The organism is Kitasatospora sp. NPDC096077 (assembly GCF_040303245.1).
GTDB lineage: Bacteria > Actinomycetota > Actinomycetes > Streptomycetales > Streptomycetaceae > Kitasatospora.
Genome location: NZ_JBEOSV010000027.1, coordinates 1 through 48,307 on the forward strand (window position 1 = coordinate 1; position 48,307 = coordinate 48,307).

47 protein-coding genes and 1 pseudogene are annotated in these 48,307 nt (G+C 72.8%); 22 read left to right on the forward strand and 26 right to left on the reverse strand.

Features of this window, described 5'->3' with window-relative positions; translation table 11 throughout:
* Positions 1–106: 106 nt before the first annotated feature.
* The 3 genes from ABTZ03_RS23080 to ABTZ03_RS23090 are packed head-to-tail and all read right to left on the reverse strand — an operon-like array spanning position 107 to position 3,017.
* Positions 107–925: a heme ABC transporter ATP-binding protein gene (locus tag ABTZ03_RS23080; protein WP_350514935.1), complete on the reverse strand. Its 819-nt coding sequence runs from the start codon at positions 923–925 to the stop codon at positions 107–109.
* Positions 922–1,995 (reverse strand): FecCD family ABC transporter permease, encoded by a 1,074-nt coding sequence (locus ABTZ03_RS23085; protein WP_350514936.1) that lies wholly within the window; start codon positions 1,993–1,995, stop codon positions 922–924. The genes ABTZ03_RS23080 and ABTZ03_RS23085 overlap by 4 nt, the downstream gene beginning before the upstream one ends.
* A complete protein-coding gene (locus tag ABTZ03_RS23090) occupies positions 1,992–3,017 on the reverse strand; it encodes a heme/hemin ABC transporter substrate-binding protein (RefSeq protein ID WP_502894558.1) in 1,026 nt (341 codons plus the stop codon). Before ABTZ03_RS23090 ends, ABTZ03_RS23085 begins: the two co-directional genes overlap by 4 nt.
* A gap of 171 nt (positions 3,018–3,188) precedes the next feature.
* Between ABTZ03_RS23090 and ABTZ03_RS23095 the strand changes: the two genes are divergently transcribed.
* Together ABTZ03_RS23095 and ABTZ03_RS23100 are read left to right on the forward strand one after the other, a co-directional pair.
* Entirely contained in the window at positions 3,189–4,718 is a 1,530-nt protein-coding gene (locus tag ABTZ03_RS23095) for an HtaA domain-containing protein (RefSeq protein ID WP_350514937.1), read from the forward strand.
* Positions 4,719–4,793: 75 nt separating this feature from the next.
* Positions 4,794–6,392: an HtaA domain-containing protein gene (locus ABTZ03_RS23100; protein WP_350514938.1), complete on the forward strand. Its 1,599-nt coding sequence runs from the start codon at positions 4,794–4,796 to the stop codon at positions 6,390–6,392.
* Between the two features lie 93 nt (positions 6,393–6,485).
* On the opposite strand, the gene ABTZ03_RS23105 is transcribed toward ABTZ03_RS23100, so the two are convergent.
* Complete coding sequence (locus ABTZ03_RS23105; RefSeq protein ID WP_350514939.1) at positions 6,486–7,448, reverse strand: phosphatidylinositol-specific phospholipase C; 963 nt, start codon at positions 7,446–7,448, stop codon at positions 6,486–6,488.
* Between the two features lie 251 nt (positions 7,449–7,699).
* On the opposite strand from ABTZ03_RS23105, the gene ABTZ03_RS23110 reads away from it, so the two are divergent.
* Positions 7,700–8,752 carry a hypothetical protein gene (locus ABTZ03_RS23110; protein WP_350514940.1) on the forward strand — a complete coding sequence of 351 codons (1,053 nt, stop codon included), beginning with the start codon at positions 7,700–7,702 and terminating at the stop codon, positions 8,750–8,752.
* A 196-nt stretch (positions 8,753–8,948) separates the two neighbouring features.
* A complete protein-coding gene (locus tag ABTZ03_RS23115; protein ID WP_350514941.1) occupies positions 8,949–9,356 on the forward strand; it encodes a hypothetical protein in 408 nt (135 codons plus the stop codon).
* 53 nt (positions 9,357–9,409) lie between these two features.
* Here the strand turns inward: ABTZ03_RS23115 and ABTZ03_RS23120 are convergent, their stop codons facing one another.
* The 3 genes from ABTZ03_RS23120 to ABTZ03_RS23130 form a co-directional block, all read right to left on the reverse strand.
* Positions 9,410–9,859, reverse strand: coding sequence for an SRPBCC family protein (locus tag ABTZ03_RS23120; RefSeq protein ID WP_350514942.1), 450 nt, complete (start codon positions 9,857–9,859; stop codon positions 9,410–9,412).
* 151 nt (positions 9,860–10,010) lie between these two features.
* Positions 10,011–10,679 carry a biliverdin-producing heme oxygenase gene (locus tag ABTZ03_RS23125; RefSeq protein ID WP_350514943.1) on the reverse strand — a complete coding sequence of 223 codons (669 nt, stop codon included), beginning with the start codon at positions 10,677–10,679 and terminating at the stop codon, positions 10,011–10,013.
* Between the two features lie 201 nt (positions 10,680–10,880).
* Complete coding sequence (locus ABTZ03_RS23130; protein ID WP_350514944.1) at positions 10,881–11,732, reverse strand: alpha/beta fold hydrolase; 852 nt, start codon at positions 11,730–11,732, stop codon at positions 10,881–10,883.
* A gap of 136 nt (positions 11,733–11,868) precedes the next feature.
* Here ABTZ03_RS23130 and ABTZ03_RS23135 point away from each other — a divergent pair, with 136 nt between their 5' ends.
* Complete coding sequence (locus tag ABTZ03_RS23135; RefSeq protein WP_350514945.1) at positions 11,869–12,495, forward strand: CGNR zinc finger domain-containing protein; 627 nt, start codon at positions 11,869–11,871, stop codon at positions 12,493–12,495.
* A gap of 107 nt (positions 12,496–12,602) precedes the next feature.
* Here the strand turns inward: ABTZ03_RS23135 and ABTZ03_RS23140 are convergent, their stop codons facing one another.
* On the reverse strand, positions 12,603–13,616 hold the full coding sequence (locus ABTZ03_RS23140; RefSeq protein ID WP_350514946.1) for an Lrp/AsnC family transcriptional regulator: 1,014 nt from the start codon (positions 13,614–13,616) through the stop codon (positions 12,603–12,605).
* A 184-nt stretch (positions 13,617–13,800) separates the two neighbouring features.
* On the opposite strand from ABTZ03_RS23140, the gene ABTZ03_RS23145 reads away from it, so the two are divergent.
* From ABTZ03_RS23145 to ABTZ03_RS23155, 3 genes are all read left to right on the forward strand, one after another.
* The gene (locus ABTZ03_RS23145) at positions 13,801–15,291 is read left to right on the forward strand and encodes an FAD-dependent monooxygenase (RefSeq protein WP_350514947.1); all 1,491 of its coding nucleotides are present in this window, start codon (positions 13,801–13,803) and stop codon (positions 15,289–15,291) included.
* 162 nt (positions 15,292–15,453) lie between these two features.
* Positions 15,454–16,098: a DedA family protein gene (locus tag ABTZ03_RS23150; RefSeq protein ID WP_350514948.1), complete on the forward strand. Its 645-nt coding sequence runs from the start codon at positions 15,454–15,456 to the stop codon at positions 16,096–16,098.
* A 76-nt stretch (positions 16,099–16,174) separates the two neighbouring features.
* Positions 16,175–17,068, forward strand: a complete 894-nt coding sequence (locus ABTZ03_RS23155; RefSeq protein ID WP_350514949.1) for a LysR substrate-binding domain-containing protein — start codon at positions 16,175–16,177, stop codon at positions 17,066–17,068.
* 7 nt (positions 17,069–17,075) lie between these two features.
* Here the strand turns inward: ABTZ03_RS23155 and ABTZ03_RS23160 are convergent, their stop codons facing one another.
* Positions 17,076–17,912, reverse strand: a complete 837-nt coding sequence (locus ABTZ03_RS23160) for a M24 family metallopeptidase (protein ID WP_350514950.1) — start codon at positions 17,910–17,912, stop codon at positions 17,076–17,078.
* Positions 17,913–18,170: 258 nt separating this feature from the next.
* Here ABTZ03_RS23160 and ABTZ03_RS23165 point away from each other — a divergent pair, with 258 nt between their 5' ends.
* The 3 genes from ABTZ03_RS23165 (at position 18,171) to ABTZ03_RS23175 (ending at position 21,238) form a co-directional block, all read left to right on the forward strand.
* Positions 18,171–19,400, forward strand: a complete 1,230-nt coding sequence (locus ABTZ03_RS23165) for a 2OG-Fe(II) oxygenase family protein (RefSeq protein WP_350514951.1) — start codon at positions 18,171–18,173, stop codon at positions 19,398–19,400.
* Positions 19,384–20,154 carry a hypothetical protein gene (locus tag ABTZ03_RS23170; protein WP_350514952.1) on the forward strand — a complete coding sequence of 257 codons (771 nt, stop codon included), beginning with the start codon at positions 19,384–19,386 and terminating at the stop codon, positions 20,152–20,154. The genes ABTZ03_RS23165 and ABTZ03_RS23170 overlap by 17 nt, the downstream gene beginning before the upstream one ends.
* 97 nt (positions 20,155–20,251) lie before the next feature.
* Positions 20,252–21,238, forward strand: coding sequence for an alpha/beta hydrolase (locus ABTZ03_RS23175; RefSeq protein ID WP_350515019.1), 987 nt, complete (start codon positions 20,252–20,254; stop codon positions 21,236–21,238).
* Positions 21,239–21,278: 40 nt separating this feature from the next.
* On the opposite strand, the gene gnd is transcribed toward ABTZ03_RS23175, so the two are convergent.
* The 6 genes from gnd to ABTZ03_RS23205 all read right to left on the reverse strand — a co-directional run bounded on the left by gnd (position 21,279) and on the right by ABTZ03_RS23205 (position 26,022).
* A complete protein-coding gene (gnd, locus tag ABTZ03_RS23180) occupies positions 21,279–22,730 on the reverse strand; it encodes an NADP-dependent phosphogluconate dehydrogenase (RefSeq protein ID WP_350514953.1) in 1,452 nt (483 codons plus the stop codon).
* A 225-nt stretch (positions 22,731–22,955) separates the two neighbouring features.
* Positions 22,956–23,729, reverse strand: a complete 774-nt coding sequence (locus tag ABTZ03_RS23185; protein WP_350514954.1) for a maleylpyruvate isomerase N-terminal domain-containing protein — start codon at positions 23,727–23,729, stop codon at positions 22,956–22,958.
* A 57-nt stretch (positions 23,730–23,786) separates the two neighbouring features.
* Positions 23,787–24,464, reverse strand: coding sequence for an alpha-ketoglutarate-dependent dioxygenase AlkB family protein (locus ABTZ03_RS23190; RefSeq protein ID WP_350514955.1), 678 nt, complete (start codon positions 24,462–24,464; stop codon positions 23,787–23,789).
* Positions 24,461–25,006, reverse strand: coding sequence for a hypothetical protein (locus ABTZ03_RS23195; protein ID WP_350514956.1), 546 nt, complete (start codon positions 25,004–25,006; stop codon positions 24,461–24,463). Before ABTZ03_RS23195 ends, ABTZ03_RS23190 begins: the two co-directional genes overlap by 4 nt.
* Positions 25,003–25,287, reverse strand: a complete 285-nt coding sequence (locus ABTZ03_RS23200; RefSeq protein ID WP_350514957.1) for an Ada metal-binding domain-containing protein — start codon at positions 25,285–25,287, stop codon at positions 25,003–25,005. Before ABTZ03_RS23200 ends, ABTZ03_RS23195 begins: the two co-directional genes overlap by 4 nt.
* A gap of 9 nt (positions 25,288–25,296) precedes the next feature.
* Positions 25,297–26,022 (reverse strand): 2OG-Fe(II) oxygenase, encoded by a 726-nt coding sequence (locus ABTZ03_RS23205; protein ID WP_502894560.1) that lies wholly within the window; start codon positions 26,020–26,022, stop codon positions 25,297–25,299.
* 199 nt (positions 26,023–26,221) lie between these two features.
* Between ABTZ03_RS23205 and ABTZ03_RS23210 the strand changes: the two genes are divergently transcribed.
* A complete protein-coding gene (locus ABTZ03_RS23210) occupies positions 26,222–26,974 on the forward strand; it encodes a hypothetical protein (RefSeq protein ID WP_350514958.1) in 753 nt (250 codons plus the stop codon).
* 63 nt (positions 26,975–27,037) lie between these two features.
* Here ABTZ03_RS23210 and ABTZ03_RS23215 read toward each other — a convergent pair whose 3' ends face one another.
* Both ABTZ03_RS23215 and ABTZ03_RS23220 read right to left on the reverse strand, forming a co-directional pair.
* A complete protein-coding gene (locus ABTZ03_RS23215; protein ID WP_350514959.1) occupies positions 27,038–28,762 on the reverse strand; it encodes a putative Ig domain-containing protein in 1,725 nt (574 codons plus the stop codon).
* Positions 28,763–28,957: 195 nt separating this feature from the next.
* Positions 28,958–30,139: a citrate synthase/methylcitrate synthase gene (locus ABTZ03_RS23220; protein ID WP_350514960.1), complete on the reverse strand. Its 1,182-nt coding sequence runs from the start codon at positions 30,137–30,139 to the stop codon at positions 28,958–28,960.
* A 153-nt stretch (positions 30,140–30,292) separates the two neighbouring features.
* Between ABTZ03_RS23220 and ABTZ03_RS23225 the strand changes: the two genes are divergently transcribed.
* On the forward strand, positions 30,293–31,531 hold the full coding sequence (locus tag ABTZ03_RS23225; RefSeq protein ID WP_350514961.1) for a citrate synthase: 1,239 nt from the start codon (positions 30,293–30,295) through the stop codon (positions 31,529–31,531).
* 36 nt (positions 31,532–31,567) lie between these two features.
* Here ABTZ03_RS23225 and ABTZ03_RS23230 read toward each other — a convergent pair whose 3' ends face one another.
* Positions 31,568–32,812 (reverse strand): M20 metallopeptidase family protein, encoded by a 1,245-nt coding sequence (locus ABTZ03_RS23230; RefSeq protein WP_502894561.1) that lies wholly within the window; start codon positions 32,810–32,812, stop codon positions 31,568–31,570.
* Positions 32,813–33,047: 235 nt separating this feature from the next.
* On the opposite strand from ABTZ03_RS23230, the gene ABTZ03_RS23235 reads away from it, so the two are divergent.
* The 5 genes from ABTZ03_RS23235 to ABTZ03_RS23255 all read left to right on the forward strand — a co-directional run bounded on the left by ABTZ03_RS23235 (position 33,048) and on the right by ABTZ03_RS23255 (position 37,645).
* Positions 33,048–33,374: a PadR family transcriptional regulator gene (locus tag ABTZ03_RS23235; RefSeq protein ID WP_350514962.1), complete on the forward strand. Its 327-nt coding sequence runs from the start codon at positions 33,048–33,050 to the stop codon at positions 33,372–33,374.
* Positions 33,371–34,276, forward strand: coding sequence for a hypothetical protein (locus ABTZ03_RS23240; RefSeq protein ID WP_350514963.1), 906 nt, complete (start codon positions 33,371–33,373; stop codon positions 34,274–34,276). Before ABTZ03_RS23235 ends, ABTZ03_RS23240 begins: the two co-directional genes overlap by 4 nt.
* Before the next feature lie 141 nt (positions 34,277–34,417).
* Positions 34,418–35,281 carry a DUF4184 family protein gene (locus tag ABTZ03_RS23245; RefSeq protein ID WP_350514964.1) on the forward strand — a complete coding sequence of 288 codons (864 nt, stop codon included), beginning with the start codon at positions 34,418–34,420 and terminating at the stop codon, positions 35,279–35,281.
* A gap of 180 nt (positions 35,282–35,461) precedes the next feature.
* Positions 35,462–36,640 carry an alpha-hydroxy-acid oxidizing protein gene (locus ABTZ03_RS23250; protein WP_350514965.1) on the forward strand — a complete coding sequence of 393 codons (1,179 nt, stop codon included), beginning with the start codon at positions 35,462–35,464 and terminating at the stop codon, positions 36,638–36,640.
* Between the two features lie 498 nt (positions 36,641–37,138).
* On the forward strand, positions 37,139–37,645 hold the full coding sequence (locus tag ABTZ03_RS23255; RefSeq protein WP_350514966.1) for a hypothetical protein: 507 nt from the start codon (positions 37,139–37,141) through the stop codon (positions 37,643–37,645).
* A 14-nt stretch (positions 37,646–37,659) separates the two neighbouring features.
* Here ABTZ03_RS23255 and ABTZ03_RS23260 read toward each other — a convergent pair whose 3' ends face one another.
* The 3 genes from ABTZ03_RS23260 to ABTZ03_RS23270 form a co-directional block, all read right to left on the reverse strand.
* Complete coding sequence (locus ABTZ03_RS23260) at positions 37,660–38,718, reverse strand: IS630 family transposase (RefSeq protein WP_350515022.1); 1,059 nt, start codon at positions 38,716–38,718, stop codon at positions 37,660–37,662.
* Positions 38,719–38,843: 125 nt separating this feature from the next.
* Positions 38,844–39,746, reverse strand: a complete 903-nt coding sequence (locus tag ABTZ03_RS23265) for a phosphotransferase (RefSeq protein WP_350514967.1) — start codon at positions 39,744–39,746, stop codon at positions 38,844–38,846.
* Between the two features lie 33 nt (positions 39,747–39,779).
* A complete protein-coding gene (locus ABTZ03_RS23270) occupies positions 39,780–41,183 on the reverse strand; it encodes a helix-turn-helix domain-containing protein (RefSeq protein WP_502894562.1) in 1,404 nt (467 codons plus the stop codon).
* A gap of 251 nt (positions 41,184–41,434) precedes the next feature.
* On the opposite strand from ABTZ03_RS23270, the gene ABTZ03_RS23275 reads away from it, so the two are divergent.
* Together ABTZ03_RS23275 and ABTZ03_RS23280 are read left to right on the forward strand one after the other, a co-directional pair.
* Positions 41,435–42,082, forward strand: a complete 648-nt coding sequence (locus tag ABTZ03_RS23275) for an ATP-binding protein (protein WP_350514969.1) — start codon at positions 41,435–41,437, stop codon at positions 42,080–42,082.
* Between the two features lie 94 nt (positions 42,083–42,176).
* Complete coding sequence (locus tag ABTZ03_RS23280) at positions 42,177–42,707, forward strand: helix-turn-helix transcriptional regulator (protein ID WP_350514970.1); 531 nt, start codon at positions 42,177–42,179, stop codon at positions 42,705–42,707.
* A gap of 139 nt (positions 42,708–42,846) precedes the next feature.
* Here ABTZ03_RS23280 and ABTZ03_RS23285 read toward each other — a convergent pair whose 3' ends face one another.
* Together ABTZ03_RS23285 and ABTZ03_RS23290 are read right to left on the reverse strand one after the other, a co-directional pair.
* The gene (locus ABTZ03_RS23285; RefSeq protein ID WP_350514971.1) at positions 42,847–43,389 is read right to left on the reverse strand and encodes an NUDIX domain-containing protein; all 543 of its coding nucleotides are present in this window, start codon (positions 43,387–43,389) and stop codon (positions 42,847–42,849) included.
* A 97-nt stretch (positions 43,390–43,486) separates the two neighbouring features.
* Positions 43,487–44,224 (reverse strand): hypothetical protein, encoded by a 738-nt coding sequence (locus tag ABTZ03_RS23290; RefSeq protein ID WP_350514972.1) that lies wholly within the window; start codon positions 44,222–44,224, stop codon positions 43,487–43,489.
* Between ABTZ03_RS23290 and ABTZ03_RS23295 the strand changes: the two are divergent.
* Positions 44,225–44,515: pseudogene (locus tag ABTZ03_RS23295) on the forward strand (IS30 family transposase); the annotation flags it as partial.
* 79 nt (positions 44,516–44,594) lie between these two features.
* Here ABTZ03_RS23295 and ABTZ03_RS23300 read toward each other — a convergent pair.
* A complete protein-coding gene (locus ABTZ03_RS23300) occupies positions 44,595–45,794 on the reverse strand; it encodes a glycoside hydrolase family 183 protein (RefSeq protein ID WP_350514973.1) in 1,200 nt (399 codons plus the stop codon).
* Between the two features lie 197 nt (positions 45,795–45,991).
* Here ABTZ03_RS23300 and ABTZ03_RS23305 point away from each other — a divergent pair, with 197 nt between their 5' ends.
* Positions 45,992–46,375: a Het-E N-terminal domain-containing protein gene (locus ABTZ03_RS23305; RefSeq protein WP_350514974.1), complete on the forward strand. Its 384-nt coding sequence runs from the start codon at positions 45,992–45,994 to the stop codon at positions 46,373–46,375.
* Between the two features lie 5 nt (positions 46,376–46,380).
* Here the strand turns inward: ABTZ03_RS23305 and ABTZ03_RS23310 are convergent, their stop codons facing one another.
* Both ABTZ03_RS23310 and ABTZ03_RS23315 read right to left on the reverse strand, forming a co-directional pair.
* The gene (locus ABTZ03_RS23310; RefSeq protein WP_350514975.1) at positions 46,381–47,157 is read right to left on the reverse strand and encodes a hypothetical protein; all 777 of its coding nucleotides are present in this window, start codon (positions 47,155–47,157) and stop codon (positions 46,381–46,383) included.
* Between the two features lie 33 nt (positions 47,158–47,190).
* Positions 47,191–48,307 (reverse strand): WD40 repeat domain-containing protein (locus ABTZ03_RS23315; protein WP_350514976.1); only part of this gene is annotated, 1,117 nt, incomplete at its 5' end.

Below are 48,307 nucleotides of genomic sequence, written 5' to 3' on the forward strand. Positions count from 1 at the left end.
GGCGATCCGTGGTGGCAGCGCGGGCCGCCGGGCGCCGGGGCCCGTGCGCGCCCTCCCGCGGGCGGGTTGCGGGTGGCCACCCCGAGGGTGGCCCACCTACAGCGGTTCAGCCGCGCTCCGGCAGCACCAGCGGCGCCCCCGTGCGCGGGTGGGCCAGCACCTCGACCGGGTGCCCGTACACCTCGCTGAGCAGCGGCGCGCGCAGCACCTCGGCCACCGGGCCGTCGGCGACCGTCGTGCCGCCGGTCAGCAGGACCACCCGGTCCGCGTAGGCCGCCGCCAGTGACAGGTCGTGCAGCACCACGACCACGCCGTCCCCGGCGGCGGCGCGCTCCCGGGCGACCCGCAGCACCAGCTCCTGGTGGCGCAGGTCGAGGGCCGCGGTGGGCTCGTCCAGCAGCAGCAGCGGGGTGCGCTGGGCGAGCACCCGGGCGAGCGCGACCCGGGCCCGCTCGCCGCCGGACAACGAGGTGAACGGGCGCCCGGCGAAGGCGGTGGACTCGGTGGCGGCCATCGCCTCGGCGACCACCGCCTCGTCCTCGGCGGCGGCCGCCGTGCCGGTCCAGGGCGCGCGGCCCATCCGGACCACCTCGTCGGCCGGGAACGGGAAGGACAGTGCGGCGGACTGCGGCAACAGCGCGCGGTGCAGGGCGAGTTCGGCCGCACGGTAGCCGGACAGCGGGCGGCCGCGCAGGGTGACCGCGCCGCTGTCCGGGGTGACGTCGCCGGCGAGCACGGACAGCAGGGTGGACTTGCCCGCGCCGTTCGGCCCGAGCAGGGCGACCACCTCGCCGGCGGCGACCCGGACGGCGGCGCCGGCCAGCAGCGGGCGTCCGCCGACGGTCAGCCGGACCTCCTCGGCGGTGAGCAACTCGGTGCCGGGGAGGGGCCGTTCGGGGATCGTCCGGGGTCGGTGCAGTCTCATGCCCAGCCTCCCTGCTTGGTCCGGGTCCGGCGCAGCAGCCAGAAGAAGAACGGGCTGCCGATCAGCGCGGTGAGCACACCGAGCGGCAGTTCGGCCGGCGCGGCGAGGGTGCGGGCGGCCAGGTCGGCGGCCACCAGCACCAGCGCCCCGCCGAGCGCCGAGGCGGGCAGCAGGAAGCGGTGCCCGGGCCCGGCCAGCATCCGCAGCAGATGGGGGACGACCAGTCCGACGAAGCCGATGACGCCGCTGACCGCGACGGCCGCGGCGGTGAGCAGCGCGACCACGGTGATCAGGGTCAGCCGCATCCGCTCGACGTCCACCCCGAGGTGGCGGGCCGGTCGCTCGCCGAGCGCCAGCAGGTCCAGCTTGCGGGCGTACAGCGGGGCGACGGCGAGCCCGACGACGGCGAAGGGCAGGACGGCGAGCACCTTGCCCCAGCTCGCCTGGGAGAGCGAGCCCAGCTGCCAGAAGGTGACCTGGCTGATCGCGGCGGAGTCGGCGGTGAACAGGAGGAGGCCGATCAGCGCGCCGCAGAAGGCGTTCACGGCGACGCCGGTGAGGATCAGCGTGACCACCTCGGTGCGGCCGCCGGCCCGGGACATCAGGTACACCGTGAAGACCGTCAACAGCCCGCTGCCGAAGGCGAACACGGTGACCGTCCAGCTGCCGAGGGCGTCCAGGCCGAGCACGATGCAGGCCACCGCGCCGACCGCGCCGCCGGAGGACACGCCGATGACGGCCGGTTCGGCGAGCGGGTTGCCGAACACGCCCTGCATCAGCGCCCCGGCGCAGCCGAGCGAGCCGCCGACCAGCAGGGCCAGCGCGACCCGGGGCAGCCGGACGTTCCACAGCACCGACTCGGGCACCCGGTCCAGGGCGTGCCCGCCGACGCCGAGGCGATGGGCGGCGGAGGCGAGGATGTCGCCGAGCGGGATGTGGTACGCGCCGGTGCCGGCCGCGAGCAGGGCGCAGAGGACCAGGGCGGTGATGAGGGTGGCGGTGATCAGGGTGGTCCGAGGTGGGCGGGGGAGGCTCTTGGTACGGCTCTTCTCCGTTACGGCGGTGGTCACTTGGCGCCCGCCGGGTGGAGCTGGGCGGTGATCTCCCGGAGCACCTGGGGGGTGCGCGGCCCGTAGCTGAGCAGCTGGCCGTCCTCGATCGAGACGACCCGGCGGTCCAGCCCGGCCGGGGTCTGGGCGACGCCGGGGAGCTTGAGCAGGCCGTCGACGCCGCCGACCGAGTCGAGTCCCTTGCTCATCACCAGGATCGCGTCGGGCGCGGCCTTCACCAGGGCCTCGCTGGTGAGCGGGGTGAAGTCGCCGGTGAGGCCGGCGGCGGTGCCGGCGTCCTCGCCGCCGACCGCCTCGATCAGCGAGCCGGCGCCGGAGGCGGGGCCGCCGAGGAGGTAGACGGAGGCGCTGCCGCGCAGGTAGAGGAAGGCCACCTTGGGGCGGTGGTCGGTGGCCGGGACGGCGGCCCGGGCGGCGGTGATTTGCTGCTCGGTGCGCTCCTTCAACTGGCCACCGGCGTCCGGGACCCCGAGGGCGGCGGCGACGGTGTCGATGCGCGGGCCGACGTCGGCGAGCTTCTTGGCGTCGTCCAGCACGAGCAGCGGGACGCCGGCCGCGCGGATCTGGTCGATCGCCTCGGCCGGGCCGGTGGAACGGTCGGCGAGCACGACGGTCGGGTGCAGCGACAGCACGCCCTCGGCGGAGACGTCGTGCGCCTGGGTGATCACCGGCAGGGCGGCCGCCTGCTGGAAGGTGGTGGAGACGTCCCGGGCGACCACCTTCGGGCCGAGGCCGAGGCTGAACACCAACTCGGCGAGGCTGCCGTTGAGCGGGATGATCCGCTCGGCGCTGGTGACGGTGACCTGGCGGCCGTCGGCGGACGGGGTGGTGGCCGGGAGCCGGGGGACGGGCTGGACGGGCAGCGGCTCGACGGCGTCGGGGGCGCGGGAGGCGGTGGCCGTCGCGGTCCCGGAGCCGGTGCCGGGGCCGCAGGCGGTGAGAGGGAGCAGGAGGGCTAGGAGGAGGAGCAGCAGGAGGGCGGGCCCGCGGGCCACCTGGGGTCGGATCGTACTGCTGCTCAACGTGCTTCCCTTCGCCGGGAGTTGTCGCCTCCGCCGGCCTGGTCGGGGGGAGGGGTGGTGGGACTGTTGACTCACATATTAGGTTAGCCTTACCTCAGTCTCGCAAGGGGGTCGGCGTTTGCCGGACCCTCCCCTTGCCGCGTTCCCGTGACCCTTCGAGGAGTGATCCGCGTGTCCCTGCCCAGTCGGCTCCGCCGCCTGGCCGCCTCCCTGGTGGCCGTTCTCGCCGCATTGTCGGCGGTGGTCCTGTCGACGGCCGTCCTGTCGCCGGGGCGGGCGGCGGCCGCCGAGGGCAGGGTCTCCGGCGGGCGGCTGGACTGGGGGATCAAACAGTCCTTTCTGACCTACGTCACCGGCCCCATCGCCAAGGGCAGTTGGGCGCTAACCGGCGGCGCGGCGACGGTTGGCGGCAGCACCTTCCGGTTCCACTCGGCCAACGGCACGTACGACCCGGCGACCGGGGCGCTGACCGCGGCCTTCTCCGGCGGGGTCCGCTTCACCGGGCACCAGGAGAACGGCACCAACGCGCTCGACCTGAGCCTCGGTCGCCTCACCTTCCGGGCCCTCCCCGGCGGCTCGGCCGGGCTGTACGCCGACGTCAGCAGCAAGTCCAAGGAGACCGGGCAGGTCAGCAGCGCGAGCCAGGCCAAGCTGGCCGACCTCTCGCTGGCCGGCGTCGACCTGCGCGGGGCGGCCGGCACCCTGAACCTCGGCAACGTCCCGGCCACCCTCACCGACGCCGGGGCGAAGTCCTTCGGCAACTTCTACCAGGCCGGGACGGCGCTGGATCCGCTCACGCTGTCGGTCAACCTGCCGGGGGCCCAGGCGAGTTCGGCGGCTCCCTCGGCTTCTTCGGCCCCCTCGGCTTCTTCGGCTCCTTCCGCCCAGGCGGTCCCGTCGGCCTCATCGCCGAGCACCACGACCGCTGCCCAGGCGCCCGCGTCCGCGAAGACCGAGTTCGGCAACGGCGCCCTCGACTGGGGTGTACGCCGCACCTTCCGTGACTACGTCACCGGCACGATCGCCCAGGGCCGCTGGGAGCTCGGCGGCGGCGCGGCCGACGGCGGCGCCTTCTTCCGCTGGACCCCGGCCAAGGGCACGTACGACCCCGCGACCGGCGACCTCACCGCCGCTTTCACCGGTACAGTCCGCTTCACCGGCCTGCGCAGCGGCGAGAGTTACGGTCTGGACCTCACCCTGGCCAACCCTGGCGTGACCGTGGCAGACGGCCGTGGCCGACTGCTCGCCGACGTCTCCGGCCGGACCCCGGACGGCGCCACCCAGCAGCTGACCGGCGTCGAGCTGGCGACCTTCGACCCGGCCGGACTCAAGCCGGAGGGCGGCCTGCTGAAGGCCGTCGAACTGCCGCTCAAGCTCGCCGAGGGCGGCGCCAAGGCCTTCGGCAGCCTCTACCCGGCCGGCACCGAGATGGACCCGCTGAGCTTCGCCGTCGCCCTCGACCCGGCCGCCGCAATGCCCCCGCTGCCGGACCTCGGGAGCGCCCCGGCCACCCCGGTGGCCGCCCCGGTCGCCTCGCCCGTGGCTTCTCCGGCCGGCTCCTCCTCGGAAGGCTTCCCGGTAGCCGCAGTGGCCGCCGTGGCCGGCGGCGCGGTGCTGGTCGCCGCGCTCGGTACGACCGGTGGCCTGCTGGTCCGGCGCCGTCGCGCGGCCGCCGCCCCGGGCCCGGATCGGACGGCCTGACCCGCCCCCGTTCCCCGCATTCCTCCCGTCCCCCTTGTCCCCGCTGTCCCCCCATCCTCCGAACGGAGCACCAGCATGACCCGCAACCGCACCCGGCTCGCCGCCCTCGCGGCCGCCACCGCCGGCCTCGGCCTCACCGCCCTCGGCGCCCCCGCCCTGGCCTTCGCCGGCGGTGCGCCGGGCAGTGTCACGTACGACACCGGCGCGCTGGACTGGGGCGTGAAGGCCAGCTTCCGCAGCTACATCGAGGGCCCGGCCTCCCAGGGCGGCGCGGTCGAGCTCACCGGCGGCGCGACCCGCAACGCCGACGGCACCTTCCACTTCGGCCTGGCGAGCGCCAAGTACGACCTCGGCACCCACGCCCTCAGCTCCTCCTTCACCGGCGGCGTGCACTTCACCGCCCACCACGGCGCGCTGGACGTCGCGCTCAGCGACCTGAAGATCACCACCTCCGGCACCACCGGCACGCTCACCGCCGACACCGCCTCCAAGGAGTCGATGGGCGCCACCGAGATCACCCGACGGGACGACGTACCGCTGGTGACCTTCACGGTCGGCCGGGACACCACCGGCGGGACGCCGACCGCGACGAAGCTCACCGAGCAGGGGGCGCAGGCCTTCGCGGGCTTCTACCAGGCCGGGACGGACATGGACCCGCTGTCGCTGCTGCTCAAGCAGAGCCCGGCGACGCCCTCGCCCACGCCCACCGGCACCCCGTCGGTGACCGCGACCCCGTCCGCCACCGCCTCGCCGACGGCGCAGCCGACCGCCTCGCCGTCAGCGACCGCCAGCCCCACCGCCACCGCGACCGCCACCGCCTCGCCCACCGCGACCGGGAGTGCCACCCCGACCGGCACCCCCAACACCCCCAGCGCCGCCCCCGACCGCCTCCCCGTGCTGAACGGCACCCTGAACTGGACGGTCAAGGAGAGCTTCCGCAAGTACCTCGAATCCCCGATGGCCGCCGGCAAGGTCGAGTTCGGCGGCGGTGCGGCCGACTACCGCTTCGGCGGCGGCACCGGCGCGTACAACACCGCCGACCACTCGCTGAGCGCCGGCTTCGCGGGCTCGGTCCGCTTCCTCGGCCACCCCGGCAAGGACGGCTGGGCGCTCGACACCACGCTCTCCAAGCTGGGGCTGGCGATCGACAAGGACGGCGCCTTCCTCACCGCGGACGTCAACGGCAAGTCCCCGGACGGCAAGTCGACCGCGCTGAGTGGCGCCCGGATCGCCAAGCTCGACGTCCCCGCCTCCGCCCTGAAGCCGGTCGACGGCGTGGTCACGCTCACCGGCGTGCCGGCCACGCTCACGGCCGAGGGCGTCCCGGTGTTCTCCAACTACCCGGCGGGCACGGCCCTGGACCCGGTCAGCGCCACCCTGGCCTTCACCAAGGACGCCAAGCTGCCGACCACCGGTACCTCCGGTACGGGCGGCGGAACCAACCAGGCCGCGGGCGGTCAGGGTTCGGGCAGTGGCACCGGCACCGGCAGCGGATCGGCCGGCGGCCCCTCGCTGACCACCACCGGCCTGAGCGGTACGGACACCGGTTCGCTCGCCGCCACCGGCGCCGACACCCCGGTCGGCCCGCTGCTGGCGACCGCGGCCGGCCTGGTGCTGGTCGGCGGCAGCGCGACCGTTCTGGTCCGCAACCGTCGCGGCGCGGCCCAGGCCTGATCCTCGGCACGGCACACGAACCCGGCCCCGGCGGGCAGCAGTTGCCCGCCGGGGCCGGTCGACACCCTGGCGGTCGGGCTCGGCGGCCCTGGGTCAGCGCCCGATGAAGTTCTTGGCGACCAGCAGGTCCAGCACGTTGGTGTGGAAGTCGGGGAAGTCCATCGGAACGATCCCGAAGTGGCGGGCCTCGTTCCTCCGGGCGTTCAGGTAGTCGAAGACCGGCGGCATGATCGCGTCCGCGTTCAGCTTGGGCCACTTCCCGCCCGCGTAGCTCGTGAAGTTGATGTACATCTTCGACGAGCCCTGGTTGTAGTACGCCTGGTCGAACTGGTTGACGACGGCGCGGGCCTTGCCGTCGGTACCGACGCCCTCGTACTGGTCCTGGGTGTCCATCAGCCCGGAGTTGCCCCAGTGCATCACGTCCCAGGTGGAGTCGGAGCTGGTGTCGAAGTCCGCGAGCAGCACGATCCTGCCGCGGGCCTCCCCGAGGCCGGGCCACCGGGGCGCCGTCCAGAACAGGTTGCGGTAGCCGAAGCCGTCCAGGTGGTACTGCATGCGGCGCAGGAACTCCACCGAGTTGATCGGGTTGCTGCCCGCGTTCTCGTTCCTGATCCGCATGACCAGCGCCTCGCGGGGCGACTGCTTGAGGAAGGCCCGGCACTGGTCCAGCACCGTGGCCAGGGTGCTGCCCTGGTAGAAGCGGTCGTGGAAGACGCCGAGCCAGTTCTTGGTCTCGCGGTCGTTCAGCGGGAACCGCTGGCAGCGGATGTCCAGGAAGCGTATGCCGCGCTGGAGTTGCTCCGGGACGCCCCAGTTCTGGGTGTGCGACCACTCGGTCCCGTTCGACGGATCGGTGCAGCACGAGTCGTGGGTGCCCGGGATGGTCAACTGGGTCAGGGAGAGGCCGTTGGGCAGCCCCGACATCCAACTCGCGCTGTTCCACGAGGCCGCGGAGGCCGGCGTGGCGGCGGTGATGCCGAGCGCGGCGGTCAGTGCCCCGCCGCCGACGGCGGTGCTCCACCGCAGGACGTCGCGACGGTTCGGGTTGACGGTCATGGGCTGCTCCGTGGTCTCGGTCGGTCGGACTCCCCGCATGGTCGTCAACGGTGAGTACCCGAACCCCGGTTCAACGTGCCCGGGCGGCGGGCCCGTGCTGCGGTCGGCGGGTTCCGCTCACGGCGATCCACACCGCCTGGAGTCAGGGCGTCGGGCCGGCCGGAAAACCCGTTCAGGGATCCGTGCCCGAACCATTACGATCTCCACTGAACGCACACCTGTGCGACGAAGTTCCGTAGAGAAGCAGGTTCATGCACCACCCGCTCGTCATCATCTCCCTCGTCGTCCTCCTCGTCAGGCTGGGCCTCTGGCTGAACAAGCGTCGGAAGGCCACCGGGGGCGTCGACGCCCCCGCGGCCGGCCTGGTGCCGCGCGCCGAACTGGTCGAATTGGGCAGCGAACCCACCGACCCCGTGGCGCGGGCGGCGCTGGACGCGGCCAAGGCGGGGGACTGGCGGCCCGCCGCCGCGTACCTCTCGGGCGGCGAGGGTGACTGGAGCACCCGCTACGCCCGGATGAACCCGTTCAGCGAATTGGCGGCCTCCGATGACGGCTGGCTCCGGCAGTGGCGCGCGGAGCAGCCGTACAACCCGGTGGCCGCCCAGGTGCTCACCGACGCCCTGGTCCGGCGGGCCTGGGAGATCCGGACCGCGAAGTACGCCTCCCAGGTGACGCGCGAGCAGGCCATGGGCTTCCACCAGGTGCTGGCGGAGGCGGCGGAGGCGTCGCAGACGGCGATCCAGCTCGCCCCGGCCGAGGATCCGAACGCCTGGGTGGTGCAGCAGTCGATCGCGATGGGCCAGGGCTGGTCGAACGAGCGCTACCGGGCGCTGTGGGCGGAGATCGTGGCCCGCGAGCCGCACCACTTCACCGCCCACACCGCCGCACTGCAGTACTGGTGCGAGAAGTGGCTCGGCAGCAACGAGCTGATGCACGGGTTCGCGGACAAGGCGATCGCCGGGGCGCCGGCGGGCAGCCTGATGACGGTGCTCAAGCTGCGGGCGTACTGGGAGCAGGTGCTGCGCGACAGGTCCTCGGCGTCCGCGCTCTACCGTTCCGCCGAGTACACGGCCGCGGTGGATGCGGCCCTGGCCGACCTGGCGGCCGCCGACCCGGCCCACCCCGGGCTCGTCGCGTCGCGCGGCTGGATCGCCCACGCCCTGATCGAGAACGGCCGCCCGGCGCAGGCCCTGGAGCTGTTCCGCGGGATGGGCCGGGAGATCGCCGGCCCGTGGACCTACTACGGGAACCCGGCCGCCGTCTTCGACTCCGCCCGCCGCAAGGCCGCCCGCGCGTCGGCCTGACCCGGCCGCGCAGGCTCCCGGCCGACGGCTCTCCCCCTTCCGGGCGGAGGGCCGTCGTCGTCTTCCGGGGTGCACGGGCGGCCTGGGCGCGGAACCGGCGGGCGGATGAACTGCACGTCAACGTTTGATCGTTGGGCCTGGCAGCCGTGCACGTTCATTCGTAGCATGACGGGTAACCGACAACGGAAGGGCCCTCATGAACGGCAGGATCGTGACCTGGCTGGGCGTCCCCGCACTGGCCGTGGGACTGCTGCTCGCCGCAGCTCCGGCGCAGGCCGCCACCGGGGTGCGGATCGACGGCGCGACGGTCTCCGGCGGCGCGTCGAGGACGGTGAACGTCACCGTCGAGTACTCCTGCGACGCCGGAGGCTTCGTCAGGTCCGCGACCGTGGTCGCCGAGGACCGGAGCTCGGGCGCCCTCGGCACCACCCGGTTGACCCCGAACTGCACGGGCAGCACCGTGACGGTCGTCGTCCCGGTCACGTCCCTGAATCAGAACGGCTACACGGCGGGCGACTCGGCCGGCGTCCACGCCTCGCTGCTCGACGGGGAGGACAACGAGGTGCTCGGGGCCGTCTCCCAACTCACCATCGTCGGCGGGTAGGAGGCCGGGGCCCGAGGGTGCGACCAGTGACCGCCCCGCGCCGGGGATGCGGGCTAACGCCGCCCGCTGGTGAGGGCGGTGTCGGCTGCGTCGAGGATCCTGCCGAAGGTGCGGCCGATGACGGGTTGGGCGAGGGCGCGGGTGAGGGCCGCGCCGAAGGGGAGTCGGACCTCGAAGGTGGTGGTCCACACCACTTCGGTGCCGCCGTCGACCTCGGTGAAGGTCATCCGGCCGAGCTCGTGCCGGGCCGGCGGGAAGCTGCGGTCGACGGTGTAGTCGAAGTCGTACGGCGGGTGGTAGGCAGTGATCCGCTCACGGAACCAGCCGATCGCCCAGGTGTGCTCCCGGACGGCGCCCACTCCGTACGGCGCTTCCGCGCCCGGCCGGGCCAGCCGGGCCCGGAGGACGAGCGGGGAGCGGGTGTAGTTGGTGGTCGTGGCGCACCAGTCGAACACCTCCGCGATCGGTGCCGCGATGACGCGTCGAACGGTCAAGGTCTCCATGGTCGTCCCCTCTCCTGGCCGGTGGCGGCGCGGAACGCTGCGCGCTCCCGACAGGTGGACCGGACGGCGCCCGGGAACGTGACATCACACCGCGGGCCGCCCGCTCCCGGAGGAAGCGGACGGCCCGCGGCGGTCGGGGGCGCTCAGGGGCTCAGGCGCTCAGCGGGTAGCGTCCGTCCAGGTCGTGGAAGACGTTGCCGTTGAGCACGAAGGCCCGCTTGCACTCCTCGACCACCCGGCGCCGCTCGACCTCGTCCATCGCCTCGCCCGCCGCGTCCAGCTTGGCACGGTAGTCGCGCTTGAAGGCGGCCGGGTTGGTGATCTCCTCGAAGACGTAGAACCGCACGCCGTCGCCCTTGCGCTCGAAGCCCCAGGCCTTCTCGGCCAGGCCCCGGATGATCTGACCGCCCGACAGGTCGCCCAGGTAGCGGGTGTAGTGGTGGGCGAGGTAGCCGGCGGGCCATTCCGTGGCCAGTTCCTCGATCCGGGCCACGTACGCGGCGGTGGCCGGCAGCGGCGCCAGGCCGTCCCGCCAGTCGGGCCCGCGCAGGTGCGCCAGGTCGCGTTCGATGGCGGCGGTGCGCAGCAGCGCCGGGTCGATGAACGGGCCCGCCAGCGGGTGCGCCGCGAGCTGCTCGGCCCGCTCCTCCAACGCCCGGTAGACGTACCAGAGCTGGCCGGTGAGGTCGGCGTACGCCTCGATCCCGAGCTGATCGCCGAGCAGACGGCTCATGAAGGACGAGTGCTCCGCGGCCTCGTGCTCCTCGCTGCTGGCGGTGCGGAGCAGGGTGGAGAAGGGGACGGGCTCGGGCGTGGGCATACGGCCTCCAGGGATCGGATGGGGCCAGGGCGTGAGGACCCCGATGGTTATGGTTAGCCTAACCTAAGTTGAGAACTTTCCCGACGCTCTGTCGGTAAAACTAGCGGAGCGGGCGCGGAAACGGCAGGGGCCGGGCTCCGCGGACGAATCCGCGGAGCCCGGCCGCCGGTTTCCGTCCTCCGGCTTCCGGCGTGGGTCGCTTCAGGCCAGGAACTCCCGGATGGCCGTCGCGATCTCCTCGGCGTGGGTCTCCAGGGCGAAGTGGCCGGTGTCGAGGAGGCGGACGGTGGCGTGCGGGAGGTCGCGCTTGAACGCCTCGGCGCCGGCGGGCAGGAAGAACGGGTCGTTGCGGCCCCAGACGGCCAGCAGCGGCGGCTGGTGGCGGCGGAAATAGTCCTGGAAGGCCGGGTAGCGGGCGACGTTGGTGCGGTAGTCGCCGAACAGGTCCAACTGGATCTCGTCGGAGCCGGGGCGGGCCAGGTAGGCGTCGTCGAGGGTGCTGCCGTCCGGGGAGACCGCGGTCGGGTCGGGGGTGCCGTGGGTGTACTGCCAGCGGGTGGCGTCCGGGGTCAGGAGGCTGCGCAGGGCGTCGCGGTTGGCCGGCGACGGGTCCTCCCAGTAGGCGCGGATCGGGTTCCAGCCCTCGCTCAGGCCCTCCTCGTAGGCGTTGCCGTTCTGCGAGACGATCGCGGTGATCCGTTCGGGGTGCTCGGCCGCGATGCGGAAGCCGGTCGGTGCGCCGTAGTCGAAGACGTAGAGCGCGAAGCGCTCCAGGCCGATCACCTCGGTGAACCGGTCGATGACGGCCGCGAGGTGCTCGAAGGTGTAGTCGAACTCCTCGCGCGGTGGCAGCTCGGTCTGCCCGAAGCCCGGCAGGTCGGGGGCCACCAGGTGGAACCGGTCGGCCAGGTGGGGGATGAGGTCGCGGAACATGTGGCCGGCGCTGGGGAAGCCGTGCAGGAGCAGCAGCGTCGGGGCGTCGGCGGGGCCGGCTTCGCGGTAGAAGACGCGCAGGCCGTCGACGTCCACGGAGCGGTAGGCGATGGAGGTCATGATGGTCCTTCCCTGAATGCAAGTAACCGGCTTGGCTGCACTTTCGAGGTTAGGAACGGTCTTCGTAACTTGTCAAGGGCTCCTGAAGTGGTTACTCTTGATGTCGAGGCTGACCCCGACCCGTGGAGCGTGTGCCGTGTCCGACCCCCGGCCCCCGGCCCTGTTCGTCGCCGACGCCCCCGGCCTGGACTTCCTGAACTCGGTCGCGACCCCGGCGAACACCCCGGTCGACTGGATCGCCGACGGTGACGGCCTGCTGGCCTGGCTGGAACAGGCCGGACTGGTGCCGGCCGAGGAGTTGGAGCGGCTGCGGGCGCAGACCCTGCCCGGGGAACTGGACCACGTGGCCGCCCAGGCGAGGAGCCTGCGGGAGTGGTTCCGGGAGTTCGTCCGGCAGCGGATGGGGCGGCCGGTCCGGTCCGAGGACCTGCCCGACCTGGAGCCGCTCAATCAACTCCTGGCGCGCGACGAACAGTTCACGCGGATCGTGGCCGCCGACGAGGCGGGCCCGAACGGCCTGGCACTCCGTACGGAGCGCCGGTGGCGGACCCCGGAATCGCTGCTGCTGCCGATCGGGCAGGCGCTGGCGACGACCGTCGGCCGGGAGGACTTCACCCACGTCAAGGCGTGTCAGGGGCCGACCTGCACGCTGGTGTTCGCGGACCACACCCGGGGCCGGGCCCGTCGGTGGTGCAGCATGGCGGCCTGCGGCAACCGGGCCAAGCAGGCGGCCCACCGGAGCCGCGCCGCGGCACCGCGCTGAGGTGTCGCGCTGAGGCACCGCGCTGCGCTATCGCGTTGAGGCACCGCGCTGCACTGTCGCGCTGAGGCCTGCCGCCGGTCCGGCAGCCCGCGTCGACCTGCCTGCCGCTACAGCCGGTTCGCGGCCTGCTTGACGGTCCGGATCACCGGCGCCGTCTCGACGTGGGTGACGGCCGGCAGCGACGCCACCCGGGTGGTCAGGTACCGGTACAGGGCGCGCTGGTCCGGGCAGACCACGGTCGCGTAGAGGTTCGTCGGCCCGGTGGTGGCGGCGGCGAAGGCGACCTCGGGGTGCCCGGCCAGGGCCCGGCCGGCCTCCTCCAGGTAGGGCGGAGCGACCGAGAGCCAGAGCAGGGTCCGGGTGCCGATGCCGAGCAGGCGTCCGTCGCAGTCGATGTCCAGGTAGAGCACCCCGCGCTCGCGCAGTTCCGTCATCCGGCGCCGAACGGTGGTCGGCGACCAGCCGGTCACCTTGGCGAGCTGCTCGGTCCCGGTGCGGCCGTCGGCGGCGAGCGCGGCGAGCAGTCGGCGGTCGCCGTCGTCCAGTCGTACCGGTCCCGGCCGGTGCGGCAGCGGGGGCGGGCTGAGGGCGGTGACCGTCTCGGCGTCCAGTGGGCCGAGCTTGGCGATCAGGTTGTCCGGACCGCCGTAGAAGGAGTGCAGCACGGAGTGCGCGCTCACCCCCTCCACGCGCGGGGTGCGGGGGAGTCGGGCCAGCAGCAGGGCCTCGCTGTCGGCGTCGCTCTCGGTGCGGACCGTGCAGGTGATCTCGGTGCCGCCGGAGGTGAGGCTCACCCAGGAGGTGTCCGGGCGGCGGGCCAGCGCCTCGGCGACCGCGACCGACGCGGACGGTGCGCAGCGCACCCGCACCAGCCAGAGCACCGCGCCCCCCAGCGCGGTCGGGTCGATCCCGCCGAGCACCCGCAGCGCGCCGGTCGAGCGCAACCGGGTGTACCGGCGGGCGATCGTGCGGTCCGAGACGCCGAGGGCGGCGGCGATGGTGCTGAACGGGGCCCGGCCGTCGATCTGCAGGGCGTGGACCAGGCGGCGGTCCAACTCGTCGTAGCCGGAAGGGCCGGAGGCGCCGGCGGAGCCGTGCCGGTCGGTGCTGTCGGATTCCACCGCACCGAGCCTAGCCGGTGTCGGATCCCCGCACCATCGCGTCGGTCAGTGGTCCAACGGGCCCTGGCGGTCGGAGTGTTGTCCTCGTACCCGGAGAACCGCGAACCGCGAACCGCGAACCACCGCGTGACCACGCCACCAGGTGCGGACGCGCCCGCGTGGCCACGTGACCGAGGAGAAGACCATGGACACCGACGTACTCGTCGTCGGCGCCGGCCCGACCGGCATGACCGTCGCCAACGAACTGCTGCTGGCCGGGGTGCGGACCGTACTGGCCGACCGGCTACCGGAGCGCAGCGCGCTGTCCCGGGCCGGCGGTGTGCAGTCCCGCACGCTGGAGACGCTCGACCAGCGCGGCCTGTTGGACCCGCTGCTGGCCGCCGGGGACTACCCGGTCGGCACCAGCCACTTCGCCGGCCTGCCGCTGCCGCTGCCGACCGCGCCCCACGCCGACCCGGAGCCCGACACCGCCGCCTTCCGCCCCCGCCAGCCGTGGCGCTCCGTTCCACAGGTGGAGCTGGAGGCCTACCTCGAAGAGCACCTCGCCGCCCAGGGCCTGCGGATCCGGCGCGACCACGAGCTGGTCGCCCTCCGCCAGGACGAGGACGGGGTCACCGCCGACTTCGCCGACGGCCGGACGCTGCGCGCCCGCTACCTGGTCGGCGCCGACGGCGGCCACAGCACGGTGCGCTCGCTGCTGAAGGACGAATTCCCGGGCCGCCCGGGCACGTTGACCACGGTCGCCGCCGACGTGCGGCTGAGCGGCGTCGAGGGACTGGCGACCCACCATCGGTCCCCGGACGGCCACTGGGCCGGGATCTTCCCGCTCGGCACCGACGGCCGGGGCCGGCCGCTGCGCCGACTCGCCATGGGCGGGCCGGGCCGCTCGCTGCCCAGGGACGTCCCGATCACCGAGGAGGAGCTCCGCGACGGCCTGCGCGCCGTGTTCGGCGAGCGGGTGCAGCTGCTCGAACTGTGCCACGCCCGTCGCATCACCAACGTGGCCCGGCAGGTCGCCTCGTACCGGCACGGGCGGGTGTTCCTCGCGGGCGACGCGGCCCACGTCCACCTCCCGCTCGGCGCCCAGGGCATGAACGGCGGGATCCAGGACGCCTTCAACCTCGGCTGGAAGCTCGGCGCCGCCGTCCGCGGCTGGGCCCCCGACGGCCTGCTCGACAGCTACCACACCGAACGGCACCGGGCCGGCACCCTCGTGCTGCGCAACATCCAGGCGCAGGGCCTGCTGATGGACTGGGCGGGCGCCGGCGACCCGGACGTGACGGCCACCCGGGAGGTCTTCGCCGAACTGGCCGAACTCCCGGACGTCCGGCGCCACCTCGGCGGTCTGATGTCCGGCACCGCCATCCGTTACCCGATGCCGGACACGGCCGCCCACCCGTTCCTCGGCCGCTCCGTGCCGGACCTCGACCTCGGCCCGGCCCGGCTGTACGAACTCCTGCGCTCCGGCCGCGGTGTGCTGCTCGACCCGCAGGACGCCCTCGCCGAGGCCGCCGCCCCCTGGGCGGACCGGGTGGACCGCACGGGCCGGGGCGCCGCCACGGCACCGCTTCTGATCCGTCCGGACGGTTACGTCTGCTGGGCCGGTGCGGCGGACGCCCCGGAGACCCTGCGCTCCGCCCTCACCCACTGGTTCGGCGCCCCGACCGGCCGCTGACCGGCCTCTCACCACAGTCTCGCCCGCTCGCTCCGGGGGCCCGGCGGTACGGCCGCCGGGCCCCCTGCTCCGCCGTGCGGGGCGCGGCTCGGGCGCCGCGCCGGTCGAGGGACAAGCGTTACATTGGGCGGACCAGGCCCGATCGCCGACGAGGTGTGGCCGATGCACACGATCACCGACTGGCTGCGCGGCCTGTCCGGCCCGGTCGTGTACGCGGCCGTCGGCGGCATGGTGTGCGCCGAGGACGCCCTGTTCTTCAGCTTCTTCATCCCCGGCGAGACCGCGGCCGTGCTCGGCGGGTTCATCGCCCACCAGGGCAGCGTCTCGCTCGGCTGGATGATCCTGGTGGTGGTCTGCGCGGCGGTCCTCGGGGACACCGTCGGCTACGAGATCGGCCGCCACCTCGGCCCGGCGATCCTGCGCACCCGCCCGCTGCGGCGCCATGCGCAGCGGGTCGCGACGGCACAGGACCTGATCCGCCGGCGCGGGCCGGCCGCCGTCTTCGTCGGGCGGTTCATCGCCTTCTTCCGCCCGCTGGTGCCCTCACTGGCCGGGATGTCCCGGATGCCGTACCGCCGGTTCCTCTTCTACAACGCCCTCGGCGGGCTCGCCTGGGGCGTCGGCTTCACCCTTCTGGGCTACTTCGCCGGAGCCGCCTACACCAGGGTGGAGGGCACCGTCGGCCGGGTCACCGCGATCGCGATCGCGGTGGCCGTCGCCGTGGCCCTGCTGGTCTGGTACCTCAGGCGGCACCGCTCCCGGGGGCGCGAGCCCTCCGACGACAGCGGCGGCGGACAGGAGCCCTGAGCCTGGCGGTACCTCCCGTAGATTGGACCGTCCGGGCGGGCCGAGCGGCCCGCCGACCAAGAAGAGGAGCGAGGCAGTGGAAACGTCGTCGCTGCCCGGCCTCGCCGCCCTGCGCTGCGTCGAAGCCGCCGCCCGGCTGCGCAGCTACACCCTGGCCGCCCGCGAACTCCACGTCACCCACAGCGCGGTGAGCCACCAGATCCGCGGGCTCGAAGCCCGGCTCGGGGCGGCCCTCTTCACCCGCTCCGGACCGGACATGCTGCCCACCCCGGCCTGCGAACGGCTCGCCGTCCGGCTGCGCCGCACCCTCGCCGAGCTCACCGAGGCGCTGGACGAGGCCGCCGGCGCGGGCGACCGGGCGCCCGCACCGCTGGAGTTGAGCGTGATGGCGGACTTCGCCAACCTCTGGCTCATCCCCCGGCTCGACGACCTCGCCCGCGAGCACCCGGAGCTCGAACTGTCGCTGCGCCTGCACACCGGCACCGCCCCGCCCGACCCGCGCTCGGCCGACGTCGGCATCTGGCACCGCCGGATCGAGGAGCGCGGCTACCGTTCCGAACGCCTGCTGGCGGACCGGGTCGTCGCGGTGGCCGCCCCCGCCCTGCTGGCCCGGCACCCCGGCCTGACCGCGGCCACCCTGCCGCAGGCACCGCTGCTGCGCTTCGCCGGCCGCTCCTGGCAGGAGTTCTTCGCCGCGGCCGGGCTCGACGCCGACGAGCCCGGCCAGGGGGTGATCTACTCCGACGCGGAGGCGCTGCTGCGCGCGGCGCTCGTCGGCCAGGGCGTCGCCATGGTGCGCCGGCAGCTCGCCGAGGCGTACCTGCGCGGCGGGGAGCTGGTGCGGATCGGGGAGGTCGAGATCCCCGCCCAGCTCGACTACTACCTCAGCCGGCGGGAGGACCACCCCCGGGCCGCCGCGATCGAGACCCTGCACGGCTGGCTGCGCGCCCGGCTGGGCGACGAGCGGTAGCCGCCTGTCAGCGGCGGTGGTCGTAGAAGGTGACGTCCTCGCCCTCGCGCAGGTCGAGCACCTCGCAGCCGTCCCGGGTGACGGCCACCACGTGCTCCCAGTAGACGGCGGGCGAGCCGTCGGCGGTCACCGCCGAGCGGGTCGGGTTGGTCAGGCGCCGCCCTTCGCCGCTGCCCGCGCAGATGAACGGCTCGACGGTGAGGACCATGCCCTCCGCCAGCACCCGGCCCTCGTGGCTGGGGTCCTCGTAGTAGGGGATCAGCCAGCCGTCGGCGTGCACCCGGCCGATCGAGTGGCCGGTGCCGCTGGGCACCCGGAGCATCGAGAAGCCGAACGACTCGACGTAGGCCTGCACCTCGCGGGCGATGTCCTGCAGCCGCGCCCCCGGCCGAACCAGGCTGATGCCCAGGCACATCGCCTGGTAGCCGACCGCGTCCAGCAGCCGGGCCCGGGCGGTGGTCTCGTCCCCGACGATCCACATCCGCTGGGTGTCGCCGCACCAGCCGTTCTTCCTGATGCTGACGTCGACGCCGAAGAGGTCGCCCTTCTTCAGCGGGATTCCGTTCGGTTCGCCGCTGAACGCGACGTCGTTGTGGGCGATGGATATGCAGGCGAATTCGCTGGAGTCGTAGCCGGCCAGGTCCTCGCGGTCGATCTCCGCGCCGTGGGTGTACACGATGAGGTCGTGGGCGATGTCGTTGATCTGCCGCGAGGTGACACCGGGCACGATGTGCGGCGTCAGGTCGTCCAGCACCCGGGCCGCGATGCCGCCGGCGATCCGCAGCAGGGCGATCTCCTCGGGCGTCTTGACGGAGATGGTGTCGTAGTCGACGTCATGGCTCATGAAAGGCCTCCGGGGTGCTCGGAATTCGTGGGGCGGCGTACGGGCTTTCCGCCGCCGGTTCCGAGTATTCCGGGAGGCTTTCGAGAAAGGCCAACGAGAGTAATTCGACGGCGGGTTGAGCGGAATTCCACGACCCTTTCCCGACCCGGTCCGGCCCCGCCCGCCGACCGGGGAGCGGAACCCCGTTGCCCGCCGTCGAGCCCCCGTGGGAGCATCGGGGCCGATCCATCACGAGCTGCGAACGGCGGGCACGGTCCGATGCACACAACGGGGCTGAGCGAAGCCCGCATCGAGGATGCGGGCACCATCCTGGTGGCGCCTTCGGCGCTGCACGACCACGAAGCGGTCCGGGAATTCCTCGGGTCGACGATCACACCGGAGGAGCTCGCCTCCGGTGCGCCCGACCTCGCGGGGAGGACCGTCTATCTGTGCGGCGACGTGTCCGCGCTCAGTGTCGGTCAACTGCGGGAAGCAGCACGGGTGTTCGTCATCCGGGAGCTGTCGCACGGCCACCGCGGGGACGGCGACGACCCCTGGACGCTCATCGGCCTCGGCCGGGTCCCGGCCCGGGTGCACGGCGTCGGTGTGTACTACCGCCGCTTCTTCGAGGTCGACGCCGACCATTTCGGCCGGATCAGCGCGGAGCACGAGTTCCAGTCGCTGACGGAGTCCACCAAACCGGGAACGGCCCATCGCAGCGGCATCTATCTGACGCCCGTCACGCAGGACGGCGACGAACTGCACTTCCGTCTGCTGCGCTGCTCCACGAACCTCTCGGGCCCGACCGAGACCTTCCGCCCGACCGACACGGACATCGTCGAGGCCCTGAACCGCGAGGCCGCCGCGGTCTTCCGCGACCAGGCGCCGCTGAACCACGTGCTCGCCCAGATCTACCACAACACCCTTGCCACGGCGGAGCGCAAGCAGTCCAAGGCCAGGATCTCGGCCCACGCCGACAAGACCAAGGACATGCCCGGCAACGGCATCATGGCCTTCTGCACCTTCTACGACGGGCTCGACGGGCTGCAGCCCCTGGCCGAGGACCCCTTCGACCACGGGGTGAAGGGCGTCAGCGGGCTGACCAGGCTGCGCTTCCGCCTCAAGGACCCGTCCGCGGCCCGCGACGGGGGCGGCCTCCCCGCGCAGTTCACCGTGACCCTCCACCCCGGCTCGGTGCTCCTCATGCCGCTGTCCACCAACCGCCTGTACACCCACGAGATCCGGCCCTCGGCGCTGGACGCCGACCTGCTCCCGACCCGGCTGGGGTACGTGGTGCGCTGTTCGAGCGCCGAAGCCGTGCACAAGGACGGCCGGACGTTCCTCAAGGCGGCCGACGGCCTGGTCGAGCTGGGGCCGCCCACGCCGGACGGCATGGACGAACTGCGCAGGCTGTACGCGGAGGAGAACCGGAGCTCGTCCTTCGTCGACTACGGCGACGAACTGCTCTTCAGCATGAACGCGGGAGACTACCGTGCCCCCCGGGTCTAGCCTCCCGGACGGGATCCGCTCGTACGCCCTGCCGGTCGAGGGGGATCCGTTCGCGGAGCTGTCCGCGTCGGTCGACTGGGAGGACGTCGGAAAGGGCCGGCGGGGCGCCGTCCTGACCAGGGTCGACGGGACGGGCGCGGTGCCGCTGGTGCGGACCACCACGCGGTACGGCCGCCCGGCGCAGCGCTTCCGGGCGGTGCACGAGCGGCTGGCGCGACGGGTCCAGGACGGTGCGGCGCTTCCGGCCGGCTTCAACAACGCCCTGATCGAGCGCTACACCAACGCCTACACCACCATGGGCGGCCACTCCGACCAGGCCCTCGACCTGGCCGAGGACTCGGCCGTCGCCGTCTTCTCCTGCTACCGGCACCCCCAGGCGGGCCCGCCGCGGAAGCTGGTCTTCGAGTCGAAGGAGGCCGAGGGCGGGAGGTTCGAGATCTCCCTGCTCCACAACGGCGTCGTCGCGTTCTCCGTCGACGTGAACCGGCGGCTGCGGCACCGGATCGTCCTGGACGCGCCTGCCGAGGCGGCGGACAACGAGTGGCTGGGCGTGACCTTCCGCAGGTCGAGGACGCTGCTCCGGTTCCGCGACGGCGAGCCGCAACTCCCGGGCGGGGAACGCCTCCTGATGGCCGACGAGGAGCAGGGCCGGGAGTTCTACGGACTGCGGCGCCGGGAGAACAGGGAGACGGACTTCGGCTACCCGCCGCTGACGTACACCGTCAGCGGGAGCGACCTGCTGCCGCCGGTCTGACCTCGCCGCCCCGCCCGGCTGTTCGACGGCACCGGCGGGGCTGGCAAGCTGGGCCGGTCGGGCGTCGTCGGGAGGGGTACGCGTGGTGGACGGATCGATGGTGACCGGGGTGCCGCCGCTGGACCCGGAGGTGCGGGCGGCGGTGGCGGCCGCCGGACCGGCGGCGCGGGAGGTGCTCACGCCGGAGGGCCTGGTGGCGTGGCAGCAGCGGGACGCCGCCGCCCGGCCGCGGCCGACGCTCGACCGGTTGCGGGACGGCGGCCGGTTCGAGGTCGCGGAGCTGCGGGTGCCGCGGGGCGGCGAGGCGGGTGACGTCACGTTGGTCAGCGCGCGGCCCGCCGGGGTCCGGGAGCCGCTGCCGGTGCTCTACTACCTGCACGGCGGCGGGATGGTGACCGGCAACGCGTGGTCCGTGCTGCCGCGAGTGCTGTGGTCCTGGGCGCTGCCGCTGGGCCTCGCGGTGGTGTCCGTCGAGTACCGGCTGGCGCCGGGCACCCGCTTCCCGGGGGCCGTCGAGGACTGCTACGCCGGGCTCGACTGGGTGGCCGGGCACGCCGCTGAACTCGGCGTGGACGCCCGGCGCCTGGTGATCGGCGGCAAGAGCGCCGGCGGTGGACTGGCCGCGGCCCTGGCCCTACTGGCCCGGGACCGGGGCGGCCCGGCGGCGCTCGGCCAACTGCTGCTGAGCCCGATGCTCGACGACCGCGGCGACACCTTCTCCAGCCGCCAACTGGCCGGCCACGACACCTGGGACCGCACCTCCAACGCGACCGCCTGGCAGGCCGTGCTCGGCGAGCGGTACGGCGCCGCCGAGCTCTCCCCGTACGCCGCTCCGGCCCGCGCCACCGACCTGTCCGGGCTGCCCGCGGCCTACCTCGACGTGGGCTCCGCCGAGACCTTCCGGGACGAGGTCGTCGGCTACGCCGACACCATCTGGCGGGCGGGCGGCACGGCCGAACTGCACGTCTGGTCCGGCGCCTGCCACGGCTTCGACACCCTCGCCCCGGACGCCGCCGTCAGCCGGGACGCCCAGGAGGCCCGCACCCGCTGGCTGCAGCGCGTCCTCCGGGCGTCGACACCCTGACCGGGTGGGCCCGCCTGGCCGGTTGAGCCCTGGCTGCCGCCTACGCCCCGGTGTCCGTCCGCTCCTCGGGGCGGCCGGGCTCGGCCCAGCGGGTGTGGTAGCTGCCCGGCCGGTCGGTGCGGTGGTAGGTGTGGGCGCCGAAGAAGTCGCGCTGCCCCTGGATCAGTGCGGCGGGCAGGCGCTCGCTGCGCAGGGTGTCGTAGTAGGCCAGCGCGGCGGAGAAGGCCGGCACCGGGATGCCGTGCTGGGCCGCCCCGGCGACGACCGTGCGCCAGGCCGCCTGGGCGTCGGAGACCTCGGTGGCGAACTGCTTCTCGGCCAGCAGGCTCACCAGGTCCGGGTTGTCGGCGTGGGCGGCGCGGATCCGGTCCAGGAAGGCGGCCCGGATGATGCAGCCGCCGCGCCAGATCTTCGCCACCGCGCCGAGGTCGACGTCCCAGCCGTACTCGGCCGCCGCGTCGCGGATCATGGTCCAGCCCTGGTCGTAGGCGATGACCTTCGACGCGTACAGCGCCTGCTCGACGTCCCGGGTGAAGCGTTCGGCCTCGTGCGGGCGCAGCTCGTGCTCGGTGCCGCCGGGCAACGGGCGGTAGGCGGCGCGCAGTTCGGCTCGGCTGGAGGCGACCCGGGCGAAGGTGGCCTGGGCGATCGCGGTGACCGGGGAGCCGAGGTCGAGCGCGGTCTGCACGGTCCAGCGTCCGGTGCCCTTCTGCTCGGCGGCGTCCCGGACGATGTCGACGAAGGGCCTGCCGGTCCCGGCGTCCGTGTGGGCGAGGACCTCGGCGGTGATCTCGATGAGGTACGAGTCCAGCCGACCCTGGTTCCAGTGCCGGAAGATCCCGGCGATCTCGGCGGGGGAGTACCCGCCGATGTCCCGCAGCAGGTGGTAGGCCTCGGCGATGAGCTGCATGTCGGCGTACTCGATGCCGTTGTGCACCATCTTCACGAAGTGCCCGGCGCCGTCGGTGCCGATGTGGGTGCAGCAGGGCTCGCCGTCCACCTTGGCGCTGATCCGCTCCAGCATCGGGCCGAGCACGGTGTAGGACTCGGTGGAGCCGCCGGGCATGATCGAGGGGCCGTGCAGGGCGCCCTCCTCGCCGCCGGAGACACCGCTGCCGACGAAGTGGATGCCGCGCTCGCGCAGCGCCCTCTCGCGCCGGCGGGTGTCCGCGAAGTGGGCGTTGCCGCCGTCGATGATCATGTCGCCCGGTTCCAGCAGCGGGGCGAACTCCTCGATCACCTCGTCGGTCGGCCCGCCGGCCTTCACCATGATCAGCAGTCGGCGCGGCCGTTCCAACGCGGCCACGAAGTCCTCCGCCGACTCCGCCGGGACGAACGTTCCCTCCTGGCCGAACTCCTCGACCAGGGCCCTGGTCCGGGCGGGGGTGCGGTTGTGCACTGCGACCGTGTAGCCGTTGCGGGCGAAGTTCCGGGCCAGGTTGCGGCCCATGACCGCCAGCCCCGTCACGCCGATCTGTGCGGATGCGTCCATGACCTGCTGCTTCCTTCCTCAGGGCGTCCGGAGAGCCCGCCGGCTCGTACCGGGTGTCGCGTACCGCGGGGCCTGGAGTCTCGTGCCTGCCACCGCGCAGCGGAGGACCGGCCGGGGCGGCCGGACTTCAGGATCGCCGCCGGACGGTGCGCCGCGCCCGGGAGGCTAGCCCGTTCAGGGCCGGGTGCAAAGGCCGCGGGCGGCGGGTCGTCGGCGTCGCCGGGCTCAGTAGCCGCCGAGGAGGTTCCGGAACCTCACCAGGGCCTCCGGCCCGGCGCTGCTGTGCCAGCGGGTCGGGTCCGCGGGGCGGCGTCCCCAGAGCAGGAGCACCCGGGTGGCCGCGTCGCTCTCGATGGTGGCCGGGCCGTCCGCGGCGGCGAATCCGATGCTGACGCCCTCGGCGTCGGCGGTCACCAGCACGTCGTCGGTGCCCGGGACGCGCAGCCGGCCCTCGACCGGACTTCCACCGGGACCGATGCCGAGCCCGGCCGCGCCCTTGACCAACAGCGGCCGGCCGACGGACAGCACGGTGTGCCGGGTCATCCAGGGCTCGTCGAGCGCCGCCGTCGCGGTCCGGTCGTCCCCGGTGAGGTCCCAGCGGTGCATGACCAGTTCCTCGCGCAGGTGTTCCAGGAAGAACGGCACGGTCACCGTCCGGCGGGTCCAGCAGATCTCGGTCTCGGGGGCCAGGTTGCTCGCCGCTGCCGAGGCGACCTCGGTCAGTTCCGCGCAGCGGCTGGTGAACGCCGTCCAGAGCTCGGCGTCGGACATCCGCCGGTACGGGGCCTCACGGGTGAAGCCGCGGGTCTCCACCGGGGCGCCCACCAGGACGGCCCGCAGCACCCGGGCGAGCTCCTCGGCGTTGCCGGCCTGGTGGGCCAGCACGTCGCGGACCGTCCAGCCCTCGCACCAGGTGCCGTTGTCGGGGCGCCGTTGCTGGACGGCACGGAGGAAGGGGACCAGCTCGGGCAGCGCGTCGGCGACTTCGGTGGGAACCATGCGGCATGGGTATCCCGGCGGTACGGTCCGCCAAACGCGGCGGGTGCTCCCGTGAGCTCACCCGGACAGGCCGGTGACGCGCAGGGTGAGGTTGAGGCGGCCGCGGGCCAGACCGGTGGCCGGGTCACCGGTGCCCGGGTGGATCCTGGGCACGCCGTGGTAGGCGAAGCGGGACGGGCCGCCGAAGACCAGCAGGTCGCCGGAGGCGAGTTCGACGTCGGTCCAGGGGCGGTTGCGGGACTCGCTGTTGCCGAGGCGGAAGACGCAGCGGTCGCCGATGCTCAGCGACACCACCGGCGCGTCGGACTTCTCATCCTTGTCCTGGTGCATGCCGAGCCGGGCCTCGTGGTCGTAGTAGTTGATCAGCGCGGTGTCGGGGCGGTACCCGGCCGCGGCGGCCGGATCCCGGTAGGCGTCGGCGAGGGCTCGGCGGCCCAGCTCGGCCAGCCGGTCCGGGAAGTCGGCCACCCGCTCGCCGTTCACGTCGCCCGCCGTCCGGCTGTACCGGTAGGGCTGCCAGTGCCAGCCGAGGCAGACGGTCTGCACCGACATCACGCCGCCGCCCGGCACCCGGGTGTGCCGGATCGGCACCGGGCCGCGCGCCCAGCCCCGGCAGGCGGTGACGAGCGCGCGCTGCTCCTCGATCGTCAGCCAGCCGGGCACGTGCACCGCGCCGGGGGCGAGCTCGGTCCGGGGGACGGGCGGCAGCGGGAAGAGCGGTGGGGTCGAGGTCATCGGCCGCCGCCGTCCGAGGGCGGCAGCGGGGTGACCTGCCAGCCGTGCCGGATCTCCCAGCTGCCGCCGTCCGCCGTGGCGCCGCGCAGGCCGTCCACGGTGTCCGGGCCCGCGAGGGCGACGGCACGCGGCTCGGCCAGGGCGGCGAAGCCGAAGGTCCGGGCTGGGGACCACCCGGTGCTGTGCCCCCGCCGCGGCGCCTGGTGGCCCCTGGCGCGGGGTGGGGCGGCCACCACCCCGGCGGGGGGGGGGGGCCCCCCCCCCCCCCGCGCCGGGCGCAGCCAGGAGGCCGCCTGCTCGGGCCAGTCGACGACGGCGAGGACGGCTCCGCCGCGCGCCCGCCAGGCCTCGGTGAAGGCCTCGGCGGCCGCCCGGGAGGCGTCGTCCCGGCTGTGGCCGACGGCGACGGTGTGGATGCGGGGCCGTCCGGTGCTCAACAGGCGGAGCAGGGAGGTGAGTTCGGCGTCGGTGTGCCCGGCGGGGGCGGGCAGCGGGCCGTAGGCCGCGAGTTCGGCGGGGCGGAGCAGTGGCGAGGGGGTCATGGGTGCTGTTCCCCTTGACGGGCTTTCCAGCGGAGGTACTTGGTGGGCAGGCAGACGCCGCAGGGCCGGTAGCCGGCCGCGAGGGCGGTCGGCTCGTCGGCGAAGAAGACCCGGTGGCGGATGTAGCCCCCGGCGGCGAGGGCGCGCCGGGCCGACGGGCAGTCCAGCCGCCCGTAGATGCGGTCGGGGCGGTAGCCGCCGAGGGTGCCCGGCAGGGTGCTGGTACGGGTGCGGCCGTCGGGGCCGAGCAGCCGGTAGGTGCGGGGGCGGGGAGTGGTCACGGCGCTGCCTCAGGCGTCGTGGAAGACGAGGCCGAGCGCGTGCCGGCGGCCCGAGCGGACGGTGCTGACACCGTGCCGGACCGGGCTCGCGGAGAACCCCCGGGCCGAACGGACCGGCCGGTCGCGGGTGGTGAAGACCAGGCCGTGGCCCTGCCGAAGCACGGTGCTGGTGCCGCGGGACTGGGCGCGCGGGCGCTGCTCGACGAGCAGGAACTCGCCGCCGGTGTAGTCGGTGCCCTGCTCGTCGAGGCCGATGACCACCTGGAGCGGGAAGACCAGGTCGCGGAAGAGGTCCCGGTGCAGCGCGTTCCAGTCGCCGGGCCCGTAACGCAGCAGGATCTGCGAGGACTTGGCCTGCCCGGCCGCGTGGCAGCGCTCCAGCCACTCGTCCAGGTCGTCGGGCCAGGGCGCGGGGCGGCCCAACTTCGCCGCCCAGCCGCGGGCGACGGTCAGCAGGTGGGGGTAGAGGGCCCGGCGCAGCGCCTGGACGGGCTCGGGCAGGTCGTGGGTGAAGTAGCGGTACTGGCCGGAGCCGAAGCGGTGGCGAGCCATGTCGACGGTGCTGCGGAACAGTTCGTGCCGCTCGTAGAGCGCGGCCAGCTCACGGCACTCCTGGCGGGTGAGCAACTGCGGGGTGAGCGCGCAGCCGTGGGCGTCGAGCTCCTCGCCGAGGGCGGGCCAGTCGGCCGAGTCGACGCGCTGCCGGGCGACGGCGGTTGCGGTGCGGGTGATCACGGGGGTTCCTCGCTGCTGGACGGTACGGCGCGGGCGGGGCCGACCGTTCGTCGCGGCCGCCGCGCCGGAACCAGTCTGTGACGGGTGGGCGACGGGCGCTGGCGGGTTTCGGACCGGACGTTCCGGGAGGGGCGGAGCGTTGTCAGTGCCGTCTGTGATGATCGCCCTGAGCTTGGGGGAGGGCCGGAGGAGGAGACACATGGTGGACGGGCGTACGGACGGCCGGCGGGCGGAGACCGGCCGGTTCCGACGGGGTGACGTGCTGATGGTGGAGTGCCCGTTCGTCGAGGCGGCGGTCACCGGGGTCAGGCGCGACCACGTCTCGCTGCGCTGGCCGTGGTGGGAGGTCGACCCGGAGGCGGAGGGCGTCAGCTGGAACGGGGACGTGGCGCTGCCGACGCCCGAGGACCGCGACTGGGAGCGCTCGTTCTTCCGGACGGAACCACCGCCGGGCGCGCTGGAGGCGGGTGGCACCTGCCTGGTGGGGATACCGCCGACAGTGGTGCACGTGGTGGCGGTGCACCGCTTCGAACCGCCGCTGGTGACCGGATGGTTGCCCCGGCCCGCCTGCTACCTCGACGTCCTGCGGCAGGGCGAGACCCACGATCCCGAGCGCGAGTACCAGGCGTACGAGCTCGACCCGGCGGGCGGTGAGCCGATCCGGCTCAGGCTGCTTTTCCGGCCCTTTGCCTTCCTCGAACCGGGTGACGAGGTCGCCGACCGGGCCGGTCGGGCCTGGCGGTTCGACGCCGCTTGGGACTGGCACGCCTTCGACGGTGAGCGGTCCGCCGTACCGGCGTGGCCGTTGGCGCTGCTCACCCGCGGTGCGGGGGCGCCGAGGGTGGAGGAGGCCGCGGCCGTCGCGCGTGCGACGGCGGTCGGTGGTCACGCGGAGGAGGTGGAGCGGTGGTCCGGACTCGCCCTCGCGGAGCCCGTCGTCCTGAGGTCGTAGACCCGGCCGGTCGGCCGGATCGCCGGTTGGCCTCCCTGCCCAGGGAGGCCAACCGGCGCTGGCTCACGCCACGTTGACGGCGGTGTCGTCCAGGACGAAGGAGGTCTGCTTGGTGTAGTCCTCGGCGCCGGTGAACTTGAGGGTCACGGTCTGCCCGGCGTAGCCGGACAGGTCGAGGCTGTGCTGCTGGTAGCCGGTGGCCGCGTTGACGTTGGAGTAGGTCGCCAGGGTGGTGCCGTTCGCGGTGACGGTCAGCTTGTCGTACGCGCTGGTGGTGGGTTCGGCGGTGTCGATGTGCAGCCAGAAGCTGAAGGTGTAGCTGCTGCAGCCGGTCGGCAGGGTCACCGTCTGGGCCAGGGTGTCGGTGTTGGTGCTGCCGTAGCCGTCCAGCCAGACGTCGTAACTGCCGGAGTGCGGGGGCTCGTTGGAGCCGCTGTTGATGGTGCTGGTGCCGCTGGTGTTGGTCTCGGTCCAGCCGGTCGTCGAACCGGCCTCGAAGCCGGGGTTGGTGAGCAGTTGGGCCGGGGCGCAGTTGCCGCCGCCGGTGGGCTGGACGGTCCAGGTGAAGGTGACGGAGGAGGACGGGCCGGTGGAGTCGGTGGCGGTGGCCGTCACGGAGTAGCTGCCGGCGGCGGTCGGGGTGCCGCTGATCAGGCCGGTGGTGGCGTTGAGGCCGAGGCCCGCGGGCAGGCCGGAGGCGGTGTAGCCGAGGGTGCCGCCGGCCGTGTCGGTGGCGGAGAGCTGGAGGCTGGTGGCGGTTCCGACGGTGGCGGTGCGGGTGCCGGGGTTGCCGAGGGTGACGCTGCCGGTGGTGCCGCCGCCGCTGCCCGCGGCGAGCCAGGCGGTGGCGTTGAGGCCGAGCGCGGCGTCGGTGCCGGCCGGGTCGTTCCAGCCGTTGTAGAGGGTCTTGCCGGATTCGCCGGTGCCGTCGTCGATGGCCGAGCTGTCGCCCCACAGGGCGACCCGGCCCTTGCCGAAGCTGCTGGTGGCGAAGAAGGCGCCGGTGGTGCCGGAGGAGCCGGTGCGGTAGACGATGCCCTTGACGGCGGGGTTGTCGGCGGGCTTGAGGGTGAAGGTGGTGCCGTTGCGGATGATGCTGCCGGTGACGGTGCCGAAGGGGCCGTGCAGCACCGGGTCGGTGGCGTCGTTGATCGCGGTCGGGTTGTCGGTCTGGATGTTGAGCAGATCGACGGAGAGCCCGAACGGGTCCTTGCTGTTGACCGAGTTGGTGGTCATCAGGTCGTTGATGATGGCGGGGGAGTCCCAGCCGTCGTTGTTGCGGTCGCTGCCGGTGTGGTCGGAGATCAGGAACAGACCGCCGCCGTTCTGGACGAAGGTCATCACGGCGGTCTTCTCGGCGTCGCTGAGCCGGATGTTCGGCTCGGGCAGGACGAACTCGTCGAAGTTGGCGAGGTCCAGCGCGCCGCCGGTGCCGTAGGTGATGGTGGAGCCGCTCGGCAGGGTCTTGAGGCTGTACTGGCCGGTCTTCTGGAGAGCGACGCCCCAGCTGGAGATGGCGCCGGTCCAGTCGGTCTCGGACTGCGGGTCGGCGTTCTCGGCGAGCGGGTCGGGCTGGCTGGTGCTGATGATCCAGTCGGCGTTGCCGGCGGTCTCCGCCTTGCTGGCGTCGAACAGGACGCGGTGCTTGGCGGCCGTGGCGGCGGCGGGCGCCGGTGCGGTCGCGGGCGCCGCCGCGGCCCGGTGGGGCGCGGCGCCCGCACCGGCGAGGACGGTGAGGACGACGGCTCCCAGGGCGAGTGGGCGGATGGCGTCGAGGTGTCTGAGCATCGGTCAAGTCCCTTGTGGTGTGGGGGTACAGGGGATTGCTACGCGCGTAGGCGTGGCTGACACCGTGCCATGATGCGGTGAGCGGGGCTTGAACGGAACACGACGATTCGGCGCAGAGGGCCCCGTCGGTTCGACGACGGGGCCCGGCGGTCGGGTGGGTCGGGCGGGTTCGGTGGTTCGGGAGGGTCAGACGGGTCAGGCCGTCGGCAGCGGCAGCGGCAGCGGCTGCGGGGCGGTCGGGCCGGTGTAGCGGGCGGCCGGGCGGATGATCTTGGGGTCGGCGGCCTGCTCCAGGATGTTGGCGCTCCAGCCGATCACCCGGCCCGCGGCGAAGGTGGGCGTGAACATGTCCCTGGGCAGGCCGCACAGGTGCATCACCACGCCGGCGTAGAACTCCACGTTGGTGTGGAGCTCGCGGCCCGGCTTCAGCTCGGCGAGGATCGCCTCCACCCGGGACTCCACCTGGACGGCGAGGTCGACCAGCTCCCCGCCGAAGGACCGGGCGATCCCGCGCAGCATCCGGGAGCGCGGGTCCTCGGTGCGGTAGACGGGATGGCCGAAGCCCATGATCCGGTCGCCGGCCAGCACGTGCTCCCGGATCCAGTCGTCGATCCGGTCCGGGGTACCGATCGCGTCCAGGGTGTCCAGCGCCCGGCTGGGCGCGCCGCCGTGCAGCGGTCCGGAGAGCGCGCCCAGCCCGCCGACCAGGCAGGCGACCAGGTCGGCCCCGGTGGAGGCGATCACCCGGGAGGTGAAGGTGGAGGCGTTGAAGCCGTGGTCCACCGTGGAGATCAGGTACTGCTCGATCGCCCGGGCCTTGGCGGGCTCGGGCTCCTGGCCGGTCAGCATGCAGAGGTAGTTGGCCGCGTGGCCGAGGTCGTCGCGCGGTTCCACCGGCTCCTCGCCGTGCTGCAGCCGGTACAGCGCGGCGAGGACGGTCGGTACCAGTGCGGTGGCGAACAGCGCGTCCTCGACCCGCCGGTCGGGGGCGGTGTCGTAGAGCGGGCGGATGCCGCGGTCGGCGGCGGCGATCGAGAGCGCGGCGCCCAGGGCGCTGAGCGGGCCGCCGTGCACGGTGGCCGCCGCGAGCGCGGGCAGCAGCGGGCGGAGCGCGTCGGGGAGCCGGCGCAGCGGCGCGGTGCGGGCCAGGAAGGTGCTGCGCCCGGCCGCGTCGGGCAGCTCGCCGAACAGCATCAGCTGCCAGACGTCCTCCAGGGTGCGCTGTTCGGCGAGCTCGATCGCCGAGTACTGGCGGTAGTGGTAGAAGCCCTCCAGCCCGCGGACGTCGCTGAGTGCGGTCTCGGTGACCACGACGCCCTTCAGACCGCGCGGGACCTCTATCCGGGTGGTGCTCGACATCTGGGTGGTGTTCGACATGGTGGTGGCCCTCCTCGGGCGGTTGTTCCGGGTGACGATCCGTACTCTCCGAGCATTGATCCACGTTGTCAATGTTGATTACGATCAATATGGAATACTCCAGATCATCATCGAGATGCGGTGATCCAGGTGCGCGGGGAGACGAGGGGAACCATGGGCGAACGCCTGACCACCCGGCAGGTCGCCGAACGACTCGGTGTCAAGGTGGAGACGGTGTACGCCTACGCCAGTCGGGGGCAGCTCAGCAGTGAGCGGGCGCCGGACGGCAAGGGCAGCACCTTCGACGCCGACGAGGTGGCGGAGCTGGCCGCCCGTGGGCGCCGCACGCCGGTGCGTCCGGTGGTCGGCGAACCGGTCACGGTACGGACCGGGCTGACCCTGATCGAGCACGGCCGGCTCTACTACCGCGGCCGGGACGCCGTCGAACTCGCCACCCGGTACGGCTTCGAGGCCGCGATCGGCTGGCTCTGGGGCCGGGGCGCCGACGCCCCGGTGGCACTGCGGGTGCCGCCCGCCACCGCCGAGGCGCTGTCCCGGGCCGCCGCCGCGCTGCCGGACGGGATCCGACTGCCGGACCGGCTGCGGATCTCCGTCACCGTCGCGGCCGCGCTCGACCCGCTCCGCTTCGACCTGCGCGAGCAGACCGTGCTGGCGGCCGGGGCGGCGCTGATCGCCGGGATGGTGGAGGCCCTGCCGCGCACCGCGCCCGACTCCGGGCCGGACGCCTCGCTGGCGGCGCGGCTGTGGAGCCGGCTCGCCACCGACGCACCGACGCCCGAGGCGCTGGCCTGCCTGGACCGCGCGTTGGTGCTGCTGATCGACCACGAGCTGGCGGTGTCCACGGTGGCGGCCCGGGTGGCGGCCTCGGCGCGGGCCCATCCGTACGCCGTGGTCTCGGCCGGGCTCGGCGCCACCGACGGCCCGCTGCACGGTGCGGCCAGCCCGCTGGCGCACCGGATGCTCGCCGAGGTGCTGGCCGCCGGCGCCGTACCGGTGGTCTCCGACTACCTGCGCACCGGCCGCCCGATCCCGGGCCTCGGCCACCGGCTCTACCCCGAGGGCGACCCCCGGGCGGTGGCGCTGCTGGACGCGGTGGCGCTGCTGGACGGCGGTGCGGCCGTGGTGGCGGCCGTCGCCGCGGTGGAGGCGGCGGCCGCCCCGGCCGGCGGGCCGGGGCCCCGGGCCAACATCGACCTCGCGCTGTCCGCCCTGGCCCTGGCCGCCGGACTGCCGGCCGAGGCCGGCGAGGTGGTCTTCGCGGTGGCCCGCACCCCGGGCTGGCTGGCCCACGCGGTGGAGGAGTACCAGGAGGAGCCGCTGCGGATGCGGGCCCGGGCGAGCTACACCGGGCCGCGCCCGGAGGCGCGGCCGCTCGGCCCCGACGGGAGGTGACGGGCCGGCCTTCCCGAGCCGCCCTTCGAGCCGGGCCTACCCCCGGGCCAGCCTTCCCAGGGCCAGCCCGGCCAGCAGCGCGGCGCCGTCGGCGAGCACGCTGTCGTCGAACTCGGCGTCGGGGGAGTGGTTGTAGGGCGCGGTGAAGGGGTCGCGGCCGTCCGTCGGGACGGCGCCGAGCATCACGAAGGCCGACGGGACCAGCGCGGCCAGCACGCCGAAGTCCTCGGAGCCGGCGATCGGTTGGGGCATCTCGGCGTAGCGCTCCGGCCCGAGCAGCCGGGTCGCCAGGCCGGCCGCGAAGGCCGCCTCCACCGGGTCGTTGACGGTCACCGGGTAGCCGGGCTCCACCTCGGCCACCGCCTCCAGCCCGTGAGCGGCCGCGACCCCGCGGACCACCCGGAGCGCCTCGGTGTGCGCCAGGTCCCGCGAGCGCTCGGAGAAGGAGCGGAGGGTCGCCGAGAACCGCGCCTCGTCGGGGATCACATTGGCCGCCGTACCGGCGTTCAGCGTGCCGACGGTCAGCACCACCGGGTCGAAGGCGTCCAGCCGCCGGGTCACCATCGTCTGGAGGGCCAGCACCGCCTCGCACAGCGCCGGGACCGGGTCCAGCGCCGAATGCGGGCTGGAGCCGTGCCCGCCGCGCCCGCGCAGGGTGACCCACAGGGTGTCCGAGGCGGCCAGCATCGGCCCGGGGCGGGCGGCGACCACCCCGTTCGGCAGCAGCGCGGAGGCCACGTGCAGGGCGTACGCGGCCACCACCCGCCGGCCGGCCGCCTCCAGGACGCCCGCGTCCACCATCAGCTGGGCGCCGCCCGCCCCCTCCTCGCCGGGCTGGAACATCAGCACCACGTCGCCGGGCAGCTCCGCCTGCCGCTCGGCCAGCAGTCGGGTGGCGCCGACGAGTGCGGCCATGTGCAGGTCGTGCCCGCAGGCGTGCATCTGGCCCGGGATCCTGGAGGCGTACGGCACCCGGACGTTCTCCTGGACGGGCAGCGCGTCCATGTCGGCGCGCAGCAACACCGCCGGCCCGGGGCGCCCACCGTGCAGCACCGCCGTGATCGAGCTCAGCTCCTTGCCCAGGGTGAGCTCCAGCGGCAGGCCGTCGAGCGCCCCGAGCAGCAGCTCCCGGGTCCGCGGCAGGTCCAGCGCGATCTCCGGCACCTGGTGCAACTTGCGCCTCAGGGTGGTGAGTTCGGGCTGGATCCGGGCGGCCGAGCGGGCGAGTTCGGGCAGTGCCAGTAGGTCGAGCGGGTCGGCGGACGCGGATGGGTCGGGCACGGTGCCTCCAGGATCGAACGGAGTCGGCGACGTCGAACGGAATCACGGATGGGGCGGGCTCCAGGATCGACCGTCGCCCGGCCCGGGGTGGCCGGGTTCACGGAATCCGCCACGAGTTCGGCGGGTCCGGTGCGGTTTCGGCGGGCCTGGGTGCAGTGTCCGCCTCCGTCGGGACGGCCGCTTCGTTGAGATAGTCCGACGGAGTGACTATCGTCATGGGGTGAGTGAGCGAGTGATGCAAGAACCCACCGTGATGGTCCTGACCGCCCTCGCGGACGCCCCCCGGCACGGATACGCCATCGCCCAGGAGATCAAGGCCATCACCGACGGCCGGGTCTCGCTGCGCACCGGAGCCCTCTACGGGGCATTGGACCGGCTGCTGGCCGACGGCCTGATCGTGGTCGAGCGCGAGGAGATCGTGGACGGCCGGGCCCGGCGGATCTTCGATCTGTCCCCGACCGGGCGCGAACGGCTGGCCGCCGAGGCCGAACGCCTGGCGGCGACGGCGCGGGAGGCCGCCCGACGCCTGTCCGTGGTCCGCCCGGCGGCGACCGGCCCATGATCGAACACGTGCTGCGGCTCTACCCCGCCGCCTACCGCCGCGCCCACGGCGAGGAGATCGCCGCGACCTTCCACGAGCTGACGGCGGGCGAGCCGCTGGGCGTGCGCCTGCGGGACGGCGCCGACCTGGCGGGGCAGGCGCTGCGGATGCGGGTGGGGCTGGGGCCCGCCGCCGCCCTCCCCAAGGTCCTCGGCCTGGCCCAGCCCCTGGTGCTGGCCGCCTCGGCCGCCGCCGGCGGCCTGCACCTGCTGCGCTGGTACGCCGCCGTGGTCGCCTCGCCCACGCCCCTGGGGGTGCAACTCCGGGTCGACCTGTCCGGGACCTGGGGCGTGCTGCTGCTCTCCGCCCTGCTGGTGTTCGTGGGGGCGGCGACCGCGCTGGCCGGCCGGTGGCGGGTGGGCGTGCCCTGCACGGTGCTCGGGCTGCTCGCCTTCGCGGCGGCCGCGGTGGTCAGCGGCCCCGCCTTCGGGTCCCCGGTCGCCGTCCCGGCCGCGGCCGTGCTGGCGGCGGCCGTGCTGCTGGGCTGCCCGCCGGACCGGCGTTCGGAGGGCATGGCGGCCGGTCGCGCGGGTGTGGCCGGGGCCATGGTCGCGCTCGTCCTGGTGCCACGGGCGGCCGTCGATGCGCACGTGCTGCCCGGGGTCTCCACCGACTACGGCTGCTGGCCGCTGCTGGTCCTCGGTGCGACGGGCGTCGCGCTGGCCTGGCGGCAGGGCTCCCGCAGCGGCTCGAACGGCGGTCGCGAGCTGGCCGCCACGGCCCTGGCGGCCCCGCCGCTGCTGGCCGAGGCCTGCACCACCGCCTGGGGCGACGCGACCGCCGTCGCCTGCCTGGCGACCGTCCTGACGGCCGTCGCGGCCGGCGGTCTGCTCGCCGTCCGGTTGGCGCGAACCTCCCCCTGAGTGCTCCCGAACCCCGCCGAACGGCCCCTCCCGGCCCCTCGGCGGGGTTCGTCGCGTTCGGCAGGGTCCGTCGCACGGGTATTAGTCCGTTTGACGTAGCATTCCGTTCAACGGACTATTGGTCCGCGTGAGAGGAAAGCCATGCCGTTCACCCTGTCCCACCCCGCCGCCGTCCTGCCGCTGCTGCGCAGCCCGTTCAGCCGGGCCGCGCTGGTCGCCGGTGCCGTCGCCCCGGATCTGCCCTACTTCGTCTCCACGATCGGCCTGCCGGTCAGCGCCCAGTCCTGGTACGAGCCCTTCGTCAACGCCACCACCACCCACTCGGTGTCCGGCGTCCCCGCCGTCACGCTGCCGTACACCCTGCTGCTCTGGGGCCTGTTCCTGGCCGCCCACCAGCCGGTGGCCGCCCTGCTGCGGCTGCCGCCCGACACCGCACAGCCGCCCTCCCGCTCGGTCGCCCGCACGGTCGGCGCGGTGGCCCGGCGGGCGGGGTGGGTGCTGCTCTCCGCCCTGATCGGCATCGCCACCCACCTGGTCTGGGACTCCTTCACCCACTTCGACGGCTTCGTGGTCACCCACATCCACTGGCTGAACTCCACCCTGGTCGGCAGCTTCAGCTGGGCGCGGGCGCTGCAGCACCTGAGCACGATCGGCGGCCTCGCCGTCCTCGCGGTGTACGGCTGGCGCCGCCGCGACCGCCTCCGCGCCGGGACGGTCCTCACCGGGCCCGCCGCCGTGACTCGCCGCCGGGTCCTGCTCGCCCTGGCCCTGGGCGCCCTGGCCGGAGCCGTCGCCCACGCCTGGTGGCGGCTCACTGCCCCGGAGGCGAGGGACGGGGTCCCGCTGGACGCCCTGGTCGAAGGGGTGCTGTCCGACGCGGCCAAGGGCGCGGGCGCCGGCCTGATCGCCGCCCTGGCCGTCTACGCCACCGCCTGGTGGATCCGCCGGGCCGCCGGGGGAGCCCGCCGCTACCGGGACGCCGTACCGGCCGACACCGCGGCCTGACCCGCAGTTCCCGACGGCGATCCCCGACTGCGGGCCCGTCCGCTCTGTCCGTAGCGACAAAACCCGGGCGGCGTCCACTGGTGCCGGGGACATGGTCCACGGGCCGGTTTGTCGGCACGGTGGGAGCTGCCGCAACCGGGAGGGCCCCGGACGGGCGGTGTCGGAAGGACGGCGAGCACGGTGGACGTGAAGTCGAAGGGCCAGTACGGGGACTTCCAGAACGAGATCTACTTCGAGGGGCTGTTCGGGGTCCAGCCGACCATGCCGATGGACTTCGCCGGGCTGGAGGCCCGGGCCCAGGCCGCACTGCCGCCCTCGGTGCTGTCCTACGTGGCGGGCGGCGCCGGGGACGAGTTCACCCAGCGGGCCAATGTGACGGCCTTCGAGCGCTTCGGCCTGGTGCCGCGGATGATGGTCGGCGCCGCCCGGCGCGACCTGGGCGTCGACCTGTTCGGACTGCGGCTGCCGTCACCGCTGTTCATGGCGCCGGTCGGGGTGATCGGGCTGTGCGCCCAGGACGGGCACGGCGACCTCGCCACCGCCCGCGCCGCCGCCAGGACCGGGGTGCCGATGGTCGCCTCGACCCTGACGGTGGATCCGCTGGAGCAGGTCGCCGCCGAGTTCGGCGAGACGCCCGGCTTCTTCCAGCTCTACACCCCCACCGACCGGGCGCTCGCCGAGAGCCTGGTGCACCGGGCGGAGGCGGCCGGCTTCAAGGGCATCGTGATCACCCTGGACACCTGGATCACCGGCTGGCGCCCGCGCGACCTGGGCGCGAGCAACTTCCCCCAGCTGCGCGGCCACGCCCTCGCCAACTACACCTCCGACCCGGTCTTCCGGGCCCGCCTCGCCAAGACGCCCGAGGAGGACCCGCAGGCTGTCGTCCGCGAGTGGGTGCAGATCTTCGGCAACCCGCTGACCTGGGAAGACCTGCCCTGGCTGCGCTCCCTCACCGACTTGCCGATCATCCTCAAGGGCATCTGCCACCCCGAGGACGCCCGCCGGGCCAGGGACGGCGGCGTGGACGCGATCTACTGCTCCAACCACGGCGGCCGCCAGGCCAACGGCGGCCTCCCGGCCCTGACGGCCCTGCCCGGCGTGGTCGAGGCGGCGGACGGCCTGCCGGTGCTGTTCGACTCCGGCATCCGCTCCGGGGCCGACGTGATCAAGGCCCTCGCCCTCGGCGCCACCGCCGTCGGCATCGGCCGCCCGTACGCCTACGGCCTCGCGGTCGGCGGCACCGACGGCATCGTCCACGTCCTGCGCTCACTGCTCGCCGAGGCCGACCTGATCATGGCCGTGGACGGCTACCCGACCCTCGCCGACCTGCGGGCGGAGGGCGCCCTGCGCACGCTCTGACCCACCACCGTCGGAGGTTCGCGCGCGGCGGGCCGGTGACCGTCCGGGCTTCGGTGCACGCTCTCGCCTCGGTTCCCGGTCCGCGCCCGGGAACCGGGGCGAGGCGGTCCGGGCTCGGTCGGCGCTCGGTCCGGGTACCGCGGCCGCGGACGGGGATGGTCGGCTCGACAATGTAACAACGACTACTAACTCGCTCGTCCCAGCTACTACCTTCCCCCAGTGCATCGGCAAGGCGAGATCGGTGTAGTCGACGAGGGGTGGGCGGCGTGGACACCCCTCTCCCGAATCGAGGAGGAAAGCGGCACCCGACGTCATAGCTCTGCCGAGGAACGTGTACCTCGGTGGACAAGCCGATGCAGGCCGACCATGCCGGCATCTTGAGAGCGCCGGAATACGACTCCTGCTCTCCCGACCAGGTCTGCCCTGCAAGTTGGCTAGTGGCACTGCCCAGATCGTTGGCCTGGCTATGTCGAGGGTGACGTGCGGCAGGATTCGGGTGTGATCAATGTCGAGGAGTTCCGACGCGTCCTGTCCGGTCCGGTGGATGGGGAAGTTCCGCAGTCGCTGATCAGTCGGATTACTTTCGCTGCGGAGAACCCTGGTGCGGTGATCTCGCGTGCCCGTGAGGTCATGGTGTCTGTCTTCGAGGGCGGTCGGGCTCCATGGCCGGAGCTGGAGAGCTGGAGGGCTGCTCTGCCTCTTTGGTTCGCCGAAGCGTGTGCTCCTGAGCGGTCACCTGAGCAGGCTCAACTTGAGCTGGCGGCCTGGCGTCGTCTCACACAGGCAGAGCGGGCTGCATGCGAACCGGCGTGGACGCTGTCAGGGTGGGTGCACTGGTTTGACCCGAACGGCGCTGGGCCGGAGCGGGGATGGACCTGGTGGCATGCGGGGGCTGCGGGAGAGACCGGCTGGATTGATGTCGCTGTCGAGGATGTCCCGTTCACCTCAGGCGCGCTGCTGTGGCTGATCGTAGCCGCTGGAGGGCGGGAGGTTGACTCGGATTGATGCCTAGCGTCTTGTCACGCAGCCTTGGCCGGGTAATCGGTCCAGGTGCGGATGGGTGAGTCGGGGGCGAAGTTGGTCTTCGGTTCGGCGCGTGCGTTGTGCCAGCGGATGTAGGCGCCGATGGCGGCGTTCTGCTCGTCGTGGCTGTGGTGGTCGGTGCCGTTGGGCGCGAAGTAGCGAAGCGCCGCGAACTCGGCCTCGATCCAGTTCAGCCATGAGCCGTAGGTGGGCAGGAAGACCAACTCGACCTGGTTGACCGCCGCCCAGGCCCGCACGTTGGGGTGCTTGTGCGGGGAGAAGTTGTCCAGCACGACGTACAGCTTCTCCCCGGGCCAGGGGGCGCGCAGGGTCTTGAGCAGGCCGAGGAACTCGAGCCAGCGCTTTCGCTTGCGGATCCGGTAGTAGATCTTGCCGGTGGCCAGGTCGAGGGCAGCGAGCATGTGCATCACGCCGTCGAAGCGGTTGTAGGTGGCCCGTAGCCGACGCGGCGAACGCACGGGGCGCCACGCTTTGCCCTTGCGCGGCTGGAGGTTGAGCGGTCCGAACTCATCGACGCAGACCACCCGGCCGTCGGCGGGCGGCGCGTCGTAAAGCTCCAGGACGCGGTGCATCTTGGCGATGAACGCCGGGTCCGTGGAGGACTTCCACGTCGTTGTCGTCTGCCAGGAGACCTTGCCCTCACGCAGGATCCGGCGCAGGGTCTCCCTGCTGACCGCGGTGACGACCCTGTGCTTGACCAGGTGCTCGGCGAGCTTGGTCAGGCTCCAGGTGGAGAACGCGGCGATGCCCCAGTCGGCGGGGGACGTCCGGGCGATCAGGCAGATGCGCTCACGCACCTGGTCACTGATCGTCTTCGGGCGTCCCCCGCTCCATTTTGGGTCCAGCGCGTCGAACCCCCGCTCGTTGAAGGCGTGGATGACATCGCGCACGTAGTCCTCGCCGACCCGCGGCAGCGAGGTGATGTTCTTCACCGGCTGGCCCTGCGCGGACATCAGCACCACGATCGCCCGCCGCAGCCGGACCGGATCCTTCGAGGTCCGGCCGATCCGTTGAAGCCGCCGGCCCTCCTCCATGCTCACCGGCCGGACGACACTCCCGGACGACGCCCCACGACCACCTCCAAGATCAGATCCCGGAGACAGCCTGACGGACTACCAGCAGCCGATCAATTTCCCGGTCGACCTATCGAGCCGAGCCACTAGATGATGTTCCAGCTGAGCTCGTCACGGCCGGAGCGCAGGCCCTGGATACGGCGACGAACCTCTTCGAGCGTCGGGCTGCCGACAGAAGCTCGTTTGGCGTTCGTCGTGATCATCCTCAGTTCCCGCAGCCCGGACAACACCGGAAAGCCTTCCCACGAAGTCACGTCGAAGCCGTACCGGTCGGCGAACGCCCGGTAGTGGGCCGAACCGTAGCCGAAGCGACGGCAGTGGATCTCGACGGTGACGAGGTCGAGCTCCGGCTGCCCGAAACAGGCGGCGTCCCAGTCGCACAACACCGCTTTCCCCTGGTGGTGCAGGGCGTTCCGGTGCTGCGGATCGCCTTGCAACACCCCGGGGGCCAGGGCGTAGCGCACCTGGCGCAGTGCGGCGTCCAGTTCGGCCAAGCGCTGTTCGAGGAAGTCGAGGTCATCGTGGGGGAGCGCGGTCGTCTCGGCGATCGAGCGCCTGATCGCTCCGACGGTGTCGACGGGGCGCACTTCGAACGGAGGGGACGGAAGCTCGTGAAGCGTACGGAGCGGTCCGGCGAGGTGCGCCGCGGGTACGGGATGGTCGGGTTGAGGAAGGTAGCGCCAGAACGTCACGGCGTTGCCGTCGACGATGACCGGCTGCTCCAGCGGCAGCAACTCGACGGTCGGGAAGCCGTGAGTGGTGAGCCACTGCACCAGCTGCACGGTGCGACGGACACCGGTCAGGGACGTGCCGGCCCGGGCGATCTTGGCGACCACGCCGGCGGCCGGCAGGAGGTAGACGGCGTTGGTGTGGCCACGCAGCACGACGGCGTCCGCCGGGTCGAGCCCGACAAGCGTGCAGGCGGCTTCGAGAACGGTGACAACCTCGGACTCGGCGAATCCGCCGATCCGGACGACCGGAGTACTCATGCTTGTCAGGCTGCCGGTCGGCGGGCCGATCTGTCACGTCGCGCAGCCCGGCAGCGCCAGGAGTTCGCTGAGCTCCCGGGCGGCGCGCGGCCGTACGTTCTCCGGCGTCAGCTTGATGACGTCGGCCGCGCGGGTGCCGAGGATCTGCGTGCGGTGGTCCTCGGGAACCATTAGGTACGTCTCGCGAGCCAGCTGGCACGCTTCGGACACACCGTGCTGTTTGACCAGGCACATCGCCTGCTCCAGCCGCAGCAGCGCCGGGTCGATGCCGGTGTGGTCGGGGTAGAGGCGCAGCGCCTCGTCCTGGGCCCATCCGGCCTGTGCCGTGTCCCCGAGCGCTGTGTAGGTGCCCGACAGATACAGCTGGAGGCGCCGGTAGGGGAACGCCCAGGCGTCGTCCTCGTGGCCCTGGGTTGGTGGCCGGCTGCGTTCGAAGAGGGCACGGGCTTGCGTGATTGCCGTGTGGGCTCCCTCCTGGTCACCCTGATGTGCCCTGACCCGGGCGTCGGCGACGGAGGCGAAGGCTCCGCTGACGGTCGGGCGTCCGCGGTTGAGGAGCACGGCCTCATGAGTGAGGGTGGCCGCTTCCTCCAGGGGTCCGTAGTAGAACGGGAGCATCGCTGCCTGCACGCGTACTCGTGTGCGCAGTTCGCGATTGCCGCTGTCGTCGGCCGCTGACCTTGCGGTGCCGAACCAGTCCCGGGCCTGCTCTTTGCGCCCGAGCTTCATCAGGGCGTCAGCGGTGAGGGTGGACAGTACCGCGAGCATTTCGGACAGCCGAACCTGGACGAGTGCGGGCTGCCGTTCCGCGGAGTACTGGCGGACCTCCTCCAAGGTGGTCAGCAGCCTGGCCAGGATCACCATCGGAGGAGCGCTGACGTACTCCCTCCGCAGGGCGAGCAACTTTCCTTCCAGTGACTCCAGTTCACCACTGGTGAGTGTCGTCGCCGCCAGCGTGCGCTCGATGGCGCGACGGTGGGAGCGGGACAGCGCGTCCAAGGCGTCGCCGGCACCGAGGAGGGAGAGGGCTGTTGGAGAGCGGGCAGCTGCAACGCGCGGGTGGGCAGGCGCCGGGAACGCGGCCCCGGTGAACGGGATCTCCGTTCGGTAGCCGCCGGTGAGGCCGAGCCCCTGCGCATCGGTCTCGTACAGGCGGCACAGCAGGTCGATGGTCTGCATCCGGGGCGTTCGGACGCCCCGTTCCCACACCCCCAGCTGCTCGGCGTCAAGACGCGGCCGATGGAGCCCGGAGGCTGTACACAGGGCGATCAGTTCGGCGACCGCGCACTCGCGCGTCCATCCCCGGGCCAGTCGGTGAGCACGAAGCGGACTGACATCGCAGCACCCGACGATCTCGGACACCGTGGTGTCGATCGTCCAACTCTTCGCTGAGGCAGCAGCCCTGATGCGCGCTGCGCAGGACGGCCCATGAGCCATGGCCCACCTCCCTGTCACCGGCTGAAATCCTAGCCTCCAGATTTACTGATGACATGTCAGGACCAGTAACTCATTACTGGTTTATCAAACATCGAGACCGGAGCCAGTGAGTTCGAGTAGGAACAGGAACTTCTTCCGTTTGCCGGGCGGTGGTTGTGCGGCGAATCTCAGTGGGCAGGGTGAGCGCCCGCTCGCAGGTTTCCCGGCGGCCCGGGATCACCCGCCCCACGTACAGCCCGGAGGAACAGCCCATGTACCGCGTCTTCGAACACAGGGCCCCGCTGAGAACCGCCTCCGTGGTCGACATCCGTAACCAGCTCCGCGACCACGTGAATCGCCTGAGAGCCGTCGCCCTCGACGACGACCGGTCGTACGCCCTGCGCGTGTGCAGCTCGGAGTTCGTCACCAATGCGATCAAGTACGGCGGTCAACACGCCGACGAGAAAGCCGACTTGCTCATCGTGGGTGAGATCGACACCCGGCGAAGCCGGCTCCGGATCACCGTCACCGACCCCCGCAGCACGGTGCCCGACATGGGTAGTCGCGCCGAGGACCTGAACGCGACCGGCGGTCGGGGGATCACCGTCGTCGAGGGTTACGCGGACGACATGGGGTGGTACCAGCGGCGCGACAACGCGGGTCGGGCCAGCGGCTGGTCCGTGTGGTTCGAGCTCGACGTGCAGTTGATGGAGACCTTCGGCCAGGCCACCGCTGTCGAGGCGGAAGCGCAGCCGAACGTCGTCCTGCGCCGGGTGGGGGTGGTGCAGGAGGCGAACGCCGCCGCGCTCGCTCGTCGTGCCTGGCCGGGGTGCGTCGGATGGCCCAGCGGCGGAGGGGCCACGCAGTCGTCCCTGTGTGGGTCGAAAGCGTCCTTGGTGAGGTCGACCCGGTGCTCGTAAAGCACTGGGGCCGCAACGCGGACAATGTGGTGACCGGCGAAAGGGGGGCGTGCCTGGGTGGTGCGCACCCGCGCCCGTGCAACTGGGAGATGTGATGACGGTGCTTCACCGGCCGGAGCCGCCGCTGCCGGAGGTCGAGGAGCCCACGATGCGGAGGTGCGGCCACTACATCGAACTCACCGAGGGCGAGGCCGTGGTGCTCGCGATGCTGGCCGGTGACCTGAACTCCGTGCGGATCGCGGACCGTACCGGCTGGTCGTACAACGTGGCGCGGGGTCGCCTGCTCAGGTTGAAGCGCAAGACCGGGGCCGAGTCGGCGCCGCAGGTCGTTGACGTCGCCTGCCGTACGGGCCTGCTGGTACCGCCCCTGGCGGGGCTGAGGACGCCTCTGCCGCCCCTGGCCGTGCTTTCCTTCCGGGCGGTGGCCCACGGGCGCACCAATCGACAGGTCGCGCTGCTCCGGGGCGTTTCCGAGAGCACGGTCGGCGCGGACCTGGCGGCGATCAGACATCGGATGCGCACTGAAGGGAATCCGGCGGCGGTCTATCGCCTCCACGGAGTGCCAGGCGTCATGGACACCGCCGTGCCGCCGTGCCCGGCTTGCTCGCGGGGCGCAGCCCGTTGACCACCGTGATCTCGCGATCGGTTCTGTGCCGCGCGCGCCTTCGCCCTGAACGTGTCGGCCCTGCGCCCGCCCCGGTGGTGTCGCGGCAAACCGGCGGGCCCGGGACCCAGCGCCAGGGTCCCGGGCCCACCGGTCGTGGTCAGATCCAGGTGTAGTTCTGGTCGGTGACCGGTTCCAGCTCGAACGTCGCCAGCTGTGCCTGCGGTGTGGGGAGTTGGGCGAGGACCTTGCCGATCGGCGGGAAGAGCGGCAGGTCGGCGGTCTTCCGGTAGTCGATCCACTCGATGGTGCCGACCTCGTGGCTGCCGTCGGGCAGCTCGTCGAACTCCTGGGTGGCCAGGGTCGCGCGGACCTCGGGGGTGACGTGGGTGCGGTAGATCAGGTGGATCTTGCGGGGCGCGGCGGTCGGCCCGGGCCGGGTGACCCGGGCGTCAGCCAGCCCGATCAGCTCCAGGTCGTCGGCCTGGTCGGGGGCGAGGCCGAGCTCCTCCTGCAGTTCGCGGGCGGCGGCGGCGCGGAAGTCCTCGCCGGCGGCGACGTTGCCGCCGATGGTGGTGTAGTGCGTCGAGTCGGCGCGGTCCCGGCGCAGCAGCGCGACCTCGGTGCCGCAGAAGACCAGACCGGTGACCCGGACCTTGATCCTGCTGAACGGCTGCTCGGTCGTCGCTTCGGTGGTGCTCATGGGTGTGGTCTCCTCGGTGGACGTGTCCGGGCGGGTTGGGCCCGATGATGCCTCCCGGCTCAACGGCTGGGAGGGGTTTGGGGTTTGGCGTCGCTTTCTAGACCGCCCCGGGGAAGCCGTGGAGGGTTCGGGCTTCGCTCTGCGGGACGTGCTCCATATCGACGCCCGTGAGGGGGATGCGTCGCAGGCGGCAGCCGGTGGCGCGGATGACGGGGGACAGGTGGCAGGGGTCCATCTCCTCGACCATCAGCGTCGGGCGCGCGGTCCGGATGTTCTTGCCTCCGGTGAGGGCCGACGGCAGGTGCCCGCCGCCGAAGGGCATCGGGGTGATGCGCCAGATCGGACTGCGGTCGCTGGAGACGCTGGCCTGTCCGAAGCCGCGCTCCTCGCGCAGGGTCATCGGCTCGCCGTTGGTGCCGGCCAGTCCCCGGAAGAGTGCCTGGGCGCGGCCCTGGTTGACGATCTGTCCGGTGTCGATCGTGAACGCGCGGTCGAAGAACGTGCTCGCGGGGTAGCCGGCCTTGAGCAGGGCGCGGGCGTAGACGCTCATCTGCGGGAGGACCTGCTCGCGCAAGTGGGCTGCGGCCAGCTGGTCGACGGGGTCCAGGGCCATGGCCTGCTGGCGCAGGGCGGTGAGGACACCGTCGATGTCGGCGGGGGTCGCGGCGGGGAACCCCTGACGCCGGCCGATCCGGCGGGTGGTCTTGTAGGCCAGCAGCGTGTTGAGGAAGTACCGGGTGGTGTCGGTGTATCCGGCGTTCTTACGCCGTTCGGTGGCCGGGTAGAGGTTGAGGGCGGTGAAGCGGCCGTCGGGGTGGAAGTCCGGGTCGGCCACCTGGTGCGGTCGCTGTCCTGGGACCAGGGCGCCGAGATGGCCACCCACGGCGCCTTCACCGTCGCCACCGGAATCCCGGTCTACTTCTGCGACCCGGCCAGCCCCTGGCAGCGCGGCTCCAACGAGAACACCAACGGCCTGCTGTGGCAGCACTTCCCCAAGGGCACCGACCTGTCCGTCCACGGCCCGGAACACCTCACAGTGGTCGCCGCCGAGCTCAACGGTTGCCCACGCAAGACGGTCGGCTGGGAAACCCCAGCCGAGCGTCTGGCTAAACTCCTTGCGGCCTAGACAACCGACCACGTGTTGCGACGACCACTAGAAACCGCCTGCGGCCGGGCGGCCCCTCGGCAAGATCTTCATCAATCTTCTAGGGGTTGATGCCGTCGAACTGGAGCACCCTGTAGGGGGCTGGGGTCCTTCCGTCCCACTGCGAGACGATCACGGTGAGCGAGGTCGCGCTCGCGCTGCCGGGGTGGATGTACCCGCCGTACAGGACCGGGACCACCGGTTTGCCCGCGTGGCCCGGCTTGGTCGGGTCACCGACGATCTGGGTGAGCGGCTGGGACCACGCCCGGTCCGGCCGGGGTGCGGTGCGGGTGCGGATCGAGTAGTCGCCGCAGTCGAAGTAGCTCATGCAGTACGTGTCGCCGATGCGTTTGACGGAGAACTCACCGATGTTGTTATCGGAGGGAAAGAGGACAGTCGGTGGGGCCGAGGTGGTCCACTGCCAGGTGCCGCCGAGGTAGGCCCAGTTCTGCTGGGCGCCGAAGTTGCCGTCGTGGAAGTCGTTCGGCTGGATTCGGAACAGCTGGATCTCTCCCTTGTCGCCCAGGTTGAGATGACTACCGTTCCATCGCTTCGAGAAGATGTACAGCCAGCCGTCCGGGTCGATGCCGGCGAACGACCACATGCCGTAGAGGGATTGGTTGATCCCCTTGAAGTCACCGTCCCAGTGGTAGGGGAAGTCCTGCCAGGAGACCCCGTAGTCGTCCGAGTAGGCGACGCCGGACATGAGCGAGCCATCGTGACCGTCCGGCAGCGGCGGGTCCTTCGGTCCGCCCCACGTGGCCACGGACGTGTACTGGATGTAGGTACGGCCGCCGAATTCGATGCAGTCGTTCGGGATCCGGGAGATCTCGTAGCCGAGCCCGTTGTCCGCCCTGGTGTGGTAGGGGAACAGCTGACCGGCCTGACCCGTGGTGGGCATTGCCCAGGTGAAGGAGATCGGGGTCCCGCCGGACGGGTCGAAGCCCGCTTGGTTCAGCATCAGTGGCGAACCGAGGTAGTCGTCACCGCCGCCCTGCTGCATCCCCCGCCACGAGTCACCGAAGACGTAGCCCCAGCTGTTGTCGTGCTGCCGGAAGTACGGGATGGCCAGGTCGCCGCAGCCGAGACCCTGTTGGCTCGCGGAGTCGCCGGGCTGTTGGCACAGCGGAGTGCCCTGCTGGAGCAGGCGGGGAGCCGCGACGGCGGGCGTGACGACGCCCAGGCCGGTGCCCGTAGCCGCGGCGAGGCCTGCCGCAGCCTTGAGAACCGAACGGCGGTCGATGTGTGGTGAGTTGGACATGGCGCATCCTCCAGGACGTTCCGTGCCGGTGACGTGCTGCCGACTGGCGGTACGGATATCCCCGGGCGCCGGGCGCGGCACGCTCAGCCGCAGGCGCGTACGAACAGTCTCGGCCACGCGGTGCGCCCCGGACATCTGTGCGCGCCCTTGCCGGAAGCCGCGTGCTGCGCGACGCTGGAACAGTGGATCCTGAAGCAGTGATTGCGGCGGCTCTCGCAGCGGGTGCGGTGGCCAGCTCCAAGGGCGTGATGACGACCATGGCGACGGACGCCTACTCGGGCCTCAAGGCCCTCGTGCTGCGTCGGCTCCGTGGGGAGCCGGCCGCGGAGGTGGCCCTGGAGCGTCTGGACGACAACCCCGAGGCCTGGCAGATGGCACTCCGGGCGGAGCTGGTGCGAATCGGCGCAGGTGAGGACGAGCAACTGGTGGCCGCAGCACAGGAGGTGCTGGGCATGCTCGACGCGGCCGGTACTCGGTCCGGGCGGTACCAGGTCGACGCAAGAGGCGCCCAGGGTCTGCTGATCGGCGATCAGGGCCACCAGAGCAACGTCTTCAACGCGCCTCCCTCCGCTACGGATTGAGGCGATCAGTCGAACGCGCGGAGGTGGGCCACCTCGGGGCCTGGCTCCCAGCCCTGGGCGGGGCGGCGCAGTTGCCAGCTCTCCGACCAGGCTCCGGAGGCCCGGAGCACGGACGGGCCGCGTTCCTGGTCCGCCTGCACTGTCAATTCGCCCCAGGGGACGAACAGGCAGAAACCGTTCCCGGCAGCAATGTCGGAGGCGCTGAAGCGGACCGGGCCGCGGGGGTCGCCGATGTAGGTGCCGAGGTGCAGGTAGGTGAGTTCGAGCCAGCGTCCCGCACCCAGCCAGCTGCCGCTGCTCAGCATGCACCGGATTCCGATGCCCGGGGTGCCGTCGTCCTTGCGCACGCTGAACTCGTTCAGCAGGGGGCCGCCGCGTTCGACGTGGCGGGGCAGCGGCCGATAGTCGGGCAGGACGCCGTCGGGGACGAGCGTCCACTTCTCGTGGCGGTCGCCGGTTACCGTGAGCTGGGTTGGCACCTGCGGTGGTGGTGAGGACAGCTCGAACCGCAGGCGCAGGTACGGCTCGTCGCGCTCGCCGTTGCCGACCAGGCCAGCCGCGTGCGCGGGCAGGGTGGCCGGGGCGGAGGCATCAGGAGCGGAGGAACTCCTGACGAAGGCTTCGCCGAACTGCCTGAACGGACCCGTCGGTTCAGCTCCCTCCCCGTACCATACGAAGGCCACCCCCTCCTGGTCCGGGCAGTGGACGAGGTTGGCGAACTTGACGCACCGGACGCCGGCGAAGGCGCCATCAGGGAGCGAGACGGCTCGGTAGCAACTCACGTGCGGGCCTGCGTAATACACGATGGCGGTTCCTCACTTCGCGGCGCCGTGGACACCGTGGGGCAGGTAGTGGAACAGGTACACGCCAGACTCGCCCACCGCGCACAGCAGCGGGCGGCTGGGGTGCCAGACGAGGCCGAGCAACGGGGTGACCACGCGAATCCCGCAGCAGGGTTCGTCGCTGCCAGGCCGCCACATCCGGAGCCGTCGCTCGACGATGTCCGTTGTGATCAGCGAGCCGTCGGGGGCGAAGGTGCAGGCGACCACGCCGCTGCTGTGGCGCGCCAGGGTGGTCCGTGGTGTGCCGGAGGCGGCGTCCCAGAGGATGGCTGTCCGATCGTGGCTAGCGGAGGCCAGAAGCGCCCCGTCCGGGGAGAACGCGCAGTCGCTGACCAGGTCGGCGTGACCGGCGAGGACACTCCGGAGCCGGCCGGTGGCGGTGTCCCACAGGCGGACGGTGTGGTCGTGGCTGGCCGAGGCGATGGTGCTGCCGTCCGGGGAGAACGCGCAGGCCGAGACGGCTCCGGTGTGGCCGGCCAGGACGGTCCGGGGGCGACCGGTGGCGGCGTCCCAGAGCCGAACCGTGTCGTCGCGGCCGCCGGTGGCGAGGAGCGTGCCGTCCGGGGAGAACACGCAGGCTGTGACCGGGTCCTCATGACCGGTGAGGACGGTGCTGTCAGGACGGCCAGTGGCGGCATCCCACAGGCGGACCGTCCCGTCGTGGCCGGCGGAGGCCAGAAGCGCCCCGTCCGGGGAGAACGCACAGCCGCTGATGGTGTCGGTGTGACCCTCCAACCGTTGCTTCAGCCATCCGCCGGCCACGTCCCAGAGCCGTACGGTCCGTTCGCTGCCCGCGGTCGCCACAGTCGCGCCGTCCGGGGAGAATGCGGCGGTGTACTCCCACCTCGGCGAGGGCTGGGTGCGGGGCGTGTCGACGGTGGTCTGCCACAGGCGGATTCGGTGGTCGTGGCTCGCGGTGGCGAGCAGGGTGCCGTCCGGGCTGAACGCGCAGGAGGTGACGGTCTCGCAGTGGTCGGCGAACAGGGTGCGCTGGGTTCCGGTGGGGACGTGCCAGATCCGGGCCGTACGGTCGTGCCCGGTGGTGGCGAGCAGGGTGCCGTCGGGGGAGAAGGCGCAGGCGACGGCTTCG

Excerpts from the sequence above, each read along its gene's own strand:
- ABTZ03_RS23080 (WP_350514935.1), bottom strand. The coding sequence starts at position 925 with ATGAGACTGCACCGACCCCGGACGATCCCCGAACGGCCCCTCCCCGGC.
- ABTZ03_RS23100 (WP_350514938.1), top strand. The coding sequence starts at position 4,794 with ATGACCCGCAACCGCACCCGGCTCGCCGCCCTCGCGGCCGCCACCGCC.
- ABTZ03_RS23105 (WP_350514939.1), bottom strand. The coding sequence starts at position 7,448 with ATGACCGTCAACCCGAACCGTCGCGACGTCCTGCGGTGGAGCACCGCC.
- ABTZ03_RS23110 (WP_350514940.1), top strand. The coding sequence starts at position 7,700 with ATGCACCACCCGCTCGTCATCATCTCCCTCGTCGTCCTCCTCGTCAGG.
- ABTZ03_RS23115 (WP_350514941.1), top strand. The coding sequence starts at position 8,949 with ATGAACGGCAGGATCGTGACCTGGCTGGGCGTCCCCGCACTGGCCGTG.
- ABTZ03_RS23120 (WP_350514942.1), bottom strand. The coding sequence starts at position 9,859 with ATGGAGACCTTGACCGTTCGACGCGTCATCGCGGCACCGATCGCGGAG.
- ABTZ03_RS23125 (WP_350514943.1), bottom strand. The coding sequence starts at position 10,679 with ATGCCCACGCCCGAGCCCGTCCCCTTCTCCACCCTGCTCCGCACCGCC.
- ABTZ03_RS23130 (WP_350514944.1), bottom strand. The coding sequence starts at position 11,732 with ATGACCTCCATCGCCTACCGCTCCGTGGACGTCGACGGCCTGCGCGTC.
- ABTZ03_RS23145 (WP_350514947.1), top strand. The coding sequence starts at position 13,801 with ATGGACACCGACGTACTCGTCGTCGGCGCCGGCCCGACCGGCATGACC.
- ABTZ03_RS23150 (WP_350514948.1), top strand. The coding sequence starts at position 15,454 with ATGCACACGATCACCGACTGGCTGCGCGGCCTGTCCGGCCCGGTCGTG.
- ABTZ03_RS23160 (WP_350514950.1), bottom strand. The coding sequence starts at position 17,912 with ATGAGCCATGACGTCGACTACGACACCATCTCCGTCAAGACGCCCGAG.
- ABTZ03_RS23165 (WP_350514951.1), top strand. The coding sequence starts at position 18,171 with ATGCACACAACGGGGCTGAGCGAAGCCCGCATCGAGGATGCGGGCACC.
- ABTZ03_RS23175 (WP_350515019.1), top strand. The coding sequence starts at position 20,252 with ATGGTGACCGGGGTGCCGCCGCTGGACCCGGAGGTGCGGGCGGCGGTG.
- gnd (WP_350514953.1), bottom strand. The coding sequence starts at position 22,730 with ATGGACGCATCCGCACAGATCGGCGTGACGGGGCTGGCGGTCATGGGC.
- ABTZ03_RS23185 (WP_350514954.1), bottom strand. The coding sequence starts at position 23,729 with ATGGTTCCCACCGAAGTCGCCGACGCGCTGCCCGAGCTGGTCCCCTTC.
- ABTZ03_RS23190 (WP_350514955.1), bottom strand. The coding sequence starts at position 24,464 with ATGACCTCGACCCCACCGCTCTTCCCGCTGCCGCCCGTCCCCCGGACC.
- ABTZ03_RS23195 (WP_350514956.1), bottom strand. The coding sequence starts at position 25,006 with ATGACCCCCTCGCCACTGCTCCGCCCCGCCGAACTCGCGGCCTACGGC.
- ABTZ03_RS23210 (WP_350514958.1), top strand. The coding sequence starts at position 26,222 with ATGGTGGACGGGCGTACGGACGGCCGGCGGGCGGAGACCGGCCGGTTC.
- ABTZ03_RS23215 (WP_350514959.1), bottom strand. The coding sequence starts at position 28,762 with ATGCTCAGACACCTCGACGCCATCCGCCCACTCGCCCTGGGAGCCGTC.
- ABTZ03_RS23220 (WP_350514960.1), bottom strand. The coding sequence starts at position 30,139 with ATGTCGAACACCACCCAGATGTCGAGCACCACCCGGATAGAGGTCCCG.
- ABTZ03_RS23225 (WP_350514961.1), top strand. The coding sequence starts at position 30,293 with ATGGGCGAACGCCTGACCACCCGGCAGGTCGCCGAACGACTCGGTGTC.
- ABTZ03_RS23235 (WP_350514962.1), top strand. The coding sequence starts at position 33,048 with ATGCAAGAACCCACCGTGATGGTCCTGACCGCCCTCGCGGACGCCCCC.
- ABTZ03_RS23240 (WP_350514963.1), top strand. The coding sequence starts at position 33,371 with ATGATCGAACACGTGCTGCGGCTCTACCCCGCCGCCTACCGCCGCGCC.
- ABTZ03_RS23245 (WP_350514964.1), top strand. The coding sequence starts at position 34,418 with ATGCCGTTCACCCTGTCCCACCCCGCCGCCGTCCTGCCGCTGCTGCGC.
- ABTZ03_RS23260 (WP_350515022.1), bottom strand. The coding sequence starts at position 38,718 with ATGGAGGAGGGCCGGCGGCTTCAACGGATCGGCCGGACCTCGAAGGAT.
- ABTZ03_RS23265 (WP_350514967.1), bottom strand. The coding sequence starts at position 39,746 with ATGAGTACTCCGGTCGTCCGGATCGGCGGATTCGCCGAGTCCGAGGTT.
- ABTZ03_RS23270 (WP_502894562.1), bottom strand. The coding sequence starts at position 41,183 with ATGGCTCATGGGCCGTCCTGCGCAGCGCGCATCAGGGCTGCTGCCTCA.
- ABTZ03_RS23275 (WP_350514969.1), top strand. The coding sequence starts at position 41,435 with ATGTACCGCGTCTTCGAACACAGGGCCCCGCTGAGAACCGCCTCCGTG.
- ABTZ03_RS23280 (WP_350514970.1), top strand. The coding sequence starts at position 42,177 with ATGACGGTGCTTCACCGGCCGGAGCCGCCGCTGCCGGAGGTCGAGGAG.
- ABTZ03_RS23285 (WP_350514971.1), bottom strand. The coding sequence starts at position 43,389 with ATGAGCACCACCGAAGCGACGACCGAGCAGCCGTTCAGCAGGATCAAG.
- ABTZ03_RS23300 (WP_350514973.1), bottom strand. The coding sequence starts at position 45,794 with ATGTCCAACTCACCACACATCGACCGCCGTTCGGTTCTCAAGGCTGCG.